This is a genomic window from Saccharomonospora sp. NPDC046836, assembly GCF_040645195.1.
Lineage (GTDB): Bacteria > Actinomycetota > Actinomycetes > Mycobacteriales > Pseudonocardiaceae > Prauserella_A.
Map to the genome: position 1 here is coordinate 228,002 of NZ_JBEYXW010000001.1, position 56,928 is coordinate 284,929.

The 56,928-nt window shown below is 70.1% G+C and carries 56 protein-coding genes and 2 pseudogenes (2 of these 58 only partly in view); 15 read left to right on the top strand and 43 right to left on the bottom strand.

What is annotated here, in order from left to right; genetic code table 11:
- Window positions 1-87 carry the 5' end (the start) of a cytochrome c biogenesis protein ResB gene (locus ABZ863_RS01125; RefSeq protein ID WP_358530457.1) on the bottom strand. It extends 1,422 nt beyond the left edge of the window, so only the first 87 of its 1,509 coding nucleotides appear in the window; its start codon is at window positions 85-87; its stop codon lies off the left edge, out of view.
- 95 nt (window positions 88-182) lie between these two features.
- The gene (locus ABZ863_RS01130; protein ID WP_358530460.1) at window positions 183-932 is read right to left on the bottom strand and encodes a cytochrome c biogenesis CcdA family protein; all 750 of its coding nucleotides are present in this window, start codon (window positions 930-932) and stop codon (window positions 183-185) included.
- Between the two features lie 134 nt (window positions 933-1,066).
- Between ABZ863_RS01130 and ABZ863_RS01135 the strand changes: the two genes are divergently transcribed.
- Complete coding sequence (locus ABZ863_RS01135; RefSeq protein WP_358529449.1) at window positions 1,067-2,110, top strand: hypothetical protein; 1,044 nt, start codon at window positions 1,067-1,069, stop codon at window positions 2,108-2,110.
- A gap of 88 nt (window positions 2,111-2,198) precedes the next feature.
- Here ABZ863_RS01135 and ABZ863_RS01140 read toward each other — a convergent pair whose 3' ends face one another.
- The 7 genes from ABZ863_RS01140 to hemB are packed head-to-tail and all read right to left on the bottom strand — an operon-like array spanning window position 2,199 to window position 7,071.
- Window positions 2,199-2,780 (bottom strand): TlpA disulfide reductase family protein, encoded by a 582-nt coding sequence (locus ABZ863_RS01140; RefSeq protein ID WP_358529452.1) that lies wholly within the window; start codon window positions 2,778-2,780, stop codon window positions 2,199-2,201.
- A complete protein-coding gene (locus ABZ863_RS01145; protein WP_358529455.1) occupies window positions 2,777-3,409 on the bottom strand; it encodes a histidine phosphatase family protein in 633 nt (210 codons plus the stop codon). Before ABZ863_RS01145 ends, ABZ863_RS01140 begins: the two co-directional genes overlap by 4 nt.
- A complete protein-coding gene (gene hemL, locus ABZ863_RS01150; RefSeq protein ID WP_358529457.1) occupies window positions 3,406-4,707 on the bottom strand; it encodes a glutamate-1-semialdehyde 2,1-aminomutase in 1,302 nt (433 codons plus the stop codon). Before hemL ends, ABZ863_RS01145 begins: the two co-directional genes overlap by 4 nt.
- A gap of 24 nt (window positions 4,708-4,731) precedes the next feature.
- A complete protein-coding gene (locus ABZ863_RS01155) occupies window positions 4,732-5,079 on the bottom strand; it encodes a hypothetical protein (protein ID WP_358529460.1) in 348 nt (115 codons plus the stop codon).
- Between the two features lie 53 nt (window positions 5,080-5,132).
- A complete protein-coding gene (locus tag ABZ863_RS01160; protein WP_358529463.1) occupies window positions 5,133-5,573 on the bottom strand; it encodes a hypothetical protein in 441 nt (146 codons plus the stop codon).
- Window positions 5,570-6,088 carry a hypothetical protein gene (locus ABZ863_RS01165; RefSeq protein ID WP_358529466.1) on the bottom strand — a complete coding sequence of 173 codons (519 nt, stop codon included), beginning with the start codon at window positions 6,086-6,088 and terminating at the stop codon, window positions 5,570-5,572. The genes ABZ863_RS01160 and ABZ863_RS01165 overlap by 4 nt, the downstream gene beginning before the upstream one ends.
- Window positions 6,089-6,099: 11 nt before the next feature.
- A complete protein-coding gene (hemB, locus tag ABZ863_RS01170) occupies window positions 6,100-7,071 on the bottom strand; it encodes a porphobilinogen synthase (RefSeq protein WP_358529469.1) in 972 nt (323 codons plus the stop codon).
- Between the two features lie 204 nt (window positions 7,072-7,275).
- Here hemB and ABZ863_RS01175 point away from each other — a divergent pair, with 204 nt between their 5' ends.
- Window positions 7,276-8,394 (top strand): M20 family metallopeptidase, encoded by a 1,119-nt coding sequence (locus ABZ863_RS01175; protein WP_358529472.1) that lies wholly within the window; start codon window positions 7,276-7,278, stop codon window positions 8,392-8,394.
- A gap of 42 nt (window positions 8,395-8,436) precedes the next feature.
- Here ABZ863_RS01175 and ABZ863_RS01180 read toward each other — a convergent pair whose 3' ends face one another.
- The 7 genes from ABZ863_RS01180 to ABZ863_RS01210 form a co-directional block, all read right to left on the bottom strand.
- Window positions 8,437-9,969 carry a bifunctional uroporphyrinogen-III C-methyltransferase/uroporphyrinogen-III synthase gene (locus tag ABZ863_RS01180; protein WP_358529474.1) on the bottom strand — a complete coding sequence of 511 codons (1,533 nt, stop codon included), beginning with the start codon at window positions 9,967-9,969 and terminating at the stop codon, window positions 8,437-8,439.
- A 73-nt stretch (window positions 9,970-10,042) separates the two neighbouring features.
- Window positions 10,043-10,993, bottom strand: coding sequence for a hydroxymethylbilane synthase (gene hemC, locus ABZ863_RS01185; RefSeq protein ID WP_358529477.1), 951 nt, complete (start codon window positions 10,991-10,993; stop codon window positions 10,043-10,045).
- Window positions 10,977-12,308 carry a glutamyl-tRNA reductase gene (locus ABZ863_RS01190; protein ID WP_358529480.1) on the bottom strand — a complete coding sequence of 444 codons (1,332 nt, stop codon included), beginning with the start codon at window positions 12,306-12,308 and terminating at the stop codon, window positions 10,977-10,979. Before ABZ863_RS01190 ends, hemC begins: the two co-directional genes overlap by 17 nt.
- Complete coding sequence (locus ABZ863_RS01195; RefSeq protein WP_358529483.1) at window positions 12,305-13,120, bottom strand: redox-sensing transcriptional repressor Rex; 816 nt, start codon at window positions 13,118-13,120, stop codon at window positions 12,305-12,307. The genes ABZ863_RS01190 and ABZ863_RS01195 overlap by 4 nt, the downstream gene beginning before the upstream one ends.
- Before the next feature lie 194 nt (window positions 13,121-13,314).
- Window positions 13,315-14,871, bottom strand: a complete 1,557-nt coding sequence (locus ABZ863_RS01200; RefSeq protein WP_358529486.1) for a molybdopterin-dependent oxidoreductase — start codon at window positions 14,869-14,871, stop codon at window positions 13,315-13,317.
- 37 nt (window positions 14,872-14,908) lie between these two features.
- Complete coding sequence (locus tag ABZ863_RS01205; protein WP_358529488.1) at window positions 14,909-15,148, bottom strand: glutaredoxin family protein; 240 nt, start codon at window positions 15,146-15,148, stop codon at window positions 14,909-14,911.
- A gap of 7 nt (window positions 15,149-15,155) precedes the next feature.
- Window positions 15,156-16,661, bottom strand: coding sequence for an AMP-binding protein (locus tag ABZ863_RS01210; RefSeq protein WP_358529491.1), 1,506 nt, complete (start codon window positions 16,659-16,661; stop codon window positions 15,156-15,158).
- A gap of 189 nt (window positions 16,662-16,850) precedes the next feature.
- On the opposite strand from ABZ863_RS01210, the gene ABZ863_RS01215 reads away from it, so the two are divergent.
- Complete coding sequence (locus ABZ863_RS01215; RefSeq protein WP_358529494.1) at window positions 16,851-17,495, top strand: sigma-70 family RNA polymerase sigma factor; 645 nt, start codon at window positions 16,851-16,853, stop codon at window positions 17,493-17,495.
- A 94-nt stretch (window positions 17,496-17,589) separates the two neighbouring features.
- Window positions 17,590-18,546 carry an HAD-IB family hydrolase gene (locus ABZ863_RS01220; protein ID WP_358529496.1) on the top strand — a complete coding sequence of 319 codons (957 nt, stop codon included), beginning with the start codon at window positions 17,590-17,592 and terminating at the stop codon, window positions 18,544-18,546.
- Window positions 18,547-18,585: 39 nt separating this feature from the next.
- Here ABZ863_RS01220 and ABZ863_RS01225 read toward each other — a convergent pair whose 3' ends face one another.
- The 13 genes from ABZ863_RS01225 to ABZ863_RS01285 all read right to left on the bottom strand — a co-directional run bounded on the left by ABZ863_RS01225 (window position 18,586) and on the right by ABZ863_RS01285 (window position 29,630).
- Window positions 18,586-19,566, bottom strand: coding sequence for a lysophospholipid acyltransferase family protein (locus ABZ863_RS01225; protein ID WP_358529499.1), 981 nt, complete (start codon window positions 19,564-19,566; stop codon window positions 18,586-18,588).
- Window positions 19,563-20,597, bottom strand: coding sequence for an NAD-dependent epimerase/dehydratase family protein (locus ABZ863_RS01230; protein ID WP_358529502.1), 1,035 nt, complete (start codon window positions 20,595-20,597; stop codon window positions 19,563-19,565). The genes ABZ863_RS01225 and ABZ863_RS01230 overlap by 4 nt, the downstream gene beginning before the upstream one ends.
- A 172-nt stretch (window positions 20,598-20,769) precedes the next feature.
- Window positions 20,770-20,871 (bottom strand): AURKAIP1/COX24 domain-containing protein, encoded by a 102-nt coding sequence (locus ABZ863_RS01235; protein ID WP_005453035.1) that lies wholly within the window; start codon window positions 20,869-20,871, stop codon window positions 20,770-20,772.
- A 114-nt stretch (window positions 20,872-20,985) separates the two neighbouring features.
- Window positions 20,986-21,201 (bottom strand): helix-turn-helix domain-containing protein, encoded by a 216-nt coding sequence (locus ABZ863_RS01240; protein ID WP_358529505.1) that lies wholly within the window; start codon window positions 21,199-21,201, stop codon window positions 20,986-20,988.
- Window positions 21,202-21,370: 169 nt separating this feature from the next.
- Window positions 21,371-22,183, bottom strand: a complete 813-nt coding sequence (gene proC / locus ABZ863_RS01245; RefSeq protein WP_358529508.1) for a pyrroline-5-carboxylate reductase — start codon at window positions 22,181-22,183, stop codon at window positions 21,371-21,373.
- Between the two features lie 92 nt (window positions 22,184-22,275).
- Window positions 22,276-23,094 (bottom strand): thioesterase family protein, encoded by an 819-nt coding sequence (locus tag ABZ863_RS01250; RefSeq protein WP_358529510.1) that lies wholly within the window; start codon window positions 23,092-23,094, stop codon window positions 22,276-22,278.
- Window positions 23,091-23,414, bottom strand: coding sequence for a hypothetical protein (locus ABZ863_RS01255; protein ID WP_358529513.1), 324 nt, complete (start codon window positions 23,412-23,414; stop codon window positions 23,091-23,093). The genes ABZ863_RS01250 and ABZ863_RS01255 overlap by 4 nt, the downstream gene beginning before the upstream one ends.
- A gap of 63 nt (window positions 23,415-23,477) precedes the next feature.
- Window positions 23,478-24,251 carry a sugar phosphate isomerase/epimerase family protein gene (locus tag ABZ863_RS01260; RefSeq protein ID WP_358530462.1) on the bottom strand — a complete coding sequence of 258 codons (774 nt, stop codon included), beginning with the start codon at window positions 24,249-24,251 and terminating at the stop codon, window positions 23,478-23,480.
- Between the two features lie 24 nt (window positions 24,252-24,275).
- Window positions 24,276-25,637, bottom strand: a complete 1,362-nt coding sequence (locus tag ABZ863_RS01265) for a hypothetical protein (protein WP_358529515.1) — start codon at window positions 25,635-25,637, stop codon at window positions 24,276-24,278.
- Window positions 25,638-25,722: 85 nt separating this feature from the next.
- Entirely contained in the window at window positions 25,723-26,694 is a 972-nt protein-coding gene (locus ABZ863_RS01270) for a Ppx/GppA phosphatase family protein (protein ID WP_358529518.1), read from the bottom strand.
- Window positions 26,695-26,721: 27 nt separating this feature from the next.
- Complete coding sequence (locus ABZ863_RS01275) at window positions 26,722-27,411, bottom strand: response regulator transcription factor (RefSeq protein ID WP_358529520.1); 690 nt, start codon at window positions 27,409-27,411, stop codon at window positions 26,722-26,724.
- Entirely contained in the window at window positions 27,408-28,622 is a 1,215-nt protein-coding gene (locus tag ABZ863_RS01280) for an ATP-binding protein (RefSeq protein WP_358529522.1), read from the bottom strand. The genes ABZ863_RS01275 and ABZ863_RS01280 overlap by 4 nt, the downstream gene beginning before the upstream one ends.
- Window positions 28,623-28,781: 159 nt before the next feature.
- Window positions 28,782-29,630, bottom strand: coding sequence for an oxidoreductase (locus ABZ863_RS01285; protein WP_358529525.1), 849 nt, complete (start codon window positions 29,628-29,630; stop codon window positions 28,782-28,784).
- A 72-nt stretch (window positions 29,631-29,702) separates the two neighbouring features.
- Here ABZ863_RS01285 and ABZ863_RS01290 point away from each other — a divergent pair, with 72 nt between their 5' ends.
- Complete coding sequence (locus tag ABZ863_RS01290; protein ID WP_358530465.1) at window positions 29,703-30,338, top strand: DNA-binding response regulator; 636 nt, start codon at window positions 29,703-29,705, stop codon at window positions 30,336-30,338.
- Window positions 30,339-30,358: 20 nt separating this feature from the next.
- Here ABZ863_RS01290 and ABZ863_RS01295 read toward each other — a convergent pair whose 3' ends face one another.
- From ABZ863_RS01295 to ABZ863_RS01315, 5 genes are all read right to left on the bottom strand, one after another.
- Window positions 30,359-31,108, bottom strand: a complete 750-nt coding sequence (locus ABZ863_RS01295) for a phosphoglyceromutase (RefSeq protein WP_358529527.1) — start codon at window positions 31,106-31,108, stop codon at window positions 30,359-30,361.
- Window positions 31,109-31,531: 423 nt separating this feature from the next.
- Window positions 31,532-32,047 (bottom strand): YbjN domain-containing protein, encoded by a 516-nt coding sequence (locus ABZ863_RS01300; protein WP_358529529.1) that lies wholly within the window; start codon window positions 32,045-32,047, stop codon window positions 31,532-31,534.
- Window positions 32,044-33,339, bottom strand: coding sequence for a D-inositol-3-phosphate glycosyltransferase (gene mshA / locus ABZ863_RS01305; RefSeq protein ID WP_358529532.1), 1,296 nt, complete (start codon window positions 33,337-33,339; stop codon window positions 32,044-32,046). Before mshA ends, ABZ863_RS01300 begins: the two co-directional genes overlap by 4 nt.
- Window positions 33,336-34,184: an alpha/beta hydrolase gene (locus ABZ863_RS01310; protein ID WP_358529535.1), complete on the bottom strand. Its 849-nt coding sequence runs from the start codon at window positions 34,182-34,184 to the stop codon at window positions 33,336-33,338. Before ABZ863_RS01310 ends, mshA begins: the two co-directional genes overlap by 4 nt.
- A 13-nt stretch (window positions 34,185-34,197) precedes the next feature.
- Complete coding sequence (locus tag ABZ863_RS01315; protein WP_358529537.1) at window positions 34,198-35,355, bottom strand: Ig-like domain-containing protein; 1,158 nt, start codon at window positions 35,353-35,355, stop codon at window positions 34,198-34,200.
- A 71-nt stretch (window positions 35,356-35,426) separates the two neighbouring features.
- Between ABZ863_RS01315 and ABZ863_RS01320 the strand changes: the two genes are divergently transcribed.
- Window positions 35,427-36,158 carry an SDR family oxidoreductase gene (locus ABZ863_RS01320; protein WP_358529540.1) on the top strand — a complete coding sequence of 244 codons (732 nt, stop codon included), beginning with the start codon at window positions 35,427-35,429 and terminating at the stop codon, window positions 36,156-36,158.
- A 4-nt stretch (window positions 36,159-36,162) separates the two neighbouring features.
- Here ABZ863_RS01320 and ABZ863_RS01325 read toward each other — a convergent pair whose 3' ends face one another.
- Window positions 36,163-37,212, bottom strand: coding sequence for a UDP-N-acetylmuramate dehydrogenase (locus tag ABZ863_RS01325; RefSeq protein ID WP_358529542.1), 1,050 nt, complete (start codon window positions 37,210-37,212; stop codon window positions 36,163-36,165).
- Between the two features lie 25 nt (window positions 37,213-37,237).
- Here ABZ863_RS01325 and ABZ863_RS01330 point away from each other — a divergent pair, with 25 nt between their 5' ends.
- The 7 genes and pseudogenes from ABZ863_RS01330 (at window position 37,238) to purU (ending at window position 42,377) form a co-directional block, all read left to right on the top strand.
- Complete coding sequence (locus ABZ863_RS01330; protein ID WP_358529543.1) at window positions 37,238-37,741, top strand: DUF2505 domain-containing protein; 504 nt, start codon at window positions 37,238-37,240, stop codon at window positions 37,739-37,741.
- Window positions 37,720-38,538, top strand: coding sequence for a class I SAM-dependent methyltransferase (locus ABZ863_RS01335; RefSeq protein WP_358529545.1), 819 nt, complete (start codon window positions 37,720-37,722; stop codon window positions 38,536-38,538). Before ABZ863_RS01330 ends, ABZ863_RS01335 begins: the two co-directional genes overlap by 22 nt.
- Before the next feature lie 127 nt (window positions 38,539-38,665).
- Complete coding sequence (locus tag ABZ863_RS01340) at window positions 38,666-39,412, top strand: GNAT family N-acyltransferase (protein ID WP_358529547.1); 747 nt, start codon at window positions 38,666-38,668, stop codon at window positions 39,410-39,412.
- Window positions 39,409-40,164, top strand: coding sequence for a lysophospholipid acyltransferase family protein (locus tag ABZ863_RS01345; RefSeq protein WP_358529550.1), 756 nt, complete (start codon window positions 39,409-39,411; stop codon window positions 40,162-40,164). The genes ABZ863_RS01340 and ABZ863_RS01345 overlap by 4 nt, the downstream gene beginning before the upstream one ends.
- Window positions 40,157-40,942, top strand: a complete 786-nt coding sequence (locus ABZ863_RS01350) for a DedA family protein (protein WP_358529553.1) — start codon at window positions 40,157-40,159, stop codon at window positions 40,940-40,942. The genes ABZ863_RS01345 and ABZ863_RS01350 overlap by 8 nt, the downstream gene beginning before the upstream one ends.
- Window positions 40,839-41,477, top strand: a pseudogene (locus ABZ863_RS01355) (maleylpyruvate isomerase family mycothiol-dependent enzyme); the annotation flags it as partial. The gene ABZ863_RS01350 and the pseudogene ABZ863_RS01355, both read left to right, overlap by 104 nt.
- A gap of 39 nt (window positions 41,478-41,516) precedes the next feature.
- A complete protein-coding gene (purU, locus tag ABZ863_RS01360) occupies window positions 41,517-42,377 on the top strand; it encodes a formyltetrahydrofolate deformylase (RefSeq protein ID WP_358529556.1) in 861 nt (286 codons plus the stop codon).
- On the opposite strand, the gene ABZ863_RS01365 is transcribed toward purU, so the two are convergent.
- The 3 genes from ABZ863_RS01365 to ABZ863_RS01375 are packed head-to-tail and all read right to left on the bottom strand — an operon-like array spanning window position 42,330 to window position 45,249.
- A complete protein-coding gene (locus ABZ863_RS01365) occupies window positions 42,330-43,190 on the bottom strand; it encodes an ABC transporter ATP-binding protein (protein WP_358529559.1) in 861 nt (286 codons plus the stop codon). The two genes, purU and ABZ863_RS01365, sit on opposite strands and share 48 nt — an antisense overlap.
- Entirely contained in the window at window positions 43,163-44,218 is a 1,056-nt protein-coding gene (locus ABZ863_RS01370) for an iron chelate uptake ABC transporter family permease subunit (RefSeq protein WP_358529562.1), read from the bottom strand. Before ABZ863_RS01370 ends, ABZ863_RS01365 begins: the two co-directional genes overlap by 28 nt.
- Window positions 44,215-45,249 (bottom strand): iron chelate uptake ABC transporter family permease subunit, encoded by a 1,035-nt coding sequence (locus tag ABZ863_RS01375; RefSeq protein ID WP_358530468.1) that lies wholly within the window; start codon window positions 45,247-45,249, stop codon window positions 44,215-44,217. The genes ABZ863_RS01370 and ABZ863_RS01375 overlap by 4 nt, the downstream gene beginning before the upstream one ends.
- 137 nt (window positions 45,250-45,386) lie before the next feature.
- On the opposite strand from ABZ863_RS01375, the gene ABZ863_RS01380 reads away from it, so the two are divergent.
- On the top strand, window positions 45,387-47,060 hold the full coding sequence (locus ABZ863_RS01380) for an ABC transporter ATP-binding protein (protein ID WP_358529565.1): 1,674 nt from the start codon (window positions 45,387-45,389) through the stop codon (window positions 47,058-47,060).
- Window positions 47,057-48,814, top strand: a complete 1,758-nt coding sequence (locus ABZ863_RS01385) for an ABC transporter ATP-binding protein (RefSeq protein ID WP_358529568.1) — start codon at window positions 47,057-47,059, stop codon at window positions 48,812-48,814. The genes ABZ863_RS01380 and ABZ863_RS01385 overlap by 4 nt, the downstream gene beginning before the upstream one ends.
- 26 nt (window positions 48,815-48,840) lie before the next feature.
- Here ABZ863_RS01385 and ABZ863_RS01390 read toward each other — a convergent pair whose 3' ends face one another.
- The 5 genes and pseudogenes from ABZ863_RS01390 to ABZ863_RS01410 form a co-directional block, all read right to left on the bottom strand.
- The gene (locus ABZ863_RS01390; RefSeq protein WP_358529570.1) at window positions 48,841-50,277 is read right to left on the bottom strand and encodes a DUF234 domain-containing protein; all 1,437 of its coding nucleotides are present in this window, start codon (window positions 50,275-50,277) and stop codon (window positions 48,841-48,843) included.
- A 490-nt stretch (window positions 50,278-50,767) separates the two neighbouring features.
- The gene (locus tag ABZ863_RS01395) at window positions 50,768-51,061 is read right to left on the bottom strand and encodes a hypothetical protein (RefSeq protein WP_358530520.1); all 294 of its coding nucleotides are present in this window, start codon (window positions 51,059-51,061) and stop codon (window positions 50,768-50,770) included.
- 86 nt (window positions 51,062-51,147) lie between these two features.
- Window positions 51,148-51,624 (bottom strand): annotated as a pseudogene (locus tag ABZ863_RS01400) (DUF222 domain-containing protein); the annotation flags it as partial.
- Window positions 51,625-51,786: 162 nt separating this feature from the next.
- The gene (locus ABZ863_RS01405; RefSeq protein WP_358529573.1) at window positions 51,787-51,981 is read right to left on the bottom strand and encodes an MbtH family protein; all 195 of its coding nucleotides are present in this window, start codon (window positions 51,979-51,981) and stop codon (window positions 51,787-51,789) included.
- Window positions 51,978-56,928, bottom strand: the end of a protein-coding gene (locus ABZ863_RS01410; RefSeq protein WP_358529576.1) for an amino acid adenylation domain-containing protein. The gene runs 8,519 nt beyond the window's last position; only the last 4,951 of its 13,470 coding nucleotides appear in the window; the start codon falls outside the window, past its right edge — the gene reads right to left on this strand; it ends in the stop codon at window positions 51,978-51,980. The genes ABZ863_RS01405 and ABZ863_RS01410 overlap by 4 nt, the downstream gene beginning before the upstream one ends.

A 56,928-nucleotide genomic window follows, 5' to 3' on the forward strand; every position in this document is an offset into this window, starting at 1 on the left:
GGGTTCGTTGAGCGAACGCTGCGGTAGCAGGGCGCCCGGCAGCGCCGCGAGTGCGAGCAGGAAGAGCAGGATCAGCGCGGTGCGCATGGAGGTGAGCCCGCGCCAGGTGTTGCGCAGGAACGCGAGAACGCTGCGCGTGCGGGTGTGGCGGTACTCCTTGTGCTCGGGGCTCAGCGTGCTCGTCACAGTGGGAGCTCCGTGTTGGTGATGAAGGCATCCCGCAGCCAGCCGGTCAGCTCCGCCCACAACCCGGTGACCAGCAGGATGCCGACCGCGAGCAACAGCACACCGCCGAAGACCTGCACCTGGCGGCCGTTGCGGCGCAGCCAGTCGGTGGCGCCGACCGCCCACCTGGCACCGGCGGCGATGAGCAGGAAGGGCAGTCCGAGACCGACGCAGTAGACCAGGACGAGCAGGAAGCCACGTGCGCCGGTGCCGCCGCTGCCGGCCGCGACGGCGAGCACACCGGACAGCGTCGGACCGATGCACGGGGTCCACCCCAGACCGAACACGGCACCGAGCACGGGCGCGCCCCACAGTCCGGCACGCGGCACGTAGTGCGAGCGGACGTCGCGTTGCAGGCCCGGGATGAGCCCGAGGAACACCAGCGCCATCGCGATCGTCAGCACGCCGCCGATGCGTTGCAGGGTCTGCTCGTTGAGAAGCAGTGCGTCGGCGAGCCAGACGATGCTGCCGACACCTGCGGTGAAGACCACCGTGAAGCCGAGTACGAAAAGGCCGGTGGCGCCGACGACGGCCCGGCGGCCACGCTTGCGGCTCTCGTCGGGGTTCACGGCGGGGGCGTCCGACCCGACGAGCGCGGCGAGGTAGGCCAGGTAACCGGGCACCAATGGCACCACGCAGGGAGAGGCGAACGAGACGGTACCGGCGAGCAAAGCCACCGCCGCGGCGAGCAGCAGCGGGCCCGACATCGCCAGCTCGGTCGGATTCACGACCCTCAGCGTAAGGAATGCGTTTCCTGTGAAGTCAGCGGGCTACCTGCGACTCTGCCGATCTCCACCTGCCGGACGCGCACCGTTCACGCGCCGTCGCTACGTTGGCGATCATGAACGGTTCTCTCGTTTCGCGTCGCGCTGCCGTGCTCGGAGCCCTCGGCGGCGCCGGCCTCGTCGTCTTCGGAGGCGTCGCAGGGGCACACCCGCACCGTCCACTGCGGATCGCCGTCGCGACGAACGAGCCATGGGGGACCTACCACGTCAAACCGCTGCTCAGCGAGGCAGCGCGCCGGGGCTGGCAGCTGACCCAGCTGGTGCCGGACCTGTCGAACATCGCTCCGGGCGAGCCGGTGCCGGTCGCGACCCCGGACACGCTGCGCGGCGCCGATCTGCTGGTGGTGACCGGCGCCGGGGACTGGCCGGTGGAGTGCGCCGAGCGGTTCCGCCGGCTGCCGCTGGCGGCGAGCTCGCTTGCCTACCTCGGCCCGGCGGAGGCCCCGCTGGCGCGCCGCCTGCGCGGCCGGCTGCGCTCGATCACGTCGTCCTCACCCGCCGAGTCCCGCGCCTTCGGCGGCTACCTCGGCACGCACCGGCGCATCCGGGTCGTCGGCTCCCCGCAGACCGACAACCTGCCGCGCCGGGCGCCCGAGACGGATCTGGTCCTCGTCGTCACCAGCGTCACCCGCCCCAACGGCACCGGCGGGGCGGCGCCAGGCACCGAACTGCTGCTGACAGCGGCGGAGCAGCTCGCAGCGGCGGGCAAGCGGATTCTGGTGGGCCTGCACCCGCGGGAGGACCGCTCGCTGTGGGATCGGTACGAGATCAGCGATGTCGCCACCGTGCAGGCCTCGGCCAGGGCCGAGGTCGCGATCGGTATCCCCGGCACGGTGTTCCCGCTGATCACCGCCGTCGGCACGCCGGTGGTGGGCTGCACGGACCCGGCGCTGACGGTGCCGGACTACCTGCTCGCCGTGTGCTCGTCGACGATCGGCGACCCGGCGGCCGCGGTCCAGGCAGTGGGCGACGCACGGTTGCCCGCAGCGAACGTGCTCGCCGACGCCGTCGGCCCGGTCGGTGGCTCCGCGGCCCGGCTGCTGGACGTCTGGCGGCGCGCCGCCAGCCCGTCTCGGCACCTCGCGCACGCCGGTCGCTGACGTCCGAACGGGAGACTCGCGCTCCGGAGCGGGCAACTCGGGCGCCTGAGCGGGGGACTCGCGAGCTGGAGCGGGGGACTCGCGGCTATTACTCCTGGAGCAGGCGTTGCGCGACAGGTGTCACATCGGAGGCAAGCAGCGGGCGGAGGAAGATCGCGGCCACGCGCTGCTGTTTGTCCACGATGATCGTCGAGGGCACGACGTTGCGGGGGTAACCAGACAGCTGCAGCAGTGAGCGGCCCGACGGATCATAGATCGACGGGTAGGTCAGGCTCCGGTTGCGCACGAAGTCCTGCGGCGCCGAGCGGTCGAGGTCCCGCACGTCGATGCCGAGCACCTGCACGCCCTGATCCTTGAGCTGGTCGTACACCTGCTGCATCTCGGGCGCCTCGGCGCGGCACGGGCCACACCACTGTCCCCAGATGTTGATGACCACGACCTTGCCGCGGTAGTCGGCCACCGAGATCTGCTTGGTCTCGTCGAACAGGTCCTCACCGGACAGTTCGGGCATCGGTTGCCGGTCCGCGCCCTCGTAGAAGATGTCGGTCTGGCCGCCGGGCGAGACGAACGTGAAGCTGCTCCCGCGCGAGACGGCGTCGCTGCCGGTCGTGCAGCCTGCGAGCAGCAGCACCGCGCCGAGCAGCAGAGCGAGGATCCTGCGGGGTTTCATGCGCCGGTCACCATGGGGTCCGTCGTTCCGGCCGGCTCGCTGTAGACGATGTCGACGAGTTGCTCGCCGTCGAACACCAGGCTGGTCAGTGAGGCGAGCGAGCACTGCCGCCTACGCGGATCGTGCCACAGTCGCCTGCCCTCCAGGAACCGGCGCAGCGTCCAGATCGGCAGCTGGTGGGACACGCACAGCGCCTCGCGCCCCTCCGCCTCGGCTCGTGCCCGGTACACCGCGCCCAGCATCCGGTGGGCGATGTCCACATAGGGCTCACCCCACGACGGCAGGATGGGGTTGCGCAGCTTGGGCCAGTGCCGTGGCTGGCGCAGCGCGCCGTCGCCGACCGCCACCCGCAGGCCCTCGAACTGGTTCGCCGCCTCGATCAGCCCCTCGTCGGTGGCGATGTCGAGCCGGTGCGCGCCCGCGATCGGTGCCGCGGTCTCCTGCGCCCGCTCCAGCGGCGAGGCGACTACGTGCACCAGGCCGTGCCCCGCCAGTGCCTCGGCGACCGTGAGCGCCTGCTTTCTGCCCCGCTGGGACAGGAAGAAGCCAGGCATGCGCCCGTAGAGCACACCGTCCGGGTTCTCCACCTCGCCGTGCCGCAGCAGGTGGACGATCGTGCGCGCGGTCATGGCCGCTCCGCCGCAGCCGCTGCGCGTGCGGCCGGCACCAGCGCGGCCTCGATCACCTCGAACGCGGCGTCGTCCATGGCGGCATTGACGAACCACGCCTCGAACGCGCTCGGCGGCGGGTAGACGCCGTTGTCGAGCAGTGCGTGGAAGAAGGGCGGGAAGCGCCACGTCTCGCTGGCCGCGGCGGCCGCGTAGTCGTGCACGGGCCGGTCGGTGAAGAACACGCTCACCAGGTTGCCCGCGAACGCCACGGTGTGGGCGACACCGGCGGCGGTCAGTGCCTCGCCGAACAGCGTGCCGAGCCGTCGCGCGTTGGCGTCCAGCGCCTGGTAGACCGGCTCCCCCGCAGCCCGCAGGGTCGCCAGGCCCGCCGCGACCGCGACCGGGTTACCGGACAACGTGCCAGCCTGGTAGACGGGGCCGCTCGGCGCGAGCCTGGCCATCACGTCGGCGCGGCCACCGAACGCGGCGGCGGGCAGCCCGCCGGACATGACCTTGCCGAACGTGTAGAGGTCGCCGGCAACGCCCTCCAGGCCGTACCAGCCGGCGGCCGACACCCGGAAACCGGTCATGACCTCGTCCATGATCAGCAGGGCACCGTGCGCGTTGGCGAGTTCGCGCAGCTGGGCGTTGAAGTCGTGCAGCGGCGCCACCGCACCCATGTTGCCTGCCGCGGCCTCGGTGATGATCGCGGCGATCGAGTCGGGGTTGTCCGCAAAGGACTTCCGCACCGCGTCGATGTCGTTGTAGGGCAGGACGAGCGTGTCCGCGGCCTGCGCGCCGGTGACACCCGGCGAGGTCGGCAGGCCCAGCGTCGCGACGCCGGAGCCAGCTTGGGCCAGCAGCGCATCGACGTGGCCGTGGTAGCACCCGGCGAACTTGATGATCTTGCTGCGGCCGGTGAACCCACGGGCCAGCCGGATGGCGCTCATCGTCGCCTCGGTGCCGGAGTTGACCAGGCGCACCTGCTCGACCGGCTCGACCCGGCGGATGATCTCCTCGGCCAGCTCGACCTCACCCGTGGTCGGTGTGCCGAACGACAGGCCGGACGTCGCTGCATCCTGCGCCGCCCGCACCACGTCGGGGTGTGCGTGGCCCAGGATCATGGGCCCCCACGACGACACCAGGTCGACGTAGCGGTTGCCGTCGGCATCCCACAGGTGCGGTCCCTCGCCGCGCACCATGAAGCGGGGCGTGCCGCCCACCGCCGCGAACGCGCGGACCGGCGAGTTGACACCGCCGGGCGTGGCCGCGGAGGCCCGCCCGAACCATGACTTGGACTGCTCGACTCCTGTCACGGCTGCCAGTCTCGCAAAGCCGGCTCAGGCGGCTGCGGCCTGCCCGTTCTCGCGTGACTTGCGGTACTTGCGACGGCGAGTGCGCACACCGAGGGAGAACTGGCGGACGGCGTCCAGCACGAGGATCCCGGCGAGCCCGGCAAGGCCGATGGCCAGACCGACCCAGTTGCCTGCGTAGATGTAGGAGACCAGTTGGGTGCCGTCGTCGAGCCGGACCGAGACCGTGGTCTGCGACGCCGCCCAGCAGGCGAGCGCGCCCCAGACCGAGAGCGCGGCCACCAGACACTCGGCGACCGCGACGAGAACCCGCCACGGCTGGTGTAGCGGCTTGTTCGAGTAACCGGGCACCGCGGGCCAGACGACGTCGCTCACGCCGAGGATTTTCGCAGCACCGGGTGTGGCCGCGGTGAGGGCACCCTGTGCCTTCATTGCTTCGATGACTTCCTGGCCTTCCGCAGCGCGGCACGCAACGCGTCGGCGTCGCTCGCCCACGCCAGCACGACCGTCCCGTCGGCCAGCCGCACCGGCACCTCCGCGTACTTGCGCGGCACGCTGACGCCCCCGCCGAGCACCCTGGCGCCTGCCGGTGCCTCGCCGTCCGGCAGGGCGGCGATGTCGGCGATCTTCAGGTGTTCTCGCCCCTGCGTCAGGTGGGTGGTGGTGACGCGGACGACGAGGAAACGGCGCCGGGCGAATACCCACACCGCCGTGAGCCACAGCAGGCCGAGGCCGACGATCACCCACATCACGGTGTGCGGGCGGTCGCCGATCAGCAGCTCGACCCCCAAGCCGGCGAGCGCGAACAGCGGCCCGTACAGCAGTGGCCGCCGGCTCGCTCCCGGCTCGGCGTACAGCTGCGTGGTCACAGCGCCTTCGACGGCTTCGCGAAGTAGCCCTGCACGTTCGGCAGGTACAACAGCACCGTGGCGACGATCGTGACCAACGCGGACGCGAGCGTGACCAGGTTGGAGAACAGCACCACCTGGAAGATCAGGACGACCGCGGCCAGCACGGTGAGCACGGTGCGCGCCGAGCGGGTGCCCTCCCGCGTCTTGTAGGCGAACAGCCCGAACAGCACCCCGAACACGATCGCGCCGACGAACAGGGTCCACAGCAGCGAGGTGGTGCCCGAGGCGATCTGGTCGTTGGTGATCCGCTGGTCGTTGTTCATCTCGATCAGCGTGTCGATGATCTGCTGCCGGGCCGTCAACGTCAGCCCGAATCCGAGGATGAGCACGAGCCCGGCGAGCAGCCACAGCCCGAAGGACACCGTCACCGCCGTCGGCGGGTGCACTCGCGTGGGGTCCCCGTCCGGCAGTGGCGCTGCGGGCGGCAGCGCCTTCGCTGGCCGCTGCTCGTCCGATTCGTCTGAGTCAGTCACGGTTGCGCACTCTAATCCAGCCAGGCAGCCGCCTCGGCCGCCCAGTACGTGAGGATCATGTCGGCGCCCGCGCGGCGAATCGAGGTGAGCACCTCGAGCACCGTGCGCTGCCGTTCGAGCCAGCCGTTCGCGACGGCCGCCTCGACCATCGCGTACTCGCCGGAGATGTTGTACGCGGCAACGGGGACCGGTGAGGCCTCGGCTGCCGCGCTGATGACGTCCAGGTAGGACAGAGCCGGCTTGACCATGATCGCGTCGGCACCCTCGGCGATGTCCAGCTCGATCTCCCGCAGCGCCTCGCGGGCGTTGCCGGGGTCCTGCTGGTAGGTCTTGCGGTCTCCCTTCAGCTGCGAGTCGACGGCCTCGCGGAACGGTCCGTAGAACGCGCTCGCGTACTTCGCGGAGTAGGCGAGGATGCCCACCTCGGAGTAGTCGGCGTCGTCGAGCGCACGCCGGATCACGCCGACCTGGCCGTCCATCATGCCGCTCGGCCCGAGCAGATGGGCTCCCGCGGCGGCCTGGGCCAGTGCCATCTCGGCGTACCGATCCAGCGTCGCGTCGTTGTCCACCCTGCCCTCGGCATCGAGCACCCCGCAGTGACCGTGGTCGGTGAACTCGTCAAGACACGTGTCGGCCATCAGCACCGTGTCGTCACCGAGTTCGGCCCGCAGCTCACGCAGGGCGACATTGAGGATGCCGTTCTCGTCGGTCGCCCCCGAGCCGACCGCGTCGCGCGTGGTGGGGACGCCGAAGATCATCAGCCCGCCGACACCAGCGCGCACGGCCTCGACCGCGGCCTTGCGCAGCGAGTCCCTGCTGTGCTGGACGACGCCCGGCATGCTGGAGATCGGGCGCGGCGAGTCGGCGCCCTCGGCCACGAACATGGGCAGGATCAGCTGGCGCGGCCGCAGCGTGGTCTCGCTGACCAGACGTCGCATGGCCGCCGTACCCCGCAACCGCCGGGGCCGATGCTCAGGAAACACCCTGTTGACGCTACTCCGCCGCGAAAGTCCCATTCGCTGCGCCTTGAAGGTCCCCCAAGGCCACCTTGGTTGCGTTGAACGCAACCAAGGTGGCCTTGGGGAGCACTTCTACTCGCTCAGCACGGTCCCGCAACCTCGCCATCACCCCTACCCTGCAAGTACGGGACTCGACACCGGAGGCGGTATGCGCGAGCAGGAACGCCCATGAGCATCGACGTACTGAGGCTGACCCGGGAGCTCGTGGCCATCGACACGATCGGCCACGCCGAGAGTGCCGCGCTGGCGGTGGTGGCGCCCCTGCTGGAGAACGCCGGGTTCGCCGTGACCGTGTCCGAGCACGAGCCCGGCCGGGGCACCCTCGTCGCCGAGTGGCACACCGATCTGGACACGCCGCCGCTGTGCCTATCGGGGCACGTCGACACCGTGCCCCTCGGCACGGCGCAGTGGCAGCACGATCCGTTCGACGCCGAACCGGACGGCGACCGCCTGCACGGCCGCGGCACGAGTGACATGAAGGGTGGTGTCGCGGCGATCGTGTCCGCGGCATGCACGGTCGCGGGGGGCAGGCCACGGCGCGCAGGCATGCGGCTCGTGCTCACTGCCGCCGAGGAGACCGGCTCGGCCGGCGCCCGGCATGCCGCCGAGTCGCTGACGGGCAGACCGAGCGGACCGCTGCTGATCACCGAGCCGACCGGCAACACCGTGCTACACGGCCACAAGGGTGCGCTCTGGCTCTCGGCGCGTGCGCGGGGCGTGACCGCGCACGGTTCGATGCCGCAGCTCGGCGACAACGCCGTGTACAAGCTCGCCAGGGCGGTGACGCGGTGGGAGTCCTACGCCTTCGACACCAAGCCGCACCCGGTGCTGGGCGGCCCGACGCTCAACGTGGGCACCTTCCACGGCGGGCTCAACACCAACTCCGTACCCGACAGCGCCGAGGCCACCCTCGACGTGCGTACCGTCGCCGGGCAGGACCACGGTGCGGTGCTGGCTGGCCTCGCCGCACACGCGGGCGATGAGGTGCGCCTCGCGCCGCTGGTCGACCTGCCGCCGGTGTGGACCGAACCCGGCGACGAGTGGGCGGCCTCGGTCGCCGAGATCGCACGGGAGATCACCGGTGGCGGCCACCCCGAACCACGCGCGGCGAGCTACTTCACGGACGCCTCGGTGCTGACGCCGGCGCTGGGCATGGTGCCGACCGTCATCTGCGGCCCCGGCGAAGCCGAACAGGCACACGTGACCGATGAATGGTGCTCCATGCGCAAGCTCACCGAATCGGTCGCCATTCTCGAACGGGTGTGCACCTCCTGGTGCGTGCTCTAGCCGGATAGCAGAAAAGCCCCGTCAGCAACGGGGCTTTTCCACTCAGGAACGGCGAGCGCGCTTGGCCTTGCGGGGCGGCGGCAGCGCGCCCTCGGCGCGCAGCTTGGCCGCGTGCTCGGCGAGCGCGTCCACAAGCATGATCACGTTCGGCTTCTCCGGCTGCACGTCCACCCGCAGCCCGAACTCGGTCGCCGTCTCCGCCGTCTTCGGTCCGATGCAGGCCACGAGCGTGCGCGCATGCGGCTTACCCGCGATGCCGACCAGGTTGCGGACCGTGGACGAGGACGTGAAGCACACCGCGTCGAAGCCACCAGTCTTGATCATCTCGCGAGTCTCGGCGGGTGGCGGCGCGGCCCGCACGGTGCGGTACGCGGTCACGTCGTCGATCTCCCAGCCCCGGTCTCGCAGGCCCGCCGACAGCGTCTCGGTCGCGATGTCGGCGCGCGGCAGCAGCACGCGGTCCACCGGGTCGAGGATGTCGTCGTACGGCGGGAACTCCGCGAGCAGGCCGTCGCTCGACTGCTCGTCCGCCGGCACCAGTTCGGGGATGATCCCGAAGGAGCGCACCTTGTCGGCCGTCGACTCGCCGACGCACGCGATCTTCACGCCGGAGAACGCCCGCGCGTCGAGCCCGAACTCGGCGAACTTCTCCCACACCGCGCGGACGGCGTTGGTCGAGGTGAACACGATCCACTGGTAGCGCCCGTCGACGAGGCCCTTGACCGCGCGCTCCATCTGCGCCGGGCTGCGCGGCGGCTCGACCGAGATGGTCGGCACCTCATGCGAGGTCGCACCGTGGCTGCGCAGCCGGTCGGCCATGTCGCCCGCCTGCTCCTTGGTCCGCGGGACCAGTACCTTCCAGCCGTACAGGGCGCGCGACTCCCACCACGACAGCTTCGAGCGGTTGCCCGCGGCGCTGCCGATGCTCACCACGAGCGGGCCGACGAGCTCGCCGGCGTCGGCGGCCAGTGAGGCGAGCGTGGAGTCGACGGTGCGCTGGGTGTTGATGGTGCCGTTGGAGGTCACCGCCACCGGCGTCTGCGGTGCGAGGCCGTTCTCGACGAGCGCGGACGCCGCCTCGGCGAGGTGGCTGGACGTCGCGTGCAGCACGATCGTGCCGGGCGTGCGGGCCAGGCCGGGCCAGTCGACGTCGGAGCGCACGTCGACCTCGGTGTGCGCCCCGCCGAGTGCCACGCCCGCGTAGGCGGGCACGGCCGCACCGGGCGAAACGCCGGGCACGACGTCGAAAACGGCGCTGGTGCGCGCCACGGCCTGTACCTCGGCGACGACGGCGGGCTGCGTCAGCGGGTCGCCGGACACCAGCCGAAGCACGAGGCGGCCTGCCTTGGCCTCGGCGGTCAGGTCCTTGGCGACGTCACCCGGCTCGCCAACGGCCGGGCGCACCTCCGCCTCGGGACCGGCGAAGGCGAGCACACCGGCCGGCACATCCGGATCGGTCACCACGAGCTCGGCCTTCGCGAGCAGTTCCTGGGCACGGACCGTCAGCAGTCCGACGTCGCCGGGGCCCGAGCCCACGAAGGCGACGCGCCCCGTGGTCTTGCGTGCGCGGGTCATCTACTTCGTCTCTCCTCTTGGTCGGCCGCAACCACACACGCGGCCGAGGTTCGTACTCTGATGCGCTCGAATGTCAGCGCGACAAGGCCCCGGCACCGAGGTCGAGCAACTCGGCGGCCAACGCACGGCCCAGCTTGTCGGCTTCGTGCTTCTCGGCGATCGCCGACGCACGGAGGATCTGCACGGAGTCCCCTTCGACCCCGGTGGCGGCGATGCCACGCAGCGAGAGTCGTTCGACGACGGCCCCCTCGGCATCCAGGTCCTCCACTACATCGGCCAGTGCGCCGACGGGCGCGCTGCAACCGGCTTCGAGCGCGGCCAACATGGCCCGCTCGGCCGCCGCCGCGACCCGTGTCGCTTCATCATCCATAATGGACTGAAGCAGGTGTTCGGTGTCCACGTCGTCGACGCGGGTCTCAACAGCCAGCGCACCCTGCGCGGGGGCCGGCAGCATCTGGATCGGGTCGAGCGTCTCGGTGATCACGTCGAGCAGCCCGAGCCGCGAAAGGCCGGCACGCGCGAGCACAACGGCATCCAGCTCACCGGAGGTCACCTTGCCCAGCCGCGTGTCGATGTTGCCGCGGATCGGGACCACCTCCAGCCCGAGCCCGAGCGCGCGCAGCTGCGCGATCCGCCGCGGCGAACCGGTACCGACGACCGACCCGGCCGGCAGCTCCCCCAGCGTGAGCCCGTCCCTGGCGATCAGCGCGTCCCGCGGGTCCTCGCGCAACGGCACGGCAGCCAGCGCGATCCCGGGCTCCGGCGCCGTCGGCAGGTCCTTGTAGGAGTGCACGGCGACGTCGACCTGCTTGTTCAGCAACGCCTCGCGCAGCGCAGAGGTGAACACGCCGATGCCGATCTCGGCGATCGGCGCGCTCGACCGGTCGCCCGGCGTGGAGACCGTGACGATCTCGACACGCTGGCCCGCCTCCTCGAGCGTGCGCGCGATGGTGCCGGTCTGTGCGAGGGCGAGCTTGCTCCCGCGCGTACCAATACGAATGGGACGTTCAGCCACGCTTGTCACCGTCGATCTGCTCGTGTTTGGCGCCTGCCGACGGGCTGGACACGATGCTCGGCGCCTGCGGGTCGAGCTCGAACAGCTCGCGCAGCGCGTTCGCGTAGTCGGTGCCTGCCGTCTCGGCGGCGAGTTGCTTCACGCGCACCGTCGGCGCGTGGAGGAGTTTGTCCACGACCCGCCGGACCGTGCGGCCAAGCTCCTCGCGAACGTCGACGTCGAGCTCCGGCAGCTTCTTGTCGAGCCTGAGCAGTTCCGCGTCGACGACCTCGGCGGCCCGGTTGCGCAGCGCGGTCACGGTCGGGGTGACGGCGGCGCTGCGCTGACCGGCAAGGTAGGCCCGCACCTCGTCGAGGATGATGCCCGCTGCGCTCGCGGTCTGCTTGGCGGTGGTGCCGCTGCCGGACTCGTGCATCCGCCTGCGCACCGTCTCCAGGTCCACCAGCGTGACACCGGCAAGGTCACCCACGGCCGGGTCCACGTCGCGTGGCAGCCCGAGGTCGCAGATCACCACCGGCGCGTCGGCGCGCGGCGTCACGTGCTCGATCCCGAGCACGGCGTCCTTCGCGCCAGTGCACACCACGACGACATCGGCCTTGGCGACCGCATCGGCGAGCCGGTCCATCGGCACGGCCTTCGCAGGCACGCCCTGCTCGGCGACGCCAACCGCGAGCCGCTCGGCGTTGGCCAGGGTGCGGTTGGCCACCGACACACCCGCAACGCCTGCCTTGCGCAGCTGGGCGGCGGTGAGCGCACCCATCGAACCGGCGCCGACGATCAGTGCCTGCTGCCCTGCCAGCGGCTCCGCCGCGGCGAGTGCCGCCGACACCACGGACGCGCCGAGCGCGTCGAGCCCGGTCTCGGTGTGCACCCGCTTGCCGACCCGCAGGGTCGTCTGGATCAGCTCATGCAGGACACGGCCGACGGTGCCTGCCTCGCGGGCGCCGGCGTAGGCCGCCCGCACCTGGCCGAGAATCTGGGTCTCGCCGACGACCATCGAGTCGAGGCCCGACGCGACGGAGAACACGTGCTCCACCGCGGCGCCGGCATAGTGCACGTAGAAGTTGTCGTAGAGGTCGGCCGGCTCCATACCGGCCTGCCTTGCCAGCACGCCGGTGATGCCGGCGAGGCCGCCGTGGAAGGTCTCGACGACCGCGTAGACCTCGATGCGGTTGCAGGTCGACAGCAGCATGACCTCGGAGACGTGCTCCGCCTGCTGCAGCTCGTACAGGACCTTGCCGACCTCGGCTGCCGGAACGGCGGCCTTCTCCAGCGTGGTCAGGTCGGCGGTTCGGTGGGACAGCCCGATCGCCAGGATGCTCACGAGCGCATCACCGCCCCGTTGCCCGAGACGGGGCCCTCGGCCGCCTCGGCGTCCGCCCGGCGGGCCACGTGGAAGGACAGGATCTGCAGTTCCACAGCCAGGTCGACCTTTCGCACCTCGACATGTTCCGGCACTTGCAGCACCACCGGAGCGAAGTTCAGGATGCACTGCACCCCGCCTGCCACCAACCGGTCGCACACCGTCTGCGCTGCAGCCGGCGGCGTCGCGATGACCCCGATGGAGATCTGGCGCTCGGCGCACACCTGCCTGATGTCGTCCAGGTGTGACACGGGCACCCCGCCCACCGGCACCCCGATCAGGTCCGGATCGATGTCGAACAGGGCCTCGACCGGGAAACCGCGTCCGGGAAACCCGCCGTAGTTGGCCAGCGCATGTCCGAGGTTACCGATTCCCACGACGGCGACCCGGTGCTGGCGGGTCAGGCCGAGCGTCCGCTCGATCTGACCGACGAGCACCTGGACCTCGTAGCCGACCCCGCGGGTGCCGTACGAGCCGAGGTAGGACAGGTCCTTGCGCAGCTTGGCGGAGTTGACCCCTGCCGAGTTGGAGAGTTCCTCGCTGGAGACCGTCGTGGCACCCTGCTCCGCCATCGCGGACAGCACCCGCAGGTAGACGGCGAGGCGAGCGACCGCAGCCTCGGGAATCGACCTGGCGCGGACCTGCTGGTCGCTACCGTTCTCGGCGACGGCCGGCAGCTCGGCGGTGGGCGCGTTGTCGGCATCGGGCACACCGGGTGACCTGGTGCGCTTGTGCGCGGCGGCTCCGTTGTGCCTGCCCCGCTGTGCCACCACCCTGGCTCCTGTCACCGAGATCGAAAAAGTCAACCTTGACCTGACGCGCGCGAGGGTGTTTGATGCCGGCGCCGCGCCAGTCGCGTGGCAATACGGTAGTTCATTTGTGAACGCAGGCACAAAGCGGCTGGTAAAGGGCCTTGACCGAGGTCACAGTCCCCCCTTTCTGACGGTCTGTCAGCTTTTACCCGCGGCTAACCGGTCGCGATGGTGAACACAACCGAATGCCATCCCGTCGCCCCGTCCGGCACCACGGGTGCGCGCTGCTCGGTCTGCGTGTAGCCGGACCTGTCCGTGGCCCGGCAGGTCAGTTGATGCGTACCGGGCTGAGTGACGTCCACGGCGAGCTGCCACATTCGCCACGTGTCCTCGTTGACCACTGTGGACAGTTCGGCTTCCTGCCACGCCCCGTTGTCCAGCCGCACCTCGACCTTCTCGATACCGGTGTGTTGCGCCCAGGCGATTCCCGCGACGACGACCCGGCCCGCGGGCACAGTCGCGAAGCCCTTGGGCGAGTCGATACGCGACTGCGTCTTGACCGGCGCCTCCCGCGCCCACCCGCGTCGCAGCCAGTAGGCACTGCGCGCTTCCCAGCTGGTGAGTTCCAGGTCGGTGACCCACTTGGTGGCCGAGACGTACCCGTAGAGGCCGGGAACGATCATGCGGGCGGGGAAACCGTGTTCGAGCGGCAAGGGCTCGCCGTTCATGCCCAGCGCGAGGAGTGCGCCGCGACCGGGCTCGAGTACGACCTCGACGGGGGTGCCGCAGGTCCAGCCGTCGGCGCTGGTGGAGAACAGCTGCTGCGCGCCCGGCCGCACCCCGGCCTCGCCGAGGAGCCTGGCGAGATCGACGCCGACGAACTCGGCGGTGGAGATCAGCGGGCCACCTACCTCATTGGACACGCAGCACAGCGTGATCGTGCGCTCGACGAGCGGCCGGCTACGGATGTCGGCATAGGAGAGGTTCAGCTCGCGCTCGACCATGCCGTGGATGCGCAGGCGCCAGTCCTCGGCACGGACCTGGGGCACGACGAGCGCGGTGTCGATCCGGTAGAAGTCCGCGTTCCGGGTGAGGAACGTCGGCGTCCCGAGCTTGGCGAAATCGGCGTCGGCAGGTATCGGCGGCGCCGTGCGGACCGGGTTGAGCGGCCCGACGGCGACGCGGGAGCCCTCCGCGTCCCTGGTGGTGCCGATCAGCTGCCCGGCGAGCCCGGCGACACCGGCACCGACCGCGACAACGCCGGCCCCGATGAGGAACTGCCGCCGGTCCGCCGACGACAGCGCAGGTGCCTCCGCCGCGCGCAGGCCGCGCGCGTGTAGCCAGCGGAACGTGGCGAGCCCGGCCAGCAGGCTCGCGGTCGGGGCGAGCAGGGCGAGCTGCCCCAGATCCGGCCGGGTGAACACGGCAGCGCCGCCAACGACAGCCAGCACGAGGACGACGATCGAGCCGGCCAGTGAGCTGCGTCGCGACAACAGCCCCGCCGCCACGGCCAGCATGACCAGCACCACGGCCATGCCGCTGAGCAGGACGAGTTTGTCCGCGGTGCCGAGCGTCCGGATCGCCCAGTCCTTCAACCACGGCGGCGACAGGTCGACGGCCGAGTTGCCGACCGCGAGGTAGGGCGAGGCACCGCGCCCGACGAAGGCTGCGACCAGGTGCCCCGCCGCCAGCGCGGCAGCCAGCGCGAGCACCCCGGCGAGCGCGGCATAGGCGGCGGACAGCCGGGGCGGGCCCGCGTCGGAATCGCTCATACCCAAAGTATTCGGCGCCGCGCCGGTAATAGGAGCGTTATGGCGCCATCAGCGCGGTTCGCAGCCGGGCCTCGTCCACCGACCAGTACCCGTGTTCCTGACCGTCGACGAGGATGACCGGCACGCGGTCGCCGTACTCGGCACGCCATTCCGGATCGGAGTCGACATCGGCCGCCGACCACGGCACACCGAGCTCACCGCAGATCCGCTCGACGTCCTGCTCGGCCCGGACGCACGCCGAGCAGCCGTTCCTGGTCATCACGGTCACCTGGGCCATGCAGCCATCATCCCCGCACGTGGAACCGGCGCAGCTTCCCGGTCGGCGAACGCGGCAGCTCGTGGGCGAACTCGACGGTGCTGGGAACCTTGTACCGCGCCAGCGTGGTCTCGCACGCCTGCATCACCTGCTGCTCGGACAGCGCGACACCCGCCGCGGGCACCACGACGGCCTTCACCGCCTCGCCGGTGCGCTCGTCCAGCAGGCCGACCACCGCGACCTCGGCGACCTCCGGCAACGCCGCGATCACGTCCTCCACCTCGCGCGGGTACACATTGAAACCGTTGACGATGATCAGGTCGTTGGCGCGGTCGACGAGGTGCAGGTCGCCGTCGGTGTCGAGGTAGCCGACATCGCCGGTACGGAACCAGCCGTCGGCATCCGGCCCATGTGCCCCATCCGGCCAGTAGCCGGTGAGCAGGTTGTCGCCGTGGATCGCGACGAGCCCCGTGCCGCCGGTGTCGTCGGGGAACGCATCAGCCGGATCCTCCGGGTCGAGGGCTACCGGGCCCGGCGTGCCGTCGCTGTCCACGAGCCGCACCTCCACCCCGGGCAGCGGGTGGCCGACCGATCCCGGCTTGGCGTTGCCGGTCACGAGCGTCGAGGTCACCACCGGCGCGGCCTCGGTGAGCCCGTAGCCCTCGTAGACCGCCAGCCCGGTCGCCGCGCGGATCGCGGCGAGCACGTCAGGCCGCAGCGGTGCGGCGCCCGAGACCAGCAGCCGCGCTGTCGCCAGTGCCTGCTTCACCTCGTCTGCGGGCAGCCTGGCGAACTCGGTGTACATCGCGGGCACCCCGACGATCACGCTCACCCGGTGGGCCGCGCAGGCCGCGAGTGCCTTGTGCACGTCGAAGCGGGGAGCCAGCACCGCCGTCGCACCCGTGGCGACGGCGCTGAGCAGGCCGGGGCCGAGCCCGTAAATGTGGTGCAGCGGGATCGCGATGAGTACGCGGTCGCCGGGCTCGGCGAGCCGGGTGGGCAGGCTGTGTAGCTGGGCGACATTGGTGAGCAGCGCCCGGTGCGAGAGCATCACGCCGCGCGGACCGCCGGTGGTGCCGGAGGTGTACATCAGCGCGGCGATGTCCTCGCCTCCGCCGCTGGCGATGAGCGGCTCTGCCGGCGCGACCTCGACGACCGGCGTCAGCACCGTGACCCCGTCGGCGAGTTCCTCGGCGCCGGCACTGAGCAGCAGCCGTGCGCCGCTGTCGTCCAGCACCTGCCCCAGCTCGGCGTCGGGCGCCTGCGGCGACACCGGGACGGCGATGCCGCCGGCCCGGGTGACCGCGAAGAACGCGACGGCGAACTCGATCGAGGTCGGCAGGCGCAATGCCACCCGGTCGCCCGGTCGCAGGCCGGCTTCCTGAAGGCGCCGCGCCTGTGTGCTGGCGGCGGAGTCGATTTCCGGCCATGTGAGCGCGGTATCGGCCACCGTGTCGATCAGCGCGGTCTGCTCCGGACGGTCACTGGCGACGGTGGCGAGCAGGTCCGCGACGTTGCCGGCCTCTGCGGTCACAACCAGCCCCTTTCGGTATCGGCCAAGTCTGCCAGTGGGATCCCCCGTCTCGGGGAGGACCGAGCGCGTCGCCGCTGACAACCGGAAACGCCACTACCTACTTCGCGGTAACAACGCGTATGCTCGCTCAGCGACGTTGTGGCAGTGATCACGCGGAGCCGGGAACGGGCCCGGAGGAGGTGCAGCACGATGAGCTTGCCCATCGCTGTCGCGGCTGGTCCCGCACCCCTGCACCGCCAACCCGCCGACGCCGTCGACGCCGTCGACGCCACCGCCGCACAGAACTGGGACCTCGTGCGTGCCGCGCAGCGTGGCGACACCGCGGCCTTCGGCACGCTCTACGACCGCTACGTCGACTGGGTGTACCGGTACGTCCTGCTGCGGGTGGGCGACCGGTACCTCGCCGAGGACGTCACCAGCGAGACCTTCCTGCGGGCGCTGCGCCGGATCACGTCCATCTCCTACCAGGGCCGCGATGTCGGCGCCTGGTTCACCACGATCGCCCGCAACATCGTGCTCGACCACGTCAAGTCGAGCAGGTTCCGGCTGGAGATCGTCACCGACGAGGTCACCGAACCAGGCGCGCTGCCCGCAGGCGGCTCCCCGGCGGGTCCCGAGCAGGAGGTGATCAGCAGGACGACCAGCGACGAGCTGCTCCGCTGCATTGCCGATCTCGGCGACGATCAGCGCGACTGCATAATCCTGCGTTTCATCCAGGGATTCTCGGTGTCGGAGACCGCGCAGATCATGCAACGCAACGAGGGTGCCGTGAAAGCACTACAGCATCGGGCCGTCCGCAGGCTCGCGAAGCTACTACCGACAGGGCTGCTCTGACACCTGCCGTGCCCACCGACTCAGCATCGGATAGTCACCGGTAGGAGTTGTATCCTCGCTACTCTGTGCACAGCACCCGGAGCGGACTCAACAGGTGGAGGCGGTGTGCGTGTCACTGTGGCGGGCCCGCGGTAAAGGGCGGGAACGTGAACGGCTCGCCGCGCTAGCCGGCGAAGCCTCGGCCGAGGCTGCCGTCGCGATGGAAGCGGCACAGGTCGCCACAATCGACGCCGTCGCCCCTGCGGACGGTGCCGAGGCCCCGCCGCCGCCCGCACCACCAGACCTCACGGCTGCGGCGTTCTTCGACGTCGACAACACGATGATGATGGGCGCCTCCATCTTCCACTTCGCCCGTGGACTGGCCTCCCGCAAGTACTTCACGACCTCTGACCTGGCCGGCTTCGCCTGGCAACAGGTGAAGTTCCGCGTCGTCGGCCGCGAGGACAAACAGGGAATACAGTCCAGCCGCGAGCAAGCACTGTCCTTTGTGGCCGGTCGAACCGTCGACGAGATGGTGGCCGTCGGCGAGGAGATCTACGACGAGCTGATGGCCGACAAGATCTGGACGGGTACCCGCGCGCTGGCGCAGATGCACCTCGATGCGGGCCAGCGGGTGTGGCTGGTCACCGCGACGCCCGTCGAGCTCGCGGCCATCATCGCCCGGCGGCTCGGACTCACCGGCGCGCTCGGCACCGTGGCGGAAAGCAACGACGGCGTCTACACCGGCCGGTTGGTCGGCGACCTGCTGCACGGCAGGGCGAAGGCGCACGCCGTGCGCGCACTCGCGGCCCGCGAGGGGCTGAACCTGCGCCGCTGCACGGCGTACTCGGACTCACAGAACGACATACCGATGCTGTCGGTGGTCGGCACGGCGGTGGCCGTCAACCCGGATGCCGGCCTGCGCGATGTCGCCAGGGCCCGCGGCTGGGAGATCCGCGACTTCCGAACCGGACGCAAGGCAGCCAGGATCGGCGTGCCGTCCGTGCTGGGTGCCGGCGCGGTCGCCGGAGCCGTCGCCGCCGGTATCGCCTACCGCCGCCGAGCCGCCTGAAGGGCCCCTGAAAGTCACCCAAGGCGACCTTGGGGAACCTCAGTCGAGGAAGATGCTGCGGCGCTGGGAGAGACGGCGGTACAGCATCTGCTGAATGGCTTCCCTGACCTGATCGGTGAGGCTGAAGACCTGCATCGGGTCCTCCTCGGCCTCGGGGTCGAGGGGATCCACCTGAATCGGCTCGCCGAACTCGATGTGCCACTTCGTCGGCAGCGGGATGGCGCCCAGCAGGCCGAACAGCGGGAAGAACGGCGTGACCGGGAAGTACGGCAGGCCCAGCAGGCGGGCGAGCGGCTTGATGTCGGCCAGCTTCGGGTAGATCTCCTCCGCGCCGACGATCGACACCGGGATGATCGGCACACCGGCACGTAGCGCCGCCGACACGAACCCGCCGCGACCGAAGCGCTGCAGCTTGTACCGCGCGGAGAACGGCTTGCCGGTGCCCTTGAAGCCCTCTGGCCACACCCCGACGAGCTCGCCTGCCCGCAGCAACCGCTCGGCGTCGGGATGACAGGCCAGCGTCTGCCCCGATCGGCGAGCAAGCGTGGACAGCAGTGGGGCCTTGAACACCAGGTCGGCGCCGAGCATCCGCAGATGCCGGTGCCGCGGGTGTTTCTCGTGGACGGCGAACGCCGTCATGATCGAGTCGATCGGCAGCACACCCGAGTGGTTGGCCACCAGCAGGGCGCCACCGTCGAGCGGCAGGTTCTCCACACCGTAGGTCTTGACGCGGAACCACTTCTCGTACAGCAGCCGGACCGGCGGCAGCACCAGTGTGTCGGTGAACTCGGCGTCGAAGCCGAACTCGTCGACCGTGTAGTCACCGGTCAGCCGGTGCCGCACGAACGAGACGAACCGATGGACCGGGTCACTCGGTGGGTCCTGCTGTTCCGCCGTGGCGGTACCCGGGAAGGCCACCACGGGGGCGTCGCGTTCCCGTGCCGCGGACTGCTCTCGCGCTGCCGTCTCGTCCCTGGTGCGGTGCAGCTGGATCACCTGCGCCGAAGAGCCGGTTGTCACTGCTTCACCCTCCAACCGCCCACTGCGGTGGCCAGCTCGGCGAGGCGCTCGTTGTCGACGACCGGGCGCAATCCCCGGCCCATGATGTAGTCGTCGAACGCCTCACGGGTGGTCCACCGGGGCGTGTAGCCAAAGGTCTGCTTGAGTTTGCTGTTGTCGACGACCCTGCCGAAGTTCAGCAACCGCACCTGGTCCGCGGAGAAGTCGACCACGCGCGCGCCGCGCAGCACCTTGCCGATCGAGGGCATCAGCGCGCGGGGCATCGGCACCTCGACCCGCCCGGCACGGCGGATCGCCTGTGACAGGGTCAGCACGCCGTCGGCGGCGACGTTGAACACACCTGGCTTGTCGTTCAGGGTCGCGCCCTCGAGTACGGCGAGTGCGTCGGAGGCGTGCAACAGCTGCAGGCGTGCGTCGTAGCCGAGCACAGTCGGCACCATCGGCAACGCGAAATAACGCGACAGCACCGTGTCCACATCGGGTCCGATGAGGTTGGCGAACCGTCCCATGGTGACGGTGATGTCGGGGCGGCGCCGGGCGAGCCCGCGGACGTAGCCCTCCATCTCGACCGCGTCCTTGGCATAGCCCTCGAACGATGCCGGGATGAGCTCGGAGTTCTCGGTGAACACCGCGGGCGAGCGCGAACTCGCGCCGTACACGGCCGTCGTCGACTTCACGACGAGCTTGCGCACCAGCGGCGAGCGCTGGCAGGCCGCGAGCAGCCGCATCGTGCCGATGACGTTGACTTCCTTGATCGCCGAGCGCCTGCCAGGCCCCGCGGGGTGGCACGTCGTCGCGGCATGCACGACCGTGTCCACCTTCGCGGAGCCGATGACCTTGGCGATCAACGGGTTACGGATGTCGGCGCGAACGAACTCCGCGCGCCCGATGCGGCGCAGGATGTCCGGACGCGGTGGCGACGTGTCCACGCCGATTACGCGTTCCAGGTCCGGATTGTTGCCCAGCCTGGTCAGAAGCCTGCTGCCCAGCTCGCCGGCGACCCCCGTGACGAGGACGACTGTGGGCGGCATGAGACCCCCTGGCGGAACGACGTGGCCTTCTCGACAGACGCGGCGCTTCCGAATGCTACCTGCCGAAAGGGTTACGGAACCGTCGCTTACACGCTATTAACCGGCCATCTACCGGACGGTGTTACGCGTGTCAGCCAACTGATGCCACCCGCGCCGGGTGGACTTCCCGCGTTTACTTGCCCTGCTTGCGACGCTGCACCCGAGTGCGGCGAAGCAGCTTGCGGTGCTTCTTCTTGGACATACGCTTGCGGCGCTTCTTGATCACCGAGCCCACAGGTGCTCCTTCACGTTCGGTCGACATCGCGTGGGGCAAGCACACGAAACGGCCTATCAGGTTACCTGGGGCGGTGCAGCGCCCTGCTTCCGGGCTCGCGACTACCGATGAACGCTAACCAACCTCGAAGTACGCGTTGTCCAGGTAGTCGTGCACGGCCTTCTCCGGTACCCGGAAAGACTTGCCGACGCGTACGGCCGGCAGCTCACCTGAGTGCACCAGACGGTAGACGGTCATCTTGGAGACCCGCATCAGCGACGCCACCTCGGCGACCGTCAAGAACTGGACCTGCCGGGGTCCCGGCACGTCCTCTTTCCTGTTCGGCGGCATAGGTCATTCACCGTGTCCTTAACACGTGTCGTGCCGCTCGGCTTCCCCACCGGGCGGTACCGACACGCACGTGCTCATACCGAGGGTAGCGGGACTGGTGGGACTCCTGCGACGGCCGTCAGGCCCAATCATGGCAATTTGCCAACACGGTCCGTGACGGCAACCTGCCTCAGCGGTCCTCGTGCGCCTTACCGAGTTCGACCGAACGGTCACGTGCCGCCTCGATCGCGTCCAGCAGCGCGGCACGCACGCCGTGCTTCTCCAGCTCCCGGATCGCGTTGATCGTGGTCCCCGCGGGCGAGGTGACCGCCTCGCGCAGGATCACCGGGTGCTCGGCGCTCTCCGCGAGCATCTTCGCCGCGCCCACCGCGGACTGGACGATGAGCTGCTCGGCGACCGCACGCGGCAACCCCAGCAGGATCCCGGCGTCGATCATCGCCTCGACCAGGAAGAAGAAGTACGCGGGCCCGGATCCGGACAGCGCGGTGACCGCGTCCTGCTGCGACTCGGGAACCTCGACGACCTTGCCGACGCTGGAGAGCAGCTCGGCGACGGTGCGGACGTGCTCGGCGGTGGCGTAGCGGCCGGGAGAGACGGCGCTCATCGCCTCGTTGACCACCATCGGGGTGTTCGGCATGACACGCACCACGGGCATGCCGTCAGGTAGCCGCCGCTCGTACAGCGCGGTCGGCAACCCCGCACACAGCGAGACGATGAGGGTGCTGGAGCCGACCAGCGGCGCGAGCTCGTCGAGCAGCGGATCGATGTCCTGTGGCTTGACGGCCACGATGAGGACGTCCGCCCGCTTCGCCGCCTCGGCGACCTCCACGCCCGCGATGCCGTAACGCTCGGTCAGCTCGGTTGCGCGCTCCGGATGCCGTTCGGTGAACAGCAGCTCACCGGCGCTGCGGCCGCCGTGCAGCAGGCCCGACAGCAAGGCCTCGCCGATCTTCCCAGCACCGAGTACCGCGACAGTTCCCATAGCGCCGACCCTAAGCCGCGGCTCTGCCAGGGGAGCCAGGAGGTGTTTCAGAAGCGGCGGCAGCCGCTTTAGCCACTTCGAAACATTCCTAGTTAGGGGGCGAGAGCGAGTTGGCGTGCCTGGCAGATGATGCGGCCCTGGGCATCGACCACGACGGCGTCGGAGTCGAACCAGCCCTCCTGGATCGACCGGCTCTCCACCTGCACCCGCAGCCAGCCGGGCGAGGGCCTGGCCCGCACGAGCGCGGTGAGCTGAGCCGTCGGCGCCCAGCCGAAGCGGCCGAGGTTGAACACGACGGGCGGGTTGATGTCACCGGCCAGCAACGCGAAGTACGGATCCGGCTCGCCGTCGCGGGGCCGGACCCACAGGCGCATCCTGGGCGGGTCACCGGTACGCCCGACGAGGTAGCCCGCCGTAGCCGGATCGATCCGCACATCGCACCCCTTGGCGAGGTGGAACATGCCCTCCGGCGTGTCGCCGGAGAGCGTCACGGCGCCCGGCGGCGGCTCCGCAGGCAGCGGAGGTGCGTCGTTCCACACCGGGCGCCGCACCGGCAGCCTGCCGGCGGTGAGCCGCGCCTCGACACAGCTGCGGCCGCGCTGCTCGAGGCCGACACCCACGACGGTCGCCTTGCGGCCGATCTTGCGGATGTCGGTGCGCAGCAGGACGGGCCCGATCGCGGGCGGCCGCAGGAACTCGGCGCTGACGATCATCGGATCGGCTGGCGGCTCACCGTGCTCGGCGAGCGCGGCCACCCCGGCCTTGGCGAGCAGCGCGACGAGGAACCCCCCATGCGGGTGACCACCGATGGACCATTCGTGACGCAGGTCGGCGGTGAACGTCCCATCGCCCAGCGTCCTCGGCGCGCACGCCGCGCCGAACGACGTGGGCTCGTAGTCGACGGTGCTCACGAACTGCTGACCCGCGCTCGAGGGGAGAACGCGGTGCAGGCAAGCCGTTCGGCTGATCTTCTTCTCAGGTAGCCGTGCCTCTGCTCGCCACACGTCACGTACTCGCGCACGGTCTCCCCTTCCGCCGCCGGTCTGCCGCTCGGCAGCCCGGACCCCGTACAGCACCCGATCACACGCGGGTCGTGAGTGTCGAACATCGGATACCCGTCCCCATCGAGCAGGATGTTCGCGTCGGCGTAGCCGGTCCGGCCCTGCGCGCACGACTCGTCGAGCGGCCACGGGCCCGCGGCAGCGAGAATCGGCGAACGCAACGGCTCCACGGTCCAAACCATACGTCCCGTAGCCCCGAAATTGCTCTTCGCCCGCACCGCGAGTTGATCTTGTTACTGGCCGAGGTGCAGTCGGGTGTAGAGCAACGCCTCGCCCAGCACTCTGGCCCGCTGCGCAGGACTGCGGGCGGTACGCGTGTTCACCTCGAGGACGATCTGCCCGCCGAACTGGCTGCGTGTAAGGCGTTCCAGCAGTTCAGCGCAGGGTTGACCGCCATGGCCCGGCGCGAGGTGCTCGTCCTTGGGGATACCCGTGCCGTCGGCGAGGTGGACGTGCGCCAGGCCCTCGCCCATCCGCTCGGCGAGTGCGAGCGCATCCATCCCGGCGGCCGCGGTGTGCGAGAGATCGAGCGTGTAATGCGCATAACCGACGTCAGTCGGGTCGATCGAGGGGCGGAACGCCGACACCCGGCTGTTGCGGCCCCCGCCGGGCGGGCGAACCTTGAACATGTTCTCGACCGCGATGTGGACGCCGCTGCTGTCCTCCAGCTCGGCGACCAGATCGGCGAAGGCGTCGCCGTAACGGCGCTGCCAGCGAAACGGCGGATGCACCACGACCGTGCTCGCTTCCAGCTCCATGGCGGCCTCCACGGAACGCCGCAGCCGCACCACCGGGTCCGGCGACCACACCCGCTGCGTGATGAGCAGGGACGGCGAGTGCACGGCCAGCACCGGCACACCGGTTTCCCGGCTGCGTTTGCGCAGTGTGGGCACGCTCTGACTCTCCTGGTCGGCCCACACCATGACCTCGACGCCGTCGTAGCCGAGTGTCGAGGCCAGCTCGAAGCCGGCGCTGGCGCGCTGCGGCCACACCGACGCCGTCGACATCCCGACCGGGATCGTCACACCGTGCTACCGAGAGACGAGCAACATCGCGGCCGGCGACACGGTGACCACGAGACCCACCAGCAGGGCGAGCACCGTGGTCTGCAGGTCCTCGGCCCGCCGCACCTTACGCACGATCCAGACCAGGCCGACCGTCACGACCAGTGCGGCGACCAGCGCCGCGGCCGGCAACTGCACCCACAGCCAGTTGAACCCGAGCCAGACGGCGGCACCCCCGACGACACCGAGGGCGAGCTGGCCTGCCAGCGCCAGCCACTGCCTGGCAGGCGACTGCGGCTCCGCCTCCTCGTCGTCCCGTTCGTGGTCCTCGGCGTCCTCGTCGTCGTAGGCGTAGTCGTCGCCGTCGCTGTCGTCGTCGCCGTAGTCCTCGTCGTAGTCGCCGCGCTGCGCGTCGGGATCGGCGAGCGGGTCGTCGTCGAGGACACCACCGTGGTAGGCCCGGTCGGCTCGGTCGGCTTCGTCGGCATCTTCGTCGGCATCGAACTCGGGAACGTAGAACCCGGTCGGCGGGCCCTCATCGTCGTCGTCCGGCCGCGCAGGCGGGAGCGGCTGGGGTGGAGGCGGCACGGCGGGCATCACGCCGACCTCGGTGTCCTCCAGCTGCACGTCACGCTTGCGCCGGCGCCAGCCGGCGAGCCCGGCGGGCGGCTCGTCCGGGGCCAGCACGCCGTCGACGGAGGCCGCCGCCGGCGGCTCCTCCACCGCGGCGAACTGCTCGGTGCTGGGCTCCGGCGGTGGCGGCGGCGCGCCACGCGGTGGCCTGCGCCTGCGCGGCGGCACCGGGAACGCACCGGTGCCAGGGGGCGGGGCCGGTGGTAGCGGCGGCCCGGGGCTCTCCGCCGGGGGCGTTCCGTCGAGGCCGTCCAGCCGGGCAGCCAGCGTGCCGCCCGGTGGGTCCGCGGGAACCGGGTCGGCCGGGGGCTGCGGGACCGCGGGCGGTACGCGCCGGGTCGCCGTCATCCGGCTCGGGGGGTCCATTGGCGGCGGAGGCATGCCGTTGCGACCGGGTGGCGGCAACGGTGGTCGCACCGCCTCCTCCGGTGGTGGCAGGAGGTAGCCCCCGGTGCCCTGGGGAGGCGGCGGCACCGCACGTGGCGGCTGGGGCCGCACCGGCGCGTCGCCCTGCGGCTCCGCGGGTGGCGGTGCGGACGCGCCGTTACGCCTTGTCATCCCCGGCGGCGGAGGACCTTCCGCCCGCACGCGGTCGATGATCGCCTGAGGCGCCGTGTCGGTGATGCTCGGCCCGTCGTCATCGTCGGCAGCACGACGCCGCCGGCGGCGCGGTGCGCCGCCGACCTGTCCACCATGCTCGGCGAGGAGTTCGGCCACCGTCTTCTGCGGCCGCCCGCCGTCGCTGTCTCGCGTCATCCTTTCCACCGTGCCCGTCGCCCGTTGTCTGCTTGTCTCATCCACACGCGCTGTCGTCGACAGGCGTCTAGTGTGAACCCAGGCGTCATGCGTGCCGAGCCTGGCCGGTCATCGTTGCAGTCTGGTCCGCGCCGTCCGAATGGTCCAGCCGTCGGAGAATCACACCTTCCCGCAGCGCCCAGGGGCATATTTCCAAAAGCTCGACGGACAAGGCGCGCATCGTGGCCTGCGCCACGAGGGCACCGGCGGCCAGCTGGTGCGCTCTGCTGCTGCCGACGCCTTCGAGCTCGGCGAGGTCGCGGGAGGAGATCCGGGACACGAAGGCGATCAGCTGACGCAGCGCGGTGTCGGTGAGCACCCTGTGCTCGCGCGGGCCCGCGGCCGACGGTGCAGCGCCCGTGAGCCTCGCCAGCGAGCGGAACGTCTTGGACGTCGCCACGACCCGGTCCGGCTGGCCGAGCTTGGCGACCTTCTTCGCCAGGTCGCCGAGCTGGTCCTCCAGCCACACCGTGGTGGACACGAGCTCCGAACGGGAAGGTGGGTCGTGGCTGAAGCGGGTACGCGTGATGCGCCCGGCTCCGAGTGGCAGCGACTCGGCCAGCTCGGGCTCCTCGTCGATGCCCATCGCGACCTCGAGCGAACCACCGCCGATGTCGATGACGAGCAGCTTGCCCGCCGACCAGCCGTACCAGCGGCGGACGGCGAGGAAGGTCAGGCGCGCCTCGTCGTCCCCGTTGAGCACACGCAGCTCGACGCCGGTCTCCTCGGCGACCTTCTGGAGGACCTTGCTCGCGTTGGTCGCCTCCCGCACGGCCGAGGTCACGAGGGACATGAGCTCCTCGCAGCCGAGCCGTTTCGCGGCGTCCTTCGCCGACTGCACAGCCCGTACCAGCGCGGATACGCCGTCTTTGGACAGCTCGCCGTCCTTGGTGATCTGCTCGGCGAGCCGCAGGACCGTCTTCTCGGAATGCATCGGCGTGGGGTGGGCACCACGATGAGCGTCCACCACCAGCAGGTGGACAGTGTTCGACCCGACGTCGAGTACCCCTAGGCGCACAAAACCCTACGGTACCTGGACCGCGCCCTAGCTTTCGAACTTGTAGCCGAGACCGCGCACCGTGACGAGGTGGCGGGGCGAGCCGGGGTCCGGTTCGATCTTGGACCGCAAACGCTTGACGTGCACGTCCAGTGTCTTGGTGTCGCCGACGTAGTCGGCACCCCAGACCCGGTCGATGAGCTGGCCACGGGTGAGCACGCGGCCGACGTTACGCAGCAGGTACTCGAGCAGGTCGAACTCCTTCAGCGGCAGCGACACCTCGTCTCCGTCGACGGTCACGACATGCCGCTCGACGTCCATCCGCACCGGCCCCGCCGCCAGCACGAGCGGGGACAGCTCGCTCTCTGTACCGTTCTCGCCGCCACGCCGCAGCACAGCCCGGATGCGGGCGATCAGCTCGCGCGCCGAGTACGGCTTGGTGACGTAGTCGTCGGCGCCGAGCTCGAGGCCAACGACCTTGTCGATCTCGCTGTCCCTGGCTGTCACCATGATCACCGGCACCGCCGAGCGCTGGCGCAGCTGCTTGCACACGTCGGTGCCGCTCATGCCGGGCAGCATCAGGTCGAGCAGGACGATGTCGGCACCGTTGCGGTCGAACTCGTCGAGCGCCTGCTGCCCGTCGGTGGCCACAGCGGCGGTGAACCCCTCCTTCCGCAGCAGGAAGGCGAGGGGGTCGGCGAACGATTCCTCGTCCTCGACGATCAGCACCCTGGTCACAGCGTTGTTCCTCCCTGTTCGGTGCCCTCCGGCCCGGTCACGACCAGCGGTTCGGGTTCCAGCTCCGGCCTCGGCTCGGACGCTGCCGCCCGGTCCTCGGTACCGACATGCGCGGGTATGCGCAGCGTGAAGGTGGAGCCGATCCCCTGGCTACTCCACAGCAGGACCTCGCCACCGTGGTTGGCGGCGACGTGCTTGACGATCGCGAGGCCGAGACCGGTGCCGCCGGTAGCGCGCGAGCGGGCCTTGTCCGCGCGGTAGAACCGCTCGAACACGCGCTGCTGCTCGTCCTCGGCGATGCCGATGCCGCGGTCGGTGACGGCGATCTCGACGAGGCCGTCGACGACCCGCCTGCTGATCGACACCGGACTCCCGGCCGTGGAGTAGGCGACGGCGTTCTCCAGCAGGTTCGTCAGCGCGGTGACGAGCAGCGTGCGGTCGCCCTCGACGAGGAGCCCACTCGGCCCATCGGTGGTGACGGTGATGTCGGCGGACTCGGCCGCGAGCCTCGTGCGGCCGAGCGCTTCGCCGACGACGGCGTCGACCTCGACGACGTTGAGCTCGGGCAGCTTCTCGGCGCCCTGCAACCGGGACAGCGCGATGAGCTCGGTGACGAGCTTGCCGAGGCGGGTCGACTCGCGCAGGATCTTCTCGCCGAAACGGCGGACCTCGACGGTGTCGTCGGCGGCGTCGAGCACGGCTTCGGCGAGCAGGGCGATGGCCCCGACCGGTGTCTTGAGCTCGTGACTGACGTTGGCGACGAAGTCGCGCCGCGTCGCCTCGAGCCGGACGGCCTCGGAGTGGTCGACCGCCTCGACGACGGTGAAGCCGTCGCCGAGCGGCCGGACCTCGGCGAGCACCGCCTCGGGCTGGCGCCCACGCACCGCGAGCGGGGCAAGATCGATCTCCAGCGTTTCACCCGTTTGGATGACCTGCTCGGCGGCTTTGCGGGCGCGGGCGTCGGCCTGGTTGAGCCGGATCAGGCCGAGTACCTCAGCCCTGCGGTTGTAAAGCACCAGGTCACCGAAGCGGTTGAGGACGAGCACACCGTTGTTCGACGAGCGGACGAAACGCTCGAGCAGCTCAGCCGGCGTGGTGCCCGTTGGCCGGCGCACCGTGGATCGGCGCCGTGCCCTGGCAACGAGGTAGCCGACGGTCAGGCCGACCACCAGTGCGGCGGTGGCCAGCGCAAACGAAGCGGGCGCCGTCACGGTGGCATGGTAAGCACCGAAGTAGCCCATTGGCCTAGTCCCGGCCGCGTTCTCGTGATGCCTGTGACACCTGCGGGGCACCTGTTCGCCGCGGGGTCAGACTCAGTTCACATTTCCTTCACACTGCGTCGACCCCGCCGCAAACTCACCCCATTCGATTCATTCGATCGAGTTGAGCTTGTCGAGTTCACCGGCGGACAGTTGGATCTCCGCGGCGGCCACATTCTGTCGCAGATGCTCGGGATCTCCTGTGCCCGGAATCGCAAGCACGTTCGGCGCCCGATGCAGGGTCCACGCCACCAGTATCTGCGCTGGGGTCGCCCCGTGCACGGCAGCGACATCGGCCACCGTGCCGGTCGGCGCCCCACCGTGCACGGAGAAGAACGGCACGAAAGCGATGTCCTGCTCGGCGCACAGGTCGAGCAGGACATCGTCGTCGCGTTTGGCGAGGCCGTACCAGTTCTGCACGCTCACCACGGGAGCGATGTCCTGCGCCTCGGCGAGGTGCGCCGCGCCGACGTTGGAGATCCCAAGGTGGCGGATGAGGCCCTCCTGCCGCAGCTGAGCGAGCACCGCGAAGCGGTCGGCCAGCGTGCCCCTCCCCCGGTCGAGGTGCTCCCCGATGCGCAGGTACACGAGGTCGAGGTGGTCGCGACCGAGCTCACGCAGGTTCTGCTCGACCTGCTCACGCAGCTCGTCCGGGCCGGCCTCGCCCGAAAGGTCGGCGTTCGGCCCGACCTTGGTGGCGATCACCAGGTCCGCCGGGTAGGGGCGCAGCGCCCGCCGGATCAGGTCGTTGGCCTTACTCGTGGGCGAGGCGTAGAACGCGGCGGTGTCGATGTGGTTCACCCCCAGCTCGACGGCGGTACGCAACAACGCCGTGGACTGTTCGGGGTCGCGTGGCGTGCCGCCGGGGTGCATCGGCAGCCGCATTGCGCCGTAGCCGAGCCGGTTGACGGTGTGGTCGCCGAGCTGCCAGCTGGTCGTGTTGGTGGAGTGCACTGTCATGACACCAGCGTTGGCCGCCTGGGCGATCGGCGTCCCCGATCGGCAGCTTCCTGCCACACTTGTGAGGTGACTGTGAGCGATGTCGCGCTGGTGCGGGGCGAGGAGGAGGTCTTCGCACGCACGGCGCACCTGTTCGTCACGGCGGCGGACGTGGCATGCGCGGCCAACGATCTTTACACCTGGGCCGCGTCCAGGTCACACGCCGCGCCGCCTCCGCAACAGCACCGACCGGCACGGGTCCGCAAGATCTACCGGCCGGGTGTGCTGCTCGAACCCACCGCCGCAGCGCACCTACGCGAGCTGGCCGCAACGGGTGTCGACATCCGCATCACGGCCGAGGAGATCAACGAGACGATCATCGTCGACCGTCGGCTGGTGATCCTGGCCGGCGACGTACACGACGGCGCAAGGACCTACACCGTGCTCACCCGGCCCGAGGTGGTCGAGGGGGTGTTGTCGCTGTTCGAGGCGGCCTGGCGGGGAGCAACGCCGCTGGCAGGCTACGACGCCGACTTCGCCGAGCTGCGTGTGCTGGTCCCGCGCATCCTGGACATGCTGGCGTCCGGCTGCAAGGACGAAACGGCGGCACGCACGCTCGGCCTCGGCGTGCGCACGTACCGCCGCAGGGTCGCCGAGCTGATGGCCGCGCTTGGTGCGTCGTCCCGCTTCCAGGCCGGCGTCCGGGCCCGCGAACTCGGCCTCGTCTGAGACATTGCGGGGGCGAACCCTTACCGCCCCTGGTTGGCGACCGCGGCAGCAGCCTCCTTAGCGGCTTCCGGGTCGAGGTAGGTGCCGCCGGGGTTCGTGGGCTTCAGGTCGGCGTCGAGGTCGTAGCGCAGCGGGATGCCGGTGGGGATGTTCAGGCCGACGATCGCCTCGTCGGAGATGCCGTCGAGGTGCTTGACCAGTGCCCGCAGCGAGTTGCCGTGTGCGGCGACCAGTACCGTCCTGCCTGCCCGCAGGTCGGGCACGATCGCGGACTCCCAGTACGGCAGCAGCCGCGCGACCACGTCCTTGAGGCATTCGGTCGTCGGCATCCCGGCGCCGAGATCCGCGTACCGCGCGTCACCGTCCTGGCTGTACTCGGTGCCCGCCTCGATGGGCGGCGGCGGGGTGTCGTACGAGCGACGCCAGAGCATGAACTGCTCCTCGCCGAACTCCTCCAGGGTCTGCTTCTTGTCCTTGCCCTGCAGCGCCCCGTAGTGCCGCTCGTTGAGCCGCCAGTCGCGGCGGACGTCGATCCAGTGCCGGTCGGCGACGTCGAGGGCGATGTTCGCCGTCGAGATCGCCCGCCGCAGCAGCGACGTGTGCACGACGTCGGGCAGCAGCCCCGACTCGGCGAGCAGCTCACCACCACGGCGCGCCTCGACCTCGCCCTGTTCGGACAGCGGGACGTCGACCCAGCCCGTGAACAGATTTTCCGCGTTCCACGTGCTCTGCCCGTGTCGCAGCAGCACCAAAGTCCCAAGTTCGGCCATGGCGTTCAGCCTGCCAGAATGCCCGCCGCCGAGTCCCCCTGACCGGGTTCTACTCACAGTGTCTCAGCGGAGATCGCGCCATTCACTCGAATGCTTGCGGTTCAGCCATGAACATTTCGACAGGGTTAACGATGTCGCGGTGCGTCAACGATTGCCTACAATTTCACCCGATTGGGGTAGTCAGTAGTCTTGTGATTACAGACCCGAGTCTGACAAGTTGACTACCAACCCGCGCGGCCGGAACCACGCACTCCCCGGTCGCTCGCGGGCACAGACGCAGCTCGTCTCCCCCCTGCCGAGCTGCGACCCGCCGGCCCCGTTGGCACCCCCCTCGCCACCGGGTCCATGCGGCGGGGACGTCAGCGGGGCGGCTCGAGTTCGCGACTCCCCCCTCCCTCGAGCCGCTCCGCGACACCTCGTCGCTCAGTCGCCGGTCAGCGAACCCGGCTGATGCGGAGTGGACGGCTGGATCAGGTGTTGGAAGGCCTGCAGGTTCGCCAGCGACTCACCGCGGGAGACCCGCCAGTCCCATTCCCGCCGGATCGACCCGGCGAACCCGAGCTCCAGCAACGTGTTGAAGTCGCCGTCGGCGGCTTCGAGCACCTGCCCGAGCAGCTTGTCCAGCTCGGCCTCGGTGACGGTGTCCAGACCGAACCGGCCGACGAGGTAGATGTCGCCCGCGGCGTCGATCGTGTAGTGCACCCCGTACAGCTTGGCGTTGCGGCGAAGCAGGAACCGGTAGACCTCCTCGTGCGCCTCGTCAGGGCGACGGCACACGAACGCCTCCACGGCGAACGAGTGCTCACGCGCCACGAGCCAGCAGTTGGTCTGCAGCTTCCGCACCCCTGGCAAGGTGACGAAATAGGCGCCCTCGCCCTTGCGTTCGTAGGTCAGCTCCGCGGCGTCGAGTGCCCCGGAGATCACCGCGTCGATGCTCACACCGCCACCTCCAGCGCTGCCTCGCGGAAGGCGCTCGTGGCCTCGGCGTAGGCGCCCAGCAACACATCGGTGGTGCGCTGCCAGGAGAACCGGCTCGCGTGCCGCAGGGCGCCTGCCGCCAGCTCGGCATGCCTGCCAGGGCTCAGCGCGACGAGATCGAGCGCCGCCGCCCAGTCCTCCGCCCGGTGCGATGGCACGAGCAGTCCCGACACCCCGTGGCTCACCGCAACCGGCAACCCGCCGACCTCCGCGGCGACCACCGGCGTGCCGCACGCCTGCGCCTCCAGCGCCACCAGACCGAACGACTCGTTGTAGCTGGGTACCGCCACCACATCGGCGGCCCGGTAGACGTTCACCAGCGCGGCACCGGCCTGCGGCGGCACGAACCGGGTCAGGTCGGCGATGCCCAGCGACACCGCCAGCTCGCGCAACGCCTGCGGCTGCTCCAGCCCGGTGCCCGACGGCCCGCCCGCCACCAGCACCACCAGCCGGTCGCGCAGCGCCGGATCCCTGCGCAGCAGCACGGCGGCAGCGCGCAGCAGCACGTCGGGCGCCTTCAACGGCTGGATCCGGCCAGCGAAAGCCAGCACGACCGCGTCGGCAGGCAGGCCGAGCGCAGCCCTGGCGGCAGCACGCGAGCCGGGTTGAAACCGCTGCAGGTCGACGCCCGGTGACACCTTGCGGACGGTGTCCGGGTTCGCGCCGTACAGCTCGACGAGCTGGCCCGCCTCCACGTCGGTGTTCACCACGAGCCGGTCTGCCTCGGCGACGACCTGCTCCTCACCGATCACGCGGGTACGCGGCTCCGGCGCGTCACCCTCGGCCAGCGCGGCGTTCTTGACCTTGGCCAGTGTGTGCGCCGTGTGGACCAGTGGCACGCCCCAGCGATCGCGGGCGAGCCAGCCGACCTGGCCGGACAGCCAGTAGTGGGAGTGGATGAGGTCGTAGTAACCGGGTTCGTGGAAGGCCTCCGTACGCAGCACGCCCGAGGTGAACGCGCACAGCTGCGCAGGCAGTTCATGGCGTTCCAGCGGTTCGAAGGGGCCGGCCTGGACGTGCCGTACCAGCACGCCCGGCGCCAGCTCGACGACCGGTGGCTGCTCGGAGGAAGTGGCGCGGGTGAACACCTCCACCAGCACGCCGCGGCGGGCCATCTCCATCGCGGTCTGCGAGATGTAGACGTTCATGCCACCGGCGTCTCCGGTGCCGGGTTGCTCCAACGGCGAGGTGTGCACGGACAACACCGCTACCCGGTGCGGCTGGGTAGCCGACCGGTGCCAGGAGATCGTCACCGAATCACCTTTCTGTCGCCGGCGCCGGCCGGCCGATCGTCGGCGAACCGACCCAAGGTCGCGTTGAACTCCCCCGCAGCCTCGATGAACGGTAAATGCCCTACCCCCGGTAACCAACGCGTATCCGCCCCCGGAATCTTCCCGGCCGCGTACGCACCGGCGCTGAGGTCGACGACCGCGTCCTCCGTGCCGTGCACCACCAGCGTGGGCACGTCGATACCGGCCAGCACCCGCGCGCTGTCGACGTCCCGCCGGAACAGGGCCGCACGTACCTGTGGCGGGACTTCGAGGCAGGTCCCGAGCAACGCCTGCGCGAGTGGCCCCGGCACCTCCCGCGTCGCCATCGCCGCGCAGAACTCGGTGAGCGCGGGCAGCGCAACGGCGAGGTCAGCGGAGAGCGCGGCGGGCAGCGCGGCATGCATTGCGGGGCCTACCCGGCCGCCAGGGTGTCCGCGGCCGATCTCGGTGATCGCACTCACCAGCACGATGCCGGCGAGCCCCGCGGTGCCGTGCACGCGGACGTAGTCGGCGATCACCAGCCCGCCGTAGGACCAGCCGACGACGATCGCGGGTTCCCCTGCGATGCCCAGCACGGATGCCAGATCGCCGGCCCACACCAACGGATCGTCGTAGCCGCCGCCGGGTACGTCGGACACGCCGTGCCCGCGTAGGTCCAGCGCGACGAGGCGGAACCGGTTGCGCAGGCCGGCATCGGCGAACTGGTGGTCCCATACCCGCGCCGACTGGGCCCAGCCGTGGACGAACACGATCGGCGGCGCGGTCTCGTTCCCCTCGACACGCACCCCGATCCGGACGCCACCGGCGCCGACGACTTCGGTCCTCATTCAGCTGGCCGTCCTACAGTGCCGACATGGACTTCCAGGTGTCCCAGTCCAGCAGCCAGTCCATGACATCCGAGCTCGTCGGGAAGTTCGCCTTCGAGCCGGTGACCTCGACCGGGTCGCCGATCAGCGCCGAGTCGAAGTAGGCCTTGGCATCGGCTTCGAGCAGGTTGACGCAGCCGTGCGAGGTGTTGTCCTTGCCGATGTTGGCGCGGTTGTCCTCGTTCTCGTGGATGAACTCGCCGTGGTTGGAGATCCGGCAACACCACTTCTTCTTGATGTTGGTGTAGCCGTAGCGCGCATTGTCGAAGATCGCGGTCGGTTCCCTGGTCATGACGATCACGGTGCCGTTGGGCGTGTTGAGCTCCGGGTCGTTGTCCCGGCCGTTGCTGCATGGGTAGTTGGCCACCTCGGCGCCGTCGCGGTACACCCGCATCCGGTGCTCCGGGGTGTGCACCTTGACGACCTGGTTACGGCCGATCAGGAACGTCGTCGTGACGTCGGCGCGGCCGTACGCGCCTCCGCCGTAGTGCACCCCGTACAGCTTGGCGGTGACGCTGACCTCGGTGTTCGCCGGCCAGTACTCCCTGGGCCGCCAGTCGACCTGCCGATCGGACAGCCACGCCCATGAGCCCTCCACCTCGGTGGACGTCTCGACGCTCAGCGCACGCTGCACGGCCGTGCGGTCACTGACCGCCTCGGCGAACTTCACGCTGATCGGCATGGCCACCCCGACCTCGGCGTGGTCGACCGGGTTGAGCGTGGCCCGCACCTCGCGCGCCGGCGTCACCGTCGCGAAGCTGCCGCCGAGCTCGGCGACCTTGTCATCGCTGCCCTTGGCCTTCGCGGCGTAGGTGTAGGTCTTGCCGTAGCCGAGCGGCTCGGAGCTGGTCCAGACCGTCTTGTCCGCGTTGAGCTGGCCGGCGACCGCCGTGCCCTCGGCATTGGTGAGCTGCACCTCGGTGAGGGCGCCGTCGGTCACCGAGACCGTGACGGGCTTCAGGACGGGGACGTCCGCGGCCTCGACGACGGGGTCGACGGTGATCCGTGCCTTCGGCGGAACGCTGACCGGATCCACGTCGGCCGTGCCGCCCGTGCGTTCGGAGCAGGCAGCGAGCAGACCCGCGGAGCCCGCCACCGCGGCGACTCTGAGGACCGTGCGCCGTTCGATCACCTGTCAACCTCCTGTACCCCGCCGCGGAATCCACACGCGAGCTGTCCCACGTTACCTGGCAGCATGCAGCTATGAGCACGCGTACCGCAGTCATCACTGGAGCGAGCGCCGGCATCGGCGCGGCCACTGCCAGAGCGCTCGCCAAGGCAGGCTTCCACGTCGTACTCGGCGCGCGACGTCTCGACCGGCTGCGGCCACTGGCCGAAGAGCTGTCCGGAGTCGCGCATCAACTGGACGTCACAGACGCCGATTCCGTTGCCTCCTTCACCGACCGGATCGCGGAATGCCAGCTGTTGGTCAACAACGCCGGTGGCGCCCGTGGTCTGGAGCGGGTCGAGGACGCCGACGAGGAGCACTGGCGGTGGATGTGGGAGACCAACGTCCTCGGCACCCTACGGATGACCAAGGCCCTGCTGCCCAAGCTGATCGCCTCCGGTGACGGGCACATCATCACGGTCACCTCGATCGCGGGACACGAGGTCTACGACGGCGGCGCCGGATACACCTCGGCCAAGCACGCGCAGTCGGCACTGCACCGGACACTGCGCTCGGAACACCTCGGCGACCCGGTGCGGCTCACCGAGGTCGCGCCGGGCATGGTGGAGACGGACTTCTCGGTCAACCGGTTCGCCGGCGACTCCACGCGTGCGGAGAAGGTCTACGCGGGCCTGCAGCCGCTGACCGCCGACGACGTCGCCGAGGTGATCGCCTTCGCCGCGACCCGGCCGGCGCACGTGAACCTCGACCAGATCGTCCTCAAGCCGCGTGCCCAGCTGAACGGCTCCCGGGTGTACCGGGAGTGACCGTTCACAGTGCGCAGTTGATCAGCAGTGGTTCGGGATGGAGGGTCACGCCGAAACGGGCGTGAACGCCGTCGCGGACCTCGCGTGCCAGTGCGAGGAGGTCCGCTGTGCTCGCGGAGCCGCGGTTGGTCAGCGCGAGCGTGTGCTTGGTGGACAGGCTGACGCGCCCCCCGGGACCGGCGTGCCCCTTGGCGAAACCGGCACGCTCGATGAGCCACGCGGCGGACAGCTTCACCCCACCGTCGGCCGGGTACTGCGGCACCGGCACGTCGGCGCCGACACCATCGGCGATTCGCGCCAGCACGCCGGGTACCTCGGCCGCGGCGACGATCGGGTTGGTGAAGAACGAGCCTGCGCTCCACGTGTCGTGGTCGGCGGCGTCGAGCACCATGCCCTTCCCACGACGCAGCGCCAGCACCGCTTCCCTGGCCGCGGCGGCGGGCACGCGGGTGCCGGCCTCGACGCCGAGGGTGCGGGCGAGCTCGGCGTAGCGGATCGGCGCGGACAGCCCGTCGTCGTAGAGGCTGAACCGGACACGCAGCACTACGCCGGCCTCGGTGCCCTTCAGCACGCTGGTCCGGTAGCCGAAACCCAGCCCGGAGGCGGGAATCGTGCGGACCTCACCGCTCGCCCGGTCGTAGAAGTCGATCGAGTGCAGCAGCTCGCTGATCTCGCAGCCGTACGCGCCGACGTTCTGGATGGGGGTCGCACCCGCCGAACCGGGGATGCCCGACAGGCACTCCAGTCCGCCGATACCGGCGTCGACGGTCGCGCCGACGAACTCGTCCCAGTCCTGCCCCGCGGCGACGGTCGCGCCGTCCCAGCCGGTGGTGGCGATACGGACGACGGTGCCCGTGAATCCTGCGTCTGCGACGACGAGGTTCGAGCCGCCCCCCAGCAGCAGCACCGGCTCACCCGCGGCGTCCAGCTCACGAACAGTGGTCACCAGCTCGTCCGTGGTGTCGGCGATCAGGAACCGGTGCGCCGGGCCACCGAGCCGCAGCGTCGTGTACCCGCGCAGGGCGTGCTGGGTGGGCGTTTCCGCAGTGCTCACAACCGGCAACGGTACTGTCCCTGGCATGGCATCCCGTATCGAGCACCGTGCGACGTTCGCGCACAGCGTTGCCGACGTGTTCGCCGCCCAGTCGGATACGGACGCGCTGCGTGCGCGCCTTGCCGGGATCGGCGGCAAGAACGCCACGCTGCAGGATCACGCCGTGACGGCCGACGGTGTCCGGTACACCCTGCTGCAGGGTGTACCGGCGGAGAAGCTCCCGCAGGCGATTCGCGCGCTGCACAAGGGCGATCTGACCGTGCGCAGGGAGCACACCTGGTCCGCCGCGGGCGAGCGCTACACGGGCACCATCAGGGCGCAGGTCAGCGGGGTGCCAGGGGAGATCACGGCACGCACCGAGCTGAGCCCCGATAGCGCCGACCACAGCGTCCAGCGCACCCAGGGCGAGGTCACCGTCCGCATCCCCTTCGTCGGCGGGAAGCTCGAAGGCTTCATTGCCGAGCAGGTCACGGGTCTACTCGACGCGGAGGCCCAGTTCACGGCGAAGTGGCTCGCGCGCGAACGCTGATCGGCGCGCCGACGCGCGGCACCACCAATCCGAACCGCCTACGCAGGATCGACCGCTGGCTCACCGCCGACCAGGGTGTCGCGCGGGTGTTGTCGGCTGCTGTCGCGCCGCTGGTCGTCGATCTCGGATACGGGGCCTCACCGGTGACCACGGTGGAGCTGGCGCGGCGGCTCGCCACCGCTTTCCCCGACGTGCGGGTGCTGGGGCTGGAGCTCGACCCGGAACGCGTCGCCGCCGCCGCACCAGCAGCGGACCCGCCCCGGCTCGACTTCCGCCAGGGCGGTTTCGAACTGGCAGGCACGCGGCCGGTTCTGGTGCGCGCGTTCAACGTCCTGCGGCAGTACGCCGAACAGGACGTGCTGCCGGCGTGGGAGGCGATGCTGGGCAGCCTCGCTCCCGGCGGGCTGCTCGTGGAGGGCACCTGCGACGAGATCGGCAGGCTCTGCTCCTGGGTCACCGTGACACACGACGGGCCGCGCACACTGACGTTGTCCTGCAAGGCGGACACTCTCGACCGTCCGTCCACTGTGGCCGAACGGCTACCCAAGGCGCTGATCCACCGCAACGTGCCGAGTGAGGCCGTGCACGAGTTGCTCTCGTCGCTGGACGCGTGCTGGGCGACCGCGGCACCGTTCGCCGCATTCGGCCCACGGGCACGGTGGACCGAAGCCGTGCGGCTGCTCACCGAACGTGGCTGGCCGGTCCTCAGTCGCCGGCACCGCTGGCGGCTCGGCGAGCTGACGGTTCCGTGGGACTCCGTGGCTCCCGGCCTTCGGCCCGGTAGGGGCTGCCCCTGAGTTGTCCCTGAGATCGCTCTCAGGTCGTGGTGTCTATACGTCCCCGGCTGTCATCGTCGGCAAGGTGGGGGCGCCGAGCGGCCACTCGGCGCCCCCGAAGACATGAGCCGATGATCGGAGACATCCCATGCCCTCCCTTGCCACGGTACCGACGCAGGCCTACTCCACCTCGATCGCGCACGATGCCGCTCAGGTTCGCGCGGCGCAGCGCCTGCGGACCGCGGTGTTCGGTGACGAGCTGGGCGCGGCGCTGCCCGGCGCGCTCGACAGCACCCAATTCGACACAGACGAGTTCGACGCCGTCTGTGACCACCTGATCGTCACGCACGAACCGACTGGTGAGGTGGTCGGCACCTACCGGCTCCTGCCGCCGGGGCGCACTCGCAGTCTGTACTCGGCCGGCGAGTTCGATGTCAGCGCACTCGCGCCCCTGCGCGGTTCCCTGATCGAGGCCGGACGCTCGTGTGTGCACCCTGACCACCGCGGTGGCTCGGTGATCAACCTGATGTGGTCGGCACTCGCCCGCTACATGCTGCTTTCCGGGCATCGCTACCTCGCCGGCTGCGCCTCGGTGCCGCTTGCCGACGGCGGGCGCGCCGCGATCAGCACGTGGCGGCTCGCCGAGTCCCGGCACGCCGCCCCCGCGAACTACCGGGTTCAGCCGCACCAGCCCTGGTCGGGCCCATCCCACGCCGAGCGGCCGAGCTACGCCCACGTCCCGCCGCTGCTGCGCGGGTACCTGCGGCTCGGCGCCTGGGTGTGCGGCCCGCCCGCGCACGACGAGGCGTTCGGTGTGGCCGACTTCTTCGTGCTGCTACGGCTGGATCACCTCGACGAGCGCTACCTGCGTTACTTCCTCGGTGACGCACGGTGAACGCTTACCGAGCGGAGTCGCCCTGCGCACCGGACTGCGCCGTCCACGCGCTCGACCCGGTGCCTGCCGGCGTGACGGCACGGCGGGGGCTGGAGCTCGCGGGGGCGCTCGCCGGGCGCGGCGCACCAGGTGAGCGCGCCGCGGCCGTTTTCCGCGCGCTCGACGTCACGCTCGAAACCAACGTCGAGCGGCTGAGCGTTCCTGGCGCGACCGGCACCCTCGTCGTGGCCAACCACGTGTCCTGGCTGGACATCGTGGGCCTGCTGGTCATCGAACGGCTCGGTTTCCTCGCCAAGCGGGAAGTGGCGCACTGGCTGGTGGTGGGCACGGTGGCCACGCGGCTGGACACCCTGTTCGTCGATCGATGGGCACTGCGCTCGCTGCCACGCAGCGTCGCCGACCTCGCCGCACGACTGCGTCAGGGGCGCTCGGTGGCCGTGTTCCCCGAGGCGACGACGTGGTGTTCGGCGCCGGGTGGGCCGTTCCGGAGAGCGGTGTTCCAGGCCGCGCTGGATGCGGGCGCACCGGTGCGGCCGGTGACGTTGAGCTACCTGCAGCGCGGCGAACCGAGCACCGTGGCGGCGTACGTGGGTACGGACACCCTCGCCCGCTCGGTGGGCAGGGTCGCCCGCGCGCGGGACCTGGCACTGCGCGTGCACGCCTGGCCTGCACTGGAGCCTGTCGGCGACCGGCGGGAGCTGGCCGCGCGGGCCAGGCAGGCCGTGCTCGGCGTGGAGCCTGCGCGTGGCTGAGCTGCTGCACAACTTCACAGCCGTGCTGGCGGATCTGCTGGATTCGCCCTGGCTGTGGCTTGTTGTGCTCGCTGTCGCCGGCCTGGACGCGCTGCTGCCGTTCATGCCGAGCGAGTCGACGGTGATGGTCGTGGCCGTGCTGCTCGGCGGTGACCTGGCCGGGCTGACACTGCTCACCGTGGTGGCCGCGACGGGCGCGCTGGCCGGTGACCTGCTCGGCTACTGGCTGGCACGCAGGGCCGGGCCGCGCACGCTGCGGCGGCTGCAGCGCAACGAGAAGGGCAGGCGGCACTACGAGTGGGCCAAGGACAGGCTCGACCGCCATGCCACCCTGCTCATCGTCGCCGGGCGTTACGTGCCGGGCGGGCGCGTCGCCTCCGCGCTGGCGACCGGCAGCCTGCGGTACCCCGCGGGACGCTTCGCCGTGCTCGACGCGATCGGCACGACCGTATGGGCGGTGTACGCGGTGGCGATCGGCCACCTCGGTGCCACACAGTTCGCCGGCGAGCCGGTCAAGGGCATGTTGCTGGCCTTTGCCGTCGGATTGCTTGCTGTCGCGTGCGTCGAGCTCGGGCGGCGGCTACTCTCGCGCCGTGGACTACGCGAGGTTCGTCGCGGCGATCGAAACCCACAGCGACGGTCTGCGAGCGGCCGCGGTGGCGGCCGGACCGAACACAACGGTGCCCTCATGTCCCAAGTGGACAGTCCAGCGGCTGGTCCGGCACATTGCCCGGGTACATTCCTGGGTGATCGCGGCAGCGGCCGACCCGACCGGTGAGCACGTTCGCGCGGCGGCCCCGCCGGAGGAGTGGGCGGAGCTGCTCGCGTGGTGGGACGTGCAGCGGGCGCACCTGCGCGCGACGTTCGACACCGATCCGGACACTCCGGCGTGGTTGCCCTTCGCCTCCTACCCACCCGTCATCGGGTCCTGGGCGCGGCGCCAGGCACACGAGGCCGCAATCCACCGGATCGACGCGGAGCTGGCGGCGGGTGGCGACACGGTGACGTTGGATCCCGAGTTCGCCGCCGACGGCATCGACGAGCTGCTGACCATGGTCGTGTACCGCAAGACGACGGACTGGACGGCGTTCAGCACGAAGGGCACGGTGCTCGTGGACGCCGAGGACGTCGGCAGGCTGTGGTCCGTGCGGCTGGCGCCCGGCACGGCGCCCCAGTTCGACGAGCAGCCCTTCGAGGCGGACCTCACCATGGAGGGCAGCGCCGACGCGGTGTACCGCGCGCTCTGGCGTAGGCCGAGCAGCGCCGCGATCAGCGGCGACACCGCGCTGCTGGAACCGCTCAGCCCGCCCTGAGCACCACCCCGTGAGCGGGACCCGTGAGAATGGGAAACCGTGCCCCAGCAACGCCAGTACGTGATCACCTTCGGCTGCCCGGACCGCACCGGGATCGTCGCCCGGATCGCCTCGTTCCTCGCCGAGGCAGGCGGGTGGATCGTCGAGGCCGCCTACCACACCGATCCGGACACCGGCTGGTTCTTCACCCGCCAGGTCGTGCTCGCCGACTCACTGCCCTTCGACGTGGACGAGCTGCGGGCGCGCTTCGCCGGGGTCGCCAGGTCGTTTGGCGCGGAGTCGAACTGGCGCGTTGACGACACCGGCGAACGCCCCAGGGTCGTGCTTATGGTGTCGCGGGAGGGCCACTGCCTGTATGACCTGCTCGGCAGGGTCGCCTCCGGCGAGCTGGACGCCGACGTCCGTGCCGTGATCGGCAACCACGAGGTGCTTGGCGACATCACCAGAGCGCACGGGATTCCGTTCCACCACGTGCCGTTCACCGGCGACAAGGTGGCCGCGTTCGCCGAGGTGGCCAAGCTCGTCGACGAGCACGATCCCCATGCGGTTGTGCTCGCACGGTTCATGCAGATCCTGCCGCCCGAGCTGTGCGCGGCCTGGGCCGGGCGGGCGATCAACATCCACCACAGCTTCCTGCCGTCGTTCATCGGTGCCAGGCCCTACCACCAAGCCCACACGCGTGGCGTGAAGCTGGTCGGCGCGACCTGCCACTACGTCACCGCGGACCTCGACGCGGGACCGATCATCGAGCAGGACGTGATCCGCGTCGACCACGGCGACTCGGTGGCCGACATGGTGCGCAAGGGCCGCGACATCGAGAAGGTCACGCTCGCTCGCGGCCTGCGCTGGCACCTAGAGGGCCGCGTGCTGGTGCACGGCAACCGCACCGTTGTCTTCTGACTTCCTACGCCGCCGGTTGGGCACGATCAGCGGGGTGCCGGTCTCCGGATCGTCGATGACCCTGCAGGGCAGGCCGAAGACGTCCGCCACCAGCTCGGCGGTGATGATCTCGCCAGGGTCGCCCTGCGCGGCGATCTCACCGCCGGGCCGCATGACGATGAGGTGGGTCGCGTAGCGGCAGGCCTGGTTGAGGTCGTGCAGCACCGCCACCAGCGTGTGCTTGCCGTCCTCGTGCAGGTCGGCACACAGGTTGAGCACCTCGACCTGGTGGGCGATGTCGAGGTAGGTCGTCGGCTCGTCGAGCAGCAGGATCGACGTCTGCTGGGCGAGCACCATCGCCAGCCACACCCGCTGCCGCTGGCCACCGGAGAGCTCGTCGACGAGGCGATCGGACAGCTCCAGCACTCCGGTGAGCCGCATCGACTCGGTGACCACCGCCTCGTCCTCCGACGACCACTGGCGCAGCAGCTTCTGATGCGGGTACCGGCCACGGGCGACGAGGTCGCCCACCGTGATACCGCTCGGCGCGATGGACGTCTGCGGCAGCAGGCCGAGCCTGCGCGCGACCTCGCGGGACCGGTACGCCGAGATGAGCCTGCCGTCCAGATACACCCCGCCGGTCTTGGGCCTGAGCATCCGCGCCAGCGCCTTGAGCAGGGTGGACTTACCGCAGGCGTTCGGGCCGATGATCACCGTGAAGGAACCGTCGGGTATCTCGACCCCGAGGTCGGTGGCCACGGTGGCCTGCTCATAGGCCAGCGTCAGATTCTCCGCGTACAGCCGGGTCACGTGTACCTGCCCTTTCCGCGCCATTCCGACGCCAGCAACCAGATCAAGTACAGCCCGCCGATGCAGCCGGTCGCGGTGCCGACCGGTAGCTGGGCCGTGGGGAAGAGCTGCTGGATCGCGAGGTCCCCCGCGGTGAGCAGCAGCGCGCCCAGCAGTGCGGAACTGACCAGCCCCGGTGCGGACGCGCGGGTGAGCCTGCGGGCCAGCTGCGGAGCCGCGAGCGCGACGAACGCGATCGGCCCCGCCGCCGCGGTCGCGAACGCGGCCAGCAGCACGCTCACCACGATCAACACGGCGCGGCTGCGCTGAACGCCGACGCCGAGCGCCTTGGCAGAGTCGTCGCCGAGCTCCATCATCGAGAGTGACCGCGCGTGGTACAGCGCGACGGGCAGCAGCACGGCGAGCGCGAGCGCGGCAGCGGTGACGTGCTCCCAGCCGCGGCTGTTGACGCTGCCGACGAGCCAGGCCTGCGCCGTCAGCGCGTCGTAGAGGTTGGCGCGCGTGATCAGGTACGAGTTGGTGGCGACCGCGAGCGCGTTGATCGCGATTCCCATGAGGACGAAGCGAACCCCCTGCACGCCACGGGTGAACGCGAGCAGGTAGATCAGCGCGGCCGCGGTGATGGCCCCGATGAGTGCACCCGCGGCGACCTGGAGCATGCCACCGCCGAACACGATGATGACGAGCAGCGCGCCGGTCGCCGCACCGCTGTTGAAGCCGATGACGTCAGGGCTGCCGAGGGAGTTCGCGGTGAGGGTCTGCAGGATTGCGCCGCTGACGGCCAGCGCCGCACCGACGAGCAGCGCGGTCAGCAGGCGCGGCAGCCGGAGCGTGTTGACGATGAAGTCGGCGGCGCCCTCGCCCTGGCCGATGACGGCATTGAGGACGTCCGGAATGGACAGTTGGTACGTGCCGGTGGTGAGCGTGACGGCCATGACGGCGAGCAGCGCCACGGTCAGGCCGAGGCAGACCGACACCGCGCGGGCATCGAGGCGCAGGGACAGCGTTTCGCGCCGGGTCCGCAGCACCCGGCCTGTCACGACGGGCGTCACAGGCTGGCCAGCTTTCGCTTGCGGCACAAGGCGATGAACACGGGCACGCCGATCGCGGCGGTCACGATGCCGACCTGGATCTCCGCCGTCGGCGGGATGACCCTGCCCAGGATGTCCGCGCCGACGAGCAGCAGCGGCGCGAGCACGAGCGAGTACGGCAGCACCCAGCGCTGGTCGGGGCCGGCGATCAGCCTTGCCATGTGCGGCACCGCCAGCCCGACGAAGCCGATCGGACCGACCGCCGCGGTCGCGGCACCGCACAGCAGCGTGATCGCGATGGCCCCGCCGGCACGGATGCGATCGGGATGCGCACCGAGCGCACGGCCGAGGTCCTCACCCATCGCCAGCGCGTTGAGCGGGCGGATCAGCAGCAGCGCGACGACCAGGCCGACAACGATGAACGGCAACACCGGAACGAGCACGCCGTAGTACCGCCCTGCCAGCGAGCCGACCTGCCAGAACCGGTACTCGTCGAACGCCTCCGGATCCATCAACAGCACAGCGCTGTTGAACGCGAAAGCCACAGCCGTCACCGCGGCGCCGGCGAGCACGAGCCGTTCCGGGGTGGCGTCGCGGCGGCCCGACGAGCCGAGGGCGTAGACCACCACCGAGGCGACCGCCGCACCGGCGAAGGCGAACCAGACGTAGCCGAGTACCGAGGAGATGCCGAAGAACGCCAGGGATATCACGACACCCGTTGACGCGCCCATAGTGATGCCGAGCAGGCCAGGATCGGCCAGCGGGTTACGGGTGAGCGCCTGCATGAGCGCGCCGGCGACGCCGAGCGCGGCACCGACGAGCATGCCCAGCAGCGTGCGCGGAATGCGGTACTCGTGGATGACGACCGCATCGTTGGAACCGTCGTTGGTCCAGAGCACGTTCCACGTCGAGGTGAACGGGATGTCCTTGGAGCCGAGCCAGATGCTCAGCAGGCCGAGGACCACCAGCCCACCGACCGCGACGAGCAGCCCGGCCGTTCTGGCCGCGGTGGACGCCCGGCCCGGCCGCACGACATGGGTCGGCTGCGGCATGGGCGGGGCGACGGACATAAGGTGAGGCTAACCGAAGAAGTGTGGGCTGGTCCATCGTGACGAAGTTCGCGTTCCAGAACCAGCCGGCGCCGAACTTAAGATAGCCTAACCTCCGTAATTGCGGAGGTGGTCCAGTCATGCCAACGGGGCGGGACGTCCTGCGGGACTCGATTTCCGGGCAGCGGCGTCTCATCGGCGGCGCCGCCGTGCTCGGATCGGTGCACCAGGGCGGCGAGGCGCTCGTGCCCGTGCTCGTCGGCGTGGTGATCGACCAGGCCGTCTCCACCGGGTCGGCCGGTGCGCTCGTGCACTGGCTGGTCGTGCTTGCCGCCGTGTTCGCCGCCCTGTCACTGAGCTACCGCTTCGCCGCACGCGCGGGAGAACGCGCGTCCGAACAGGCCGCGCAGGCGCTCCGGTTGCGGCTGACCCAGCGGGTGCTCGATCCGCGAGGCGGTGCGGAGGCAGGCAGGCTGCCGGGCGCGCTGGTCAACATCGCCACCGGCGACGCGAAGCGGGTCGGCGTGGTCAACCTGGCGCTACCGTTCGCGGTGGCCGCACTCACCGGGCTGCTGGTCAGCGCCCTGTTGCTGCTGCGGATCTCGGTGCCGCTCGGACTGCTCGTCCTGCTGGGCACCCCGCCGCTGCTGTGGCTGACGCACCTGATCGGCAGGCCGCTCGAGCGGCGCAGCAGTGTCGAGCAGGAGCGGGCCGCGCACGCCTCCGGCGTCGCCGCCGATCTGGTGTCCGGCCTGCGCGTGCTCAAGGGCATCGGTGCCGAGGCCGCCGCGGTCGCCCGCTATCGCAGGACGAGCCGGGAGTCGCTGGCCGCGACACTACGCGCGGCGCGCGCCCACGCCGGGCACGACGGTGCGATCCTCGCCCTCACCGGCATCTTCATCGCGGTCGTGGCACTGGTCGGTGCACAGTTGGCGGCAGCGGACTCGATCACGGTCGGCGAGCTGGTCGCCGCGGTGGGCCTCGCGCAGTTCCTCCTCGGGCCGTTCCAGATCTTCGCCTGGATCAACAGTCAGCTCGCGCAGGGCAGAGCCTCGGCGGAGCGGGTCGCGTCGGTGCTGTCGGCGCCGCCCGCGGTGGGTGCCGGGACGCGCGCGGTACCCGAGCGGATCAGTGGGCGGGTGCGGCTGCGTGGTCTGACCCACGGCAGCCTGCGCGGCGTGGACCTCGACATCGCACCTGGCGAGCTGCTCGGCGTGGTGGCGGCCGATCCCGCGTGCGCGGCACAGCTGCTCGACTGCCTTGCCCGCGAGGCGGATCCCGCGGCGGGCGCACTGGAGCTGGACGGTGTGCCGTTCACCGAACTGCCACCGCACGAGCTCCGGGGAGCCGTACTCGTCGCCGCACACGACGCGGACCTTTTCGAGGGGAGCCTGCTGGACAACGTGGTGACCGGAAGCCTCGACGTGGATCGCGCCATGGCCGCGGCGGCGGCCGACGAGGTGGCGCAGGCGTTGCCACGCGGCGTGCACACGGCGGTCGCCGAGCGCGGGCGATCGCTGTCCGGCGGGCAACGGCAGCGCGTCGCGCTCGCTCGTGCGCTCGCCGCGGACCCGCCTGTGCTCGTGGTGCACGATCCGACGACGGCAGTCGATGCGGTCACCGAGGCTCGGATCGCTACGGAGCTGCGCGAGATCCGGCGAGGCCGCACGACCGTCCTCGTCACGACGAGCCCGGCGCTGCTGGCCGCCACCGACCGGGTCGTGGTACTCGACAGCGGCACGATCACCGCGGAGGGCACCCACGCCGAACTGGTCCACGCCGACCCCAGGTACCGATCGGTGGTGCTCTCGTGACCGACCGCGAACTGCTGCCCACCGCGACCGGCAGGCGCACTGCCTCCGTGGTCGCCGAACTGCTCCGTTCGCACCGTCTTCTGACGGTCGGCGCGTTCGGCGTGCTGACCGCCGCAACCGGAATCGGGCTCCTCACCGCGCCCCTGCTCGGGCACATCGTCGACCTGGTGGCCGACAGCAGTACCGCCTTCACAGTGCCGATCGTGCTGCTCGTGGTGGTCGCGCTGGCCCGCGGCGCGGCGAACGCGTGGGGGCTCGCCCTCGTGTCGCGCCTCGGCGAGAGCATGCTGGCCACCTTGCGCGAACGCTTCGTGGAGCGCGCGTTGAGCCTGCCGCTGGAACGCGTCGAGCAGGCCGGTTCCGGTGACCTGACCTCGCGGGTCACCAGCGATGTCGCCGTCATCGCGAAGTCGGTGCGTGAGGCGCTGCCCGAGCTGGGCCGGTCCGTGCTGACGATCGTGCTCACGCTGGCCGGACTCGCGGTGCTGGACTGGCGGTTCCTACTCGCGGCGCTGCTCGCCGCGCCGATCCAGCTGTTGACCATGCGCTGGTATGTTCGCCGCGCGATCCCGCTGTACGCCGCGCAGCGCGTGAAGGACGGCGAGCAGCAACAGCAGCTGCTCGACACGGTCGGCGGGGCGCGCACCGTGCGGGCCTTCCGCCTCGACGCGGAACATCTCGGCCGGGTACGGCAGCGCTCGCAGGACGTCGTGGACATCATGATGCGGGGGACCCGGCTGGCGACGCGCTTCTTCTCCCGGCTCAACCTGGCCGAGTTCGTCGGTCTGGCGGCCGTGCTCGTGGCCGGGTTCGTTCTGGTGGGCAACGGCAGCGCGACCATCGGAACGGCGACGACGGCCGCGCTGTACTTTCACAGCCTGTTCAATCCCATCAACGCCGCACTGGCCCTTGTGGACGACGCGCAGTCGGCCGCGGCCAGTCTGTCCCGGCTCATCGGAGTCGCTGACCTGCCCGCAGAACGGCAGCCTGCCCAGCCGCCGGTCCCGGTGGACGCGTCGGTCAAGGCCGCGGGCCTCGGCCACGCCTACGTCACCGGCCACGACGTGCTGCGCGATGTGGACCTCGAGGTCGCGCCGGCCGAGCGGGTGGCACTGGTGGGCGCCAGTGGTGCGGGTAAGACGACGCTGGCCAAGCTCATCGCCGGCATCCACCGGCCTGCCGCCGGTTCGATCGCGCTCGGCGGTGTGGATCTCGACGAGCTGGGACCGCAAGCCATCCGCCGGGCCGTGGTGCTGATCAGCCAGGAAGTGCACGTGTTCGCCGGACCACTGGCCGACGACCTGCGCCTGGCCGAACCGGAGGCGAGCGAGGAGCGGTTGCGCGCCGCGCTCGACCGGGTCGGGGCGCTGCCGTGGGTGGACGCGTTACCGGATGGACTGTCCACTGTGGTCGGTGATGGGGCGCATCGGCTGACGGTCACGCAGGCACAGCAGCTGGCACTGGCACGGCTGGTGCTTGCCGATCCGCCGATCGTGATCCTCGACGAAGCGACCGCGGAGGCGGGGAGCGCGGGTGCCCGCGTGCTGGAGAAGGCGGCGGCGAGCGCGCTCGAAGGCCGGACGGGACTCGTGGTCGCCCACCGACTGACGCAGGCAGCCGCCGCCGACCGGGTCGTGGTCCTCGATGCCGGCCGCATCGTGGAGACCGGCACCCACGAGGAGCTGGTCGCCGCAGGTGGCCGCTACGCGGCGCTGTGGCAGGCCTGGTCGGACCACCGGTCCACCGCCGGTTGACCGTAGGCGCTGGCACCGGCCAATCGCTAGCCGCGTTCCACCCACGCGGACAGCAGGTCGTCCGGTCCGAGCACCTGTACTCCCTCGATCGGTGTGACTCCCGCCCCGTTTCGAGAGACCGCGATGAGCGGGGTCGTGTCGGTGGCACCGGGAAGCTGCGCGCGATGCCGCATCAGCCGTGCCACATCGCGCAGGTCGAAGGGGCGCTGTTCCAGCCATTTCACCGAGCCCACCACTGTGATGGCCTGGGCGACCGGTTCCCGGTCGGCGCCCACGATGTCGATCTCGGGATCGTTCGTGCGGGTCCAGTAGCCGCCGACGACCCGTGTGCCCTCCGGCAGCACATCGGGTGGCAGGCGGCGCAGCGATTCCCGGACCACCGGCTCGATCGCCCGGCCACGCCACGTCGTCCAAGACGCCGTGATGCGGTCGAGCACCAGGTCACCGCGGCCTCGTTCGATCTCGGCGATATGGGTGCCGAGGAACGCGAGCCAGAACCGCAGGTAGGAATCCGCGACCGTGTAGCGGGTGTCCCTGGACGGCCGGGTCGACAGTGGAACCATGGCCTCGACGATCCGTTTCGTCGTGAGCAGGCGTAGCGAGCGGTTGAGCGATGCCTGCGGCAACCCGCCCGCGGCCCGGCCAATGCGCGCGAACGTCCGCTCCCCGGCACCGATCGCGGTCAGCACCTGCCGCGCCTGTACCTCGACGGGAAACTCGGCCGCGAGAGCGCGTTCGGCGCTGACGAGCAAGGCCGACGTGGGATCGCCGACCGCATCGGTGAGGTAGTCGGTCACGGTCACACCTCGTGGCCACTCGTCGAGGATCAGCGGCAGTCCACCGGTGACCAGGTACGCGTCGAGGGCCTCGGCGGCAGGCAGCGCGAGCATGTCGGCGACGTCGGCTGGGCTCAGCGGTGGTATGACCAGTTCGGTGGCGCGTTGGTGGAACGGGCGACCGTACTCGTTGAGCGCCTCCATCATGGCCAGGTCGGAACCAATGCACAGCAGGAGCACGGGTCGGCGGGACAGCTCCCGGTCGAACACCTTCTGCAACGTTCCCTCGAGGCCGGGATCGTTGGCGAGCAGGTAGGGCAACTCGTCGAGGACAATCACATTGGGGCGGTCATCCGCCAGCGCTGTGGCCAGCAGCCGCAGCGCCGCGTCCCACGAGCGTGGGGTCTGATCCCGGAAGAGCTCCGCTCCCGGCAGGTCCGAGGCGGCCGCCGCCTCGGTGAACAGCGCCAGGTCGGTCTCACGATCGGGTTGTGCCGAGGCGGTGAAGAAGAGCGCGGGAACGCCGGCCCGGTCGATGAACTCCTCGACGAGCCGGGACTTGCCGACCCGGCGGCGACCACGGATCAGCATCGCGCGGCCAGGACGGTTGGCCCGTCCGCCGGATGCGCTCCGTTCCAGCGCCCGGTTCAGCAATGCCAGCTCGCGGGAGCGCCCGATAAACGACATGAAGCACCATCCAAAGTAACTATCATCGATGATAGTAACATAAATGTTAGTAACATCGACCATGTCAGACTGAACGCGCCTCACACCGACGCCACGTCACCCCCTGTCACCGACCGGCCCACCCCCGGCACAACCAGTTCGCCGGGGGACATCACCCTGCCCCTTGACAAACAGCCACCCCATATCAGAACGGTGGTGGGTCGCGGAGTGGTTCGGGGCGGCTGGTGTAGGTGGCGCCGGATGGTGTGGTGACCGTGACGGCGGCGGTATCGGGGTAAAGCCGGTATGTCCACCCTGGCCGGTCTTTCAATCGATGGTGCCGACGACAGTAGTTGACCAAATTGGACGGACTAGTTCGGCCGCGTTGCTGCCAAGGGGTGTGGTGGTCGTTGTCGCCGAAGTGGGCGGGCCGGTGGCAGCCGGGGAAGCGGCATTCGCGATCCCGTACCCGCACGAACTCGTCGGTGACCGCCGGCGGCCGATACCGTTGTCACCCAACGTCGATCGGCGCCCCGGTGAGAGGATCGGTCACAATCCGCCGCCAGGTCGAGGAGGGTTCTTCGGCGATCTCTCGTGCCACCGAAGCGGGAATCGGCCCGTATCCCGCCAACTGGGCGGGATCGTCGTTCAACCCGGCCAGAGTCGTGAGATCAACGTAGACGTGGACGTCGGCCTTCGCCCCCGACCCATCGGTGTTCGAACCAAGCAACAGCTCAGCGAACACATCGGCCCGAAGTTGGTCGAGCGTGCGCGATTCGTTGGCACCGCACAAGGTACGGGCCATCCGATCAATCCGGCGTAGGCGGAGGAGGCAACCTCAGCGGGCAGGTCAGCGAGCAACGTGGACATCCCGTCCTCACCAGGCAGCAACTGCACCGACCTCTCAGTCCGACGGTGGTCCGCGCGCCGGGCAGCCCCCTCAGGATCGGCCTTCAAAGCCCAGTAAGTAGCAACCCGTCGCACCTGATAAGGATTCTTACCGTCAAGCTTCGGGGCGACGGCGTGGTCGACCTCCCGAGCCTGCTCGTCATTGAGCCAAGCCGTAGCGCTGGCAACTTTCGAAGCCCGATAAGAATCGACAACACCGGACTCCATAGCAGCCAAAGTCCGAGGCAACCGATGAACCAAAGCAGTAGACAGATCCAGAACCCGCCGAGCGTGCTGCTCACTCACCGAGAGCACCAACGCCAACTCAGCGGCGACATCCGGGGCATGCCCGCGAAAGTCATCGAGCTCGTCGATGGTCCGATGCAACGAGGCATCAACCCACATCTTGAGCCGATTAAGACCCTCAATCTGGGCCAGAATTTGTTGGCCTAGCAAGGAATCCCCCACAAGACCCATCATACCGCACCGAGTAGCGCACTACAAGCAAGGTTGACAATGATACCCGGACCGTGGGGGGAACTGTCGCTAGTAGACAGTGAGACCACCCCAACCACAGGAGCGACAGTTTCACACGGCGCGCCGAAGGCGTGCCTGAAACCCAGGCGCTCCCCTCGAATACGCCTACCGCAAACTCAACGGCCGCAAATCCACCCAATGCTCCTCAACGAACGCAAGACAAGCATCCCGAGATTCTTCACCGAACACGACCCGCCACCCACCGGGAACGTCCACAAACGACGGCCACAGCGAATGCTGATCCTCGTCGTTGACAAGGACGTAATAACGACCCTCCGGGTCTTCGAACGGGTTGGTCACGATTCCCTCCTAGCGATCTCTTCCAAAACAGTGCGCAGTTCGCCCGTTAAACGTTCCGCGAAGCTGCGGTCGACAACGGCCGAGTCGTAGGCGAGGTAGCAATGGACCTCGCCGCCGCCGATCGGTTCGTAGCAGCTCAAGGTCAGGTCGGCCTTCGCCACAGGGGTCGGCACCGCCACCAGCAAGCCGTGCCCGCCTTCGAGGTCCGCGAGCCGGGCCTGCTCGTGGTGGACCATCAGCACGCGTGGGCGCCAGCCGACTTCGCGGGCGACGTCCTCGAACGAGACGTCCTGGTGATCCAGCGCCGCCAATGTGGTTCGCCGCACCCGCGCCAGCAGCTCTGCAAAGCTCGGTGCGCCGGACACATCGGTACGCAGCACGACGGTGTTGAAGAAACAACCCACCACATCGGCCAGTGAATCTTCAGTGCGGCCGGCGACAATCGCCCCGATCGCGAGGTCCGTTCCCGCACCGTTGGCGGCGAGCACCGTGGCGAATGCCGTGTGCAGCACCATGAACAGGCTAGCCTCGCCGCGTCGCGCGACCCGGGCGAGCGCCGCATGCAGCTCGGCATCGAGCACGAACGACACAACACCGGCTTCCCCAGCGCCGCCTTCGGAAGCCGGCAGAGCAAGCCGGGGCGTGCCGCGCAATGCGGTGCGCCAGTAGTCCAGCTGCCGTTGCCCGATCTCATCGCACAATGCCTGTGACCAGCGGGCGTAGTCGGCATAGGTCACCGGAAGTGGTGACCACTTTGGTACCTCACCGGCCAGCCTGGCCGTGTACGCGGCGCTGAGGTCGCGGAACAGCGGCACGACGGACCACTCATCGACCGCCAGGTAGTGCAGGCCAAGCACCAGCGCCTGCTCCAAGGCGCCACGCAACAGCCATGCCCGCGCTCCCGCTTCCGCCGACAGGTCCGGCTGTAGCCGTGCCAGCTCCGCCAACCGTGCGTCGAGGTCTACATCGGACTCCACGACGAGCCCGGGTGGCTCCGCCAGCTCCTGGTACAGCTCACCGGCGCGCTCGGTAACCCGCGTGCGCAACGGTTCGTGCCGCAGGCAGACGTCCCGCCACGCCGCCGCGAGCGCATCGGCATCGAACCCGCTCCGCGAGCGCAGCGCGAGTACCTGGTCGAAACCGGCATACGCGCGGTGCAGGGACCACTGCCAGCGCTGGGTCGGCGCAAGCAGAACGCGCTCCGGCCGTTCCCGATGGTCCAGCACGGGACGGTGCGCCGACGCACCTGCCAGCTTCCCGGCCAGACCGGCGACGGTAGGCGTGTCGAAGACGTCCCGGATGGTCAGGTCCACGCCCAACGCCGAGCGGATGCGGCCGAGCAGCCGCATCGACGACATCGAATGCCCGCCCAGCTCGAAGAAGTTGTCGTGCACACCGACATCATCGAGCTGCAGGATCTCCGCGAACAGCCCGGCCAACACGCGCTGTTCGTCGGTCACCGGGCGGGCGCCGCCCGTCAGCGATGCCCAGTCGGGCGCGGGCAGTGCCCGCCGGTCAAGCTTGCCGTTCGGAGTGAGCGGCAGCGGGCCGTCGAGCTCCATGACCAGCGCGGGAACCATGTACTCCGGCAGCAGGGCACGCAGGTGCGTTCGCCAGTCGACCTGTTCGTCCGCGACGAGATACCCAACGAGCCGCACGATGTCGCCCTTGCGGTCGGCCACAACCGCCGCCTGGCGCACGGCGGGATGTGCCGTGAGCGCGGCTTCGATCTCGCCGAGCTCGATGCGGAACCCGCGAATCTTCACCTGGCCGTCGACCCGGCCGAGGAAGTCGAGGTCCCCACTGCACCGCCAACGCGCGCGGTCGCCGGTGCGGTACATCCGGGAACCGGGCGGGCCGAACGGGTTCGCCACGAACCGTTCCGCCGTCAACCCCGCGCGGCCGAGGTACCCGCGCGCGAGACCACGTCCGGCGACGTACAGCTCGCCCGCCACCCCAGGCGGCACGGGCCGCAGCTGGGCGTCGAGCACGTAGCACACGGTGTTGGGATCGGGCCGTCCGATCGGAACCGGCCCCTGCCAGCCATCCTCGGCCCGCCACAGAGTCGAGTTCACCGTCGCCTCGGTGAGCCCATAGGCCGCAATGAGGTTGACCCGGCCCGCCCAGCGGGCGAAAAGATCTGGCGGCACGGTCTCGGTTCCGACAAGGATCGTCGACCCGCGCGGCAGTTCGCACTCCGGCGGCAGCGCCGATACCAGTGACGGCGGCAGGATCATGTGCGTGATCGCCTGCTCGGCAAGGAATTCGGTGAGCGCACCGCCCGCCACGCGCGCCTCCTCCGGGATCAGGACGAGCCGCCCGCCATGGCACAGCGCCATCGCCAGTTCGAACACGAACACGTCGAACCCGATGGAGGCGAACTGCAGCACGTGCGAATCCGATCGCAGCCCCATCCGGTCGACGGCGGTCGCCACCAGGCTGGCAATTCCGTCGTGCGGCACGATCGCGCCCTTCGGCCTGCCCGTCGAACCGGAGGTATAGATGACGTAAGCGGCCTGATCCAACGAAATCAGGGAGGAGTCCACATCGGAGTCTTCCCGATCGATGTCCCCGTCCAGCAGCAGCACCGGTGCGATGTCTGGGATCTGCTCGGCCACCGCGGGTGTGCCCACGACCAGCCGGGCGCCCGAGTCGCCGATCAGGTAGGCCAACCGGTCGGACGGATGACTGAGATCGAGTGGCAAGAACGCCGCACCGAGCTTCAGCACCGCAAGCACCGTGGCAATCGTGTCCACCGAGCGTGGTACGGCGACGCCCACCACGCTCTCCTGCCGCACACCCTGTTCGGCAAGCAGCCGGGCGATCCGGTTGGCGCGGGCGTTCAGCTCCCCGTAACTCACCGAGCGGGACCGTTCGACGACCGCGACCTCCTCCGGCCGCTCGGCAACGCAGCGGGCGAACAGCTCCGGCAGCGATGCCTCTGGCACCGCGCGCTCGGTGGCGTTGAAACCGGTCAGTACCAGGTGCCGCTCGTTTCGCGTCAGCACGTCGATACCGGCCACCGGCTCATGCGGCCGTGCAGCGACGGAATCGAGCACAGTGGACAGTCGCTCGCCGAGTCGCGCGATCGTCTCGGCGTCGAACAGGTCGGTGCTGTACTCGATACGACAGGACACCTGCCCGGTGTCGAGCTGTTCGGTGAAGCTGAACACGAGGTCGAGTTTCGCCGTGGTCGTCGCATGCCCCACGAACTCGGTACGCAGGCCGGGTAGCGCCAGCGCTTCATCACCGCGGGCGTGGTAGCCGACCATCACCTGGAACAGCGGGTTGCGGGCGAGTGAACGGGCCGGGTTGAGCCGCTCCACCACGGCCTCGAACGGCACGTCGGCGTGTGCGAACGCGGCGAGGTCGACCTCCCGAACCCGCCGCAGCAGCTCCGCGAAGCTGGGCGAGCCGGACAGGTCGGTGCGCAGCACAAGTGTGTTGACGAAGAACCCGACCAGCTCGTCGAGTGCCTCGTCGGTACGGCCCGCGATCGGCGCGCCGAGCGGGATGTCGTTACCGGCACCCATCCGGTGCAGCAGTGTGGCGACCGCTGCGTGCAGCACCATGAACATGCTCGCGCCGGTGTTCTGGGCCAGTTCCCGGAGCCGACCGCACGCTGCCGGGTCGAGGTCGAGCTCGGTGTCCGCGCCACGGAAGGTCGGGCGACCGGGCCGGGAACGATCGGCAGGCAGCTCGATCTCCTCGGGCGCACCGTCCAATACCGACTCCCAGTACCGCAGCTGGTCCTCGCCGACCGTGTCGAGCACACGCTGCTGCCACAACGCGTAGTCCGCGTACTGCACGGGCAGCGGCTCCCAGCCCGGCACCGCACCGGCGCACCGCGCGGTATACGCGGCCGAGAGATCGCGCAGGAAGGGCCGGTCCGACCACTCATCCGTCGTGATGTGGTGCAGCAGCAGTACGATCACGTGGTCGTCGCCGTCGACGCGGCCGATGGCGCAGCGAATGGGCAGTTCGGTGGCGAGGTCGAACGGGCGGGACACGGCCGCAGCCACGAACGCGGCCAGGTCCGCCTCGCTCACATCACAGATCTCGACCGCAGGCTCGGCATGCGTCAGGACGCGCTGGTACGGAATGCCGTCGCGCTCGGTGAACATCGTGCGCAATGCCTCGTGCCTGGCGACGACGTCGCGCAGCGCGGCCTGCCACGCGGCGAGGTCCAGTGCTCCGCGCACGCGCAGGGCGAGCGGGAAGTTGTACGCGGCGGAGGTTTCCGCCATGTTCTGGATGACCCACAGCCGCTGCTGCGCTGCCGATGCGGGCAACTCGGCGGGCCGCTGCGCGGGCACAAGCGGCGGCCGTGCCGGGACGCCGATCCTGGCCACCAGCTCCGCCACGGTCGGCGCCTCGAAAAGATCCCGAATGGACAGTTCGGCGTTCAACGCGGTGCGTGCCCTGCTGACCAGGCGCGTGGCGAGTAGCGAATGCCCACCGAGGTCGAAGAAGTTGTCGTCGATGCCGACCCGCTCGGCGCCGAGCAGCTCGGCGAACAGCCCGCACAGCACCGTTTCCGCCGGTGTTCGTGGCGCCCGGCTCTCCCTGCCGCCGAGTTCCGGTGTGGGCAGTGCCGCGACGTCGAGCTTGCCGTTGACCGTCAACGGCAAGCTGTCCACTGTGACCACTGCTGCGGGCACCATGTAGTCCGGCAACCGCGCCGTGAGGTGCTCGCGCCACGCGATGTCGTTCCCGGCGACGACGTAGCCGATCAGCCGCCGCTGGGCATCGACGACCACCGCGGCATGGGTCACCTCGGGATGCTCGGTGAGCGCGGCTTCGATCTCGCCGAGCTCGACGCGGTAACCACGGATCTTGACCTGGTCGTCGGTACGCCCGAGGAAGTCGATGATGCCGTCCGCACGCCGCCGCACCAGGTCACCCGTGCGGTACATGCGGCTGCCGGACGGACCGAAGGGATCGGCG

Bases quoted from the DNA above. Each gene is read 5' to 3' on its own strand.
- ABZ863_RS01130 (WP_358530460.1), bottom strand. From the start codon at position 932: ATGTCGGGCCCGCTGCTGCTCGCCGCGGCGGTGGCTTTGCTCGCCGGT.
- ABZ863_RS01135 (WP_358529449.1), top strand. From the start codon at position 1,067: ATGAACGGTTCTCTCGTTTCGCGTCGCGCTGCCGTGCTCGGAGCCCTC.
- ABZ863_RS01140 (WP_358529452.1), bottom strand. From the start codon at position 2,780: ATGAAACCCCGCAGGATCCTCGCTCTGCTGCTCGGCGCGGTGCTGCTG.
- ABZ863_RS01145 (WP_358529455.1), bottom strand. From the start codon at position 3,409: ATGACCGCGCGCACGATCGTCCACCTGCTGCGGCACGGCGAGGTGGAG.
- ABZ863_RS01175 (WP_358529472.1), top strand. From the start codon at position 7,276: ATGAGCATCGACGTACTGAGGCTGACCCGGGAGCTCGTGGCCATCGAC.
- ABZ863_RS01180 (WP_358529474.1), bottom strand. From the start codon at position 9,969: ATGACCCGCGCACGCAAGACCACGGGGCGCGTCGCCTTCGTGGGCTCG.
- ABZ863_RS01200 (WP_358529486.1), bottom strand. From the start codon at position 14,871: ATGAGCGATTCCGACGCGGGCCCGCCCCGGCTGTCCGCCGCCTATGCC.
- ABZ863_RS01205 (WP_358529488.1), bottom strand. From the start codon at position 15,148: ATGGCCCAGGTGACCGTGATGACCAGGAACGGCTGCTCGGCGTGCGTC.
- ABZ863_RS01215 (WP_358529494.1), top strand. From the start codon at position 16,851: ATGAGCTTGCCCATCGCTGTCGCGGCTGGTCCCGCACCCCTGCACCGC.
- ABZ863_RS01230 (WP_358529502.1), bottom strand. From the start codon at position 20,597: ATGCCGCCCACAGTCGTCCTCGTCACGGGGGTCGCCGGCGAGCTGGGC.
- ABZ863_RS01240 (WP_358529505.1), bottom strand. From the start codon at position 21,201: ATGCCGCCGAACAGGAAAGAGGACGTGCCGGGACCCCGGCAGGTCCAG.
- proC (WP_358529508.1), bottom strand. From the start codon at position 22,183: ATGGGAACTGTCGCGGTACTCGGTGCTGGGAAGATCGGCGAGGCCTTG.
- ABZ863_RS01260 (WP_358530462.1), bottom strand. From the start codon at position 24,251: ATGTCGACGGCGTCGGTGTGGCCGCAGCGCGCCAGCGCCGGCTTCGAG.
- ABZ863_RS01265 (WP_358529515.1), bottom strand. From the start codon at position 25,637: ATGACGCGAGACAGCGACGGCGGGCGGCCGCAGAAGACGGTGGCCGAA.
- ABZ863_RS01285 (WP_358529525.1), bottom strand. From the start codon at position 29,630: ATGACAGTGCACTCCACCAACACGACCAGCTGGCAGCTCGGCGACCAC.
- ABZ863_RS01295 (WP_358529527.1), bottom strand. From the start codon at position 31,108: ATGGCCGAACTTGGGACTTTGGTGCTGCTGCGACACGGGCAGAGCACG.
- ABZ863_RS01310 (WP_358529535.1), bottom strand. From the start codon at position 34,184: ATGAGGACCGAAGTCGTCGGCGCCGGTGGCGTCCGGATCGGGGTGCGT.
- ABZ863_RS01320 (WP_358529540.1), top strand. From the start codon at position 35,427: ATGAGCACGCGTACCGCAGTCATCACTGGAGCGAGCGCCGGCATCGGC.
- ABZ863_RS01330 (WP_358529543.1), top strand. From the start codon at position 37,238: ATGGCATCCCGTATCGAGCACCGTGCGACGTTCGCGCACAGCGTTGCC.
- ABZ863_RS01340 (WP_358529547.1), top strand. From the start codon at position 38,666: ATGCCCTCCCTTGCCACGGTACCGACGCAGGCCTACTCCACCTCGATC.
- ABZ863_RS01365 (WP_358529559.1), bottom strand. From the start codon at position 43,190: ATGGCGCGGAAAGGGCAGGTACACGTGACCCGGCTGTACGCGGAGAAT.
- ABZ863_RS01375 (WP_358530468.1), bottom strand. From the start codon at position 45,249: ATGCCGCAGCCGACCCATGTCGTGCGGCCGGGCCGGGCGTCCACCGCG.
- ABZ863_RS01380 (WP_358529565.1), top strand. From the start codon at position 45,387: ATGCCAACGGGGCGGGACGTCCTGCGGGACTCGATTTCCGGGCAGCGG.
- ABZ863_RS01390 (WP_358529570.1), bottom strand. From the start codon at position 50,277: ATGTCGTTTATCGGGCGCTCCCGCGAGCTGGCATTGCTGAACCGGGCG.
- ABZ863_RS01395 (WP_358530520.1), bottom strand. From the start codon at position 51,061: ATGGCCCGTACCTTGTGCGGTGCCAACGAATCGCGCACGCTCGACCAA.